At 65.1% G+C, this 55,728-nt stretch carries 56 protein-coding genes (2 of these 56 running past the window's edge); 25 read left to right on the top strand and 31 right to left on the bottom strand.

Annotation, left to right across the window (positions count from 1 at the left end; genetic code table 11):
- The 3 genes from AC1DKQ_RS09845 to AC1DKQ_RS09835 all read right to left on the bottom strand — a co-directional run.
- A protein-coding gene (locus AC1DKQ_RS09845) for a hypothetical protein (RefSeq protein WP_476883609.1) crosses the window boundary here: on the bottom strand, positions 1-106 show its start. Its footprint begins 899 nt before the window's first position; only the first 106 of its 1,005 coding nucleotides appear in the window; it begins with the start codon at positions 104-106; the stop codon falls past the left edge of the window.
- Between the two features lie 81 nt (positions 107-187).
- Entirely contained in the window at positions 188-640 is a 453-nt protein-coding gene (locus AC1DKQ_RS09840; protein WP_476883608.1) for a universal stress protein, read from the bottom strand.
- 225 nt (positions 641-865) lie between these two features.
- Positions 866-3,409: a helix-turn-helix transcriptional regulator gene (locus tag AC1DKQ_RS09835; RefSeq protein WP_476883607.1), complete on the bottom strand. Its 2,544-nt coding sequence runs from the start codon at positions 3,407-3,409 to the stop codon at positions 866-868.
- A gap of 248 nt (positions 3,410-3,657) precedes the next feature.
- On the opposite strand from AC1DKQ_RS09835, the gene AC1DKQ_RS09830 reads away from it, so the two are divergent.
- Together AC1DKQ_RS09830 and AC1DKQ_RS09825 are read left to right on the top strand one after the other, a co-directional pair.
- Positions 3,658-4,218, top strand: a complete 561-nt coding sequence (locus tag AC1DKQ_RS09830) for an ion channel (protein WP_476883606.1) — start codon at positions 3,658-3,660, stop codon at positions 4,216-4,218.
- A 303-nt stretch (positions 4,219-4,521) separates the two neighbouring features.
- Complete coding sequence (locus AC1DKQ_RS09825) at positions 4,522-6,078, top strand: hypothetical protein (RefSeq protein ID WP_476883605.1); 1,557 nt, start codon at positions 4,522-4,524, stop codon at positions 6,076-6,078.
- 130 nt (positions 6,079-6,208) lie between these two features.
- Here AC1DKQ_RS09825 and AC1DKQ_RS09820 read toward each other — a convergent pair whose 3' ends face one another.
- Positions 6,209-7,039, bottom strand: coding sequence for a class II glutamine amidotransferase (locus AC1DKQ_RS09820; protein ID WP_476883659.1), 831 nt, complete (start codon positions 7,037-7,039; stop codon positions 6,209-6,211).
- A gap of 233 nt (positions 7,040-7,272) precedes the next feature.
- Between AC1DKQ_RS09820 and AC1DKQ_RS09815 the strand changes: the two genes are divergently transcribed.
- From AC1DKQ_RS09815 to AC1DKQ_RS09800, 4 genes are all read left to right on the top strand, one after another.
- The gene (locus tag AC1DKQ_RS09815) at positions 7,273-7,716 is read left to right on the top strand and encodes a hypothetical protein (RefSeq protein ID WP_476883604.1); all 444 of its coding nucleotides are present in this window, start codon (positions 7,273-7,275) and stop codon (positions 7,714-7,716) included.
- A gap of 95 nt (positions 7,717-7,811) precedes the next feature.
- The gene (locus tag AC1DKQ_RS09810; RefSeq protein WP_476883603.1) at positions 7,812-8,198 is read left to right on the top strand and encodes a PLDc N-terminal domain-containing protein; all 387 of its coding nucleotides are present in this window, start codon (positions 7,812-7,814) and stop codon (positions 8,196-8,198) included.
- 110 nt (positions 8,199-8,308) lie between these two features.
- Entirely contained in the window at positions 8,309-9,463 is a 1,155-nt protein-coding gene (locus AC1DKQ_RS09805; protein WP_476883602.1) for an AI-2E family transporter, read from the top strand.
- A 39-nt stretch (positions 9,464-9,502) separates the two neighbouring features.
- Positions 9,503-10,171, top strand: coding sequence for a GAP family protein (locus tag AC1DKQ_RS09800; RefSeq protein ID WP_476883601.1), 669 nt, complete (start codon positions 9,503-9,505; stop codon positions 10,169-10,171).
- Positions 10,172-10,416: 245 nt separating this feature from the next.
- Here the strand turns inward: AC1DKQ_RS09800 and AC1DKQ_RS09795 are convergent, their stop codons facing one another.
- From AC1DKQ_RS09795 to AC1DKQ_RS09785, 3 genes are all read right to left on the bottom strand, one after another.
- Entirely contained in the window at positions 10,417-10,575 is a 159-nt protein-coding gene (locus AC1DKQ_RS09795; RefSeq protein WP_476883600.1) for a hypothetical protein, read from the bottom strand.
- Between the two features lies 1 nt (position 10,576).
- Positions 10,577-11,035: a DUF6325 family protein gene (locus AC1DKQ_RS09790; RefSeq protein ID WP_476883599.1), complete on the bottom strand. Its 459-nt coding sequence runs from the start codon at positions 11,033-11,035 to the stop codon at positions 10,577-10,579.
- A 275-nt stretch (positions 11,036-11,310) separates the two neighbouring features.
- Positions 11,311-12,906 (bottom strand): MFS transporter, encoded by a 1,596-nt coding sequence (locus AC1DKQ_RS09785; protein WP_476918884.1) that lies wholly within the window; start codon positions 12,904-12,906, stop codon positions 11,311-11,313.
- A 324-nt stretch (positions 12,907-13,230) separates the two neighbouring features.
- On the opposite strand from AC1DKQ_RS09785, the gene AC1DKQ_RS09780 reads away from it, so the two are divergent.
- The gene (locus AC1DKQ_RS09780) at positions 13,231-13,875 is read left to right on the top strand and encodes a LysE family translocator (protein WP_476883597.1); all 645 of its coding nucleotides are present in this window, start codon (positions 13,231-13,233) and stop codon (positions 13,873-13,875) included.
- Positions 13,876-14,024: 149 nt separating this feature from the next.
- A complete protein-coding gene (trxB, locus tag AC1DKQ_RS09775; RefSeq protein ID WP_476883596.1) occupies positions 14,025-15,038 on the top strand; it encodes a thioredoxin-disulfide reductase in 1,014 nt (337 codons plus the stop codon).
- Positions 15,039-15,099: 61 nt separating this feature from the next.
- Here trxB and AC1DKQ_RS09770 read toward each other — a convergent pair whose 3' ends face one another.
- The 4 genes from AC1DKQ_RS09770 to AC1DKQ_RS09755 all read right to left on the bottom strand — a co-directional run bounded on the left by AC1DKQ_RS09770 (position 15,100) and on the right by AC1DKQ_RS09755 (position 18,293).
- Positions 15,100-16,305, bottom strand: coding sequence for a DUF998 domain-containing protein (locus AC1DKQ_RS09770; protein WP_476883595.1), 1,206 nt, complete (start codon positions 16,303-16,305; stop codon positions 15,100-15,102).
- A gap of 199 nt (positions 16,306-16,504) precedes the next feature.
- The gene (locus AC1DKQ_RS09765; RefSeq protein WP_476883594.1) at positions 16,505-17,011 is read right to left on the bottom strand and encodes a universal stress protein; all 507 of its coding nucleotides are present in this window, start codon (positions 17,009-17,011) and stop codon (positions 16,505-16,507) included.
- A gap of 103 nt (positions 17,012-17,114) precedes the next feature.
- Positions 17,115-17,429 carry a hypothetical protein gene (locus AC1DKQ_RS09760; RefSeq protein ID WP_476918883.1) on the bottom strand — a complete coding sequence of 105 codons (315 nt, stop codon included), beginning with the start codon at positions 17,427-17,429 and terminating at the stop codon, positions 17,115-17,117.
- A gap of 66 nt (positions 17,430-17,495) precedes the next feature.
- The gene (locus AC1DKQ_RS09755; protein ID WP_476918882.1) at positions 17,496-18,293 is read right to left on the bottom strand and encodes a dioxygenase family protein; all 798 of its coding nucleotides are present in this window, start codon (positions 18,291-18,293) and stop codon (positions 17,496-17,498) included.
- A 140-nt stretch (positions 18,294-18,433) separates the two neighbouring features.
- Here AC1DKQ_RS09755 and AC1DKQ_RS09750 point away from each other — a divergent pair, with 140 nt between their 5' ends.
- Complete coding sequence (locus AC1DKQ_RS09750; RefSeq protein ID WP_476883591.1) at positions 18,434-18,772, top strand: YnfA family protein; 339 nt, start codon at positions 18,434-18,436, stop codon at positions 18,770-18,772.
- 8 nt (positions 18,773-18,780) lie between these two features.
- Entirely contained in the window at positions 18,781-19,185 is a 405-nt protein-coding gene (locus tag AC1DKQ_RS09745; RefSeq protein ID WP_476918881.1) for a type II toxin-antitoxin system VapC family toxin, read from the top strand.
- Between the two features lie 21 nt (positions 19,186-19,206).
- Here AC1DKQ_RS09745 and AC1DKQ_RS09740 read toward each other — a convergent pair whose 3' ends face one another.
- Positions 19,207-20,622: an aminotransferase-like domain-containing protein gene (locus AC1DKQ_RS09740; RefSeq protein WP_476918880.1), complete on the bottom strand. Its 1,416-nt coding sequence runs from the start codon at positions 20,620-20,622 to the stop codon at positions 19,207-19,209.
- On the opposite strand from AC1DKQ_RS09740, the gene AC1DKQ_RS09735 reads away from it, so the two are divergent.
- Together AC1DKQ_RS09735 and AC1DKQ_RS09730 are read left to right on the top strand one after the other, a co-directional pair.
- A complete protein-coding gene (locus AC1DKQ_RS09735) occupies positions 20,621-21,577 on the top strand; it encodes a DMT family transporter (RefSeq protein ID WP_476918879.1) in 957 nt (318 codons plus the stop codon). The two genes, AC1DKQ_RS09740 and AC1DKQ_RS09735, sit on opposite strands and share 2 nt — an antisense overlap.
- Before the next feature lie 124 nt (positions 21,578-21,701).
- Positions 21,702-22,376 (top strand): FMN-binding negative transcriptional regulator, encoded by a 675-nt coding sequence (locus tag AC1DKQ_RS09730; RefSeq protein WP_476918878.1) that lies wholly within the window; start codon positions 21,702-21,704, stop codon positions 22,374-22,376.
- Positions 22,377-22,514: 138 nt separating this feature from the next.
- On the opposite strand, the gene AC1DKQ_RS09725 is transcribed toward AC1DKQ_RS09730, so the two are convergent.
- The 6 genes from AC1DKQ_RS09725 to AC1DKQ_RS09700 form a co-directional block, all read right to left on the bottom strand.
- Complete coding sequence (locus AC1DKQ_RS09725) at positions 22,515-23,066, bottom strand: hypothetical protein (RefSeq protein ID WP_476918877.1); 552 nt, start codon at positions 23,064-23,066, stop codon at positions 22,515-22,517.
- Between the two features lie 40 nt (positions 23,067-23,106).
- Entirely contained in the window at positions 23,107-23,829 is a 723-nt protein-coding gene (locus AC1DKQ_RS09720; protein WP_476918876.1) for an SDR family NAD(P)-dependent oxidoreductase, read from the bottom strand.
- Between the two features lie 20 nt (positions 23,830-23,849).
- Positions 23,850-24,617 (bottom strand): SDR family NAD(P)-dependent oxidoreductase, encoded by a 768-nt coding sequence (locus AC1DKQ_RS09715; RefSeq protein WP_476918875.1) that lies wholly within the window; start codon positions 24,615-24,617, stop codon positions 23,850-23,852.
- Positions 24,607-25,995 carry an MFS transporter gene (locus AC1DKQ_RS09710; RefSeq protein ID WP_476918874.1) on the bottom strand — a complete coding sequence of 463 codons (1,389 nt, stop codon included), beginning with the start codon at positions 25,993-25,995 and terminating at the stop codon, positions 24,607-24,609. Before AC1DKQ_RS09710 ends, AC1DKQ_RS09715 begins: the two co-directional genes overlap by 11 nt.
- Complete coding sequence (locus tag AC1DKQ_RS09705; RefSeq protein WP_476918873.1) at positions 25,995-26,882, bottom strand: polysaccharide deacetylase family protein; 888 nt, start codon at positions 26,880-26,882, stop codon at positions 25,995-25,997. Before AC1DKQ_RS09705 ends, AC1DKQ_RS09710 begins: the two co-directional genes overlap by 1 nt.
- 89 nt (positions 26,883-26,971) lie before the next feature.
- Positions 26,972-27,991 carry an asparaginase gene (locus tag AC1DKQ_RS09700; RefSeq protein ID WP_476918872.1) on the bottom strand — a complete coding sequence of 340 codons (1,020 nt, stop codon included), beginning with the start codon at positions 27,989-27,991 and terminating at the stop codon, positions 26,972-26,974.
- A gap of 287 nt (positions 27,992-28,278) precedes the next feature.
- Between AC1DKQ_RS09700 and AC1DKQ_RS09695 the strand changes: the two genes are divergently transcribed.
- Complete coding sequence (locus tag AC1DKQ_RS09695; RefSeq protein ID WP_476918871.1) at positions 28,279-29,319, top strand: LacI family DNA-binding transcriptional regulator; 1,041 nt, start codon at positions 28,279-28,281, stop codon at positions 29,317-29,319.
- 187 nt (positions 29,320-29,506) lie between these two features.
- On the opposite strand, the gene AC1DKQ_RS09690 is transcribed toward AC1DKQ_RS09695, so the two are convergent.
- Positions 29,507-30,952 (bottom strand): PucR family transcriptional regulator, encoded by a 1,446-nt coding sequence (locus AC1DKQ_RS09690; RefSeq protein ID WP_476918870.1) that lies wholly within the window; start codon positions 30,950-30,952, stop codon positions 29,507-29,509.
- Positions 30,953-31,072: 120 nt separating this feature from the next.
- On the opposite strand from AC1DKQ_RS09690, the gene pxpA reads away from it, so the two are divergent.
- The 6 genes from pxpA (at position 31,073) to AC1DKQ_RS09660 (ending at position 35,848) form a co-directional block, all read left to right on the top strand.
- Positions 31,073-31,852 carry a 5-oxoprolinase subunit PxpA gene (gene pxpA, locus AC1DKQ_RS09685; RefSeq protein WP_476883579.1) on the top strand — a complete coding sequence of 260 codons (780 nt, stop codon included), beginning with the start codon at positions 31,073-31,075 and terminating at the stop codon, positions 31,850-31,852.
- Positions 31,853-31,888: 36 nt separating this feature from the next.
- On the top strand, positions 31,889-32,128 hold the full coding sequence (locus AC1DKQ_RS09680; protein ID WP_091561899.1) for an acetyl-CoA carboxylase: 240 nt from the start codon (positions 31,889-31,891) through the stop codon (positions 32,126-32,128).
- Between the two features lie 2 nt (positions 32,129-32,130).
- The gene (locus tag AC1DKQ_RS09675; RefSeq protein ID WP_476883578.1) at positions 32,131-33,483 is read left to right on the top strand and encodes an acetyl-CoA carboxylase biotin carboxylase subunit; all 1,353 of its coding nucleotides are present in this window, start codon (positions 32,131-32,133) and stop codon (positions 33,481-33,483) included.
- Positions 33,480-34,385 (top strand): 5-oxoprolinase subunit B family protein, encoded by a 906-nt coding sequence (locus tag AC1DKQ_RS09670; protein ID WP_476883577.1) that lies wholly within the window; start codon positions 33,480-33,482, stop codon positions 34,383-34,385. The genes AC1DKQ_RS09675 and AC1DKQ_RS09670 overlap by 4 nt, the downstream gene beginning before the upstream one ends.
- The gene (locus tag AC1DKQ_RS09665) at positions 34,375-35,361 is read left to right on the top strand and encodes a 5-oxoprolinase subunit C family protein (protein WP_476883576.1); all 987 of its coding nucleotides are present in this window, start codon (positions 34,375-34,377) and stop codon (positions 35,359-35,361) included. The genes AC1DKQ_RS09670 and AC1DKQ_RS09665 overlap by 11 nt, the downstream gene beginning before the upstream one ends.
- 202 nt (positions 35,362-35,563) lie before the next feature.
- On the top strand, positions 35,564-35,848 hold the full coding sequence (locus AC1DKQ_RS09660; protein ID WP_476883575.1) for a hypothetical protein: 285 nt from the start codon (positions 35,564-35,566) through the stop codon (positions 35,846-35,848).
- A gap of 43 nt (positions 35,849-35,891) precedes the next feature.
- Here AC1DKQ_RS09660 and AC1DKQ_RS09655 read toward each other — a convergent pair whose 3' ends face one another.
- Positions 35,892-37,103 carry an alanine racemase gene (locus AC1DKQ_RS09655; protein ID WP_476918869.1) on the bottom strand — a complete coding sequence of 404 codons (1,212 nt, stop codon included), beginning with the start codon at positions 37,101-37,103 and terminating at the stop codon, positions 35,892-35,894.
- Positions 37,104-37,222: 119 nt separating this feature from the next.
- On the opposite strand from AC1DKQ_RS09655, the gene AC1DKQ_RS09650 reads away from it, so the two are divergent.
- Positions 37,223-37,993: an alpha/beta fold hydrolase gene (locus tag AC1DKQ_RS09650; RefSeq protein ID WP_476918868.1), complete on the top strand. Its 771-nt coding sequence runs from the start codon at positions 37,223-37,225 to the stop codon at positions 37,991-37,993.
- A gap of 60 nt (positions 37,994-38,053) precedes the next feature.
- Here the strand turns inward: AC1DKQ_RS09650 and AC1DKQ_RS09645 are convergent, their stop codons facing one another.
- The 4 genes from AC1DKQ_RS09645 to AC1DKQ_RS09630 form a co-directional block, all read right to left on the bottom strand.
- A complete protein-coding gene (locus AC1DKQ_RS09645) occupies positions 38,054-39,955 on the bottom strand; it encodes a primary-amine oxidase (protein ID WP_476918867.1) in 1,902 nt (633 codons plus the stop codon).
- A gap of 67 nt (positions 39,956-40,022) precedes the next feature.
- Entirely contained in the window at positions 40,023-41,258 is a 1,236-nt protein-coding gene (locus tag AC1DKQ_RS09640; protein WP_476918866.1) for a saccharopine dehydrogenase family protein, read from the bottom strand.
- A gap of 56 nt (positions 41,259-41,314) precedes the next feature.
- Positions 41,315-42,871, bottom strand: coding sequence for an APC family permease (locus AC1DKQ_RS09635; protein WP_476918865.1), 1,557 nt, complete (start codon positions 42,869-42,871; stop codon positions 41,315-41,317).
- 149 nt (positions 42,872-43,020) lie between these two features.
- On the bottom strand, positions 43,021-43,872 hold the full coding sequence (locus AC1DKQ_RS09630) for an MIP/aquaporin family protein (RefSeq protein WP_476883569.1): 852 nt from the start codon (positions 43,870-43,872) through the stop codon (positions 43,021-43,023).
- A 217-nt stretch (positions 43,873-44,089) separates the two neighbouring features.
- On the opposite strand from AC1DKQ_RS09630, the gene AC1DKQ_RS09625 reads away from it, so the two are divergent.
- Positions 44,090-44,860: a potassium channel family protein gene (locus AC1DKQ_RS09625; protein ID WP_476883568.1), complete on the top strand. Its 771-nt coding sequence runs from the start codon at positions 44,090-44,092 to the stop codon at positions 44,858-44,860.
- A 101-nt stretch (positions 44,861-44,961) separates the two neighbouring features.
- Positions 44,962-46,656: an alkaline phosphatase D family protein gene (locus AC1DKQ_RS09620; protein WP_476918864.1), complete on the top strand. Its 1,695-nt coding sequence runs from the start codon at positions 44,962-44,964 to the stop codon at positions 46,654-46,656.
- A gap of 59 nt (positions 46,657-46,715) precedes the next feature.
- Here AC1DKQ_RS09620 and lepB read toward each other — a convergent pair whose 3' ends face one another.
- From lepB to AC1DKQ_RS09600, 4 genes are all read right to left on the bottom strand, one after another.
- On the bottom strand, positions 46,716-47,216 hold the full coding sequence (lepB, locus tag AC1DKQ_RS09615; protein WP_476918863.1) for a signal peptidase I: 501 nt from the start codon (positions 47,214-47,216) through the stop codon (positions 46,716-46,718).
- Positions 47,217-47,221: 5 nt separating this feature from the next.
- The gene (locus AC1DKQ_RS09610) at positions 47,222-48,832 is read right to left on the bottom strand and encodes a multicopper oxidase family protein (RefSeq protein ID WP_476918862.1); all 1,611 of its coding nucleotides are present in this window, start codon (positions 48,830-48,832) and stop codon (positions 47,222-47,224) included.
- A 107-nt stretch (positions 48,833-48,939) separates the two neighbouring features.
- A complete protein-coding gene (locus tag AC1DKQ_RS09605) occupies positions 48,940-50,292 on the bottom strand; it encodes a sensor histidine kinase (protein ID WP_476918861.1) in 1,353 nt (450 codons plus the stop codon).
- Positions 50,276-51,670 (bottom strand): response regulator, encoded by a 1,395-nt coding sequence (locus AC1DKQ_RS09600; protein WP_476918860.1) that lies wholly within the window; start codon positions 51,668-51,670, stop codon positions 50,276-50,278. Before AC1DKQ_RS09600 ends, AC1DKQ_RS09605 begins: the two co-directional genes overlap by 17 nt.
- A 36-nt stretch (positions 51,671-51,706) precedes the next feature.
- Between AC1DKQ_RS09600 and AC1DKQ_RS09595 the strand changes: the two genes are divergently transcribed.
- Positions 51,707-51,832 (top strand): hypothetical protein, encoded by a 126-nt coding sequence (locus AC1DKQ_RS09595; RefSeq protein WP_476883562.1) that lies wholly within the window; start codon positions 51,707-51,709, stop codon positions 51,830-51,832.
- A gap of 154 nt (positions 51,833-51,986) precedes the next feature.
- On the opposite strand, the gene AC1DKQ_RS09590 is transcribed toward AC1DKQ_RS09595, so the two are convergent.
- On the bottom strand, positions 51,987-52,499 hold the full coding sequence (locus tag AC1DKQ_RS09590) for a hypothetical protein (protein ID WP_476918859.1): 513 nt from the start codon (positions 52,497-52,499) through the stop codon (positions 51,987-51,989).
- 204 nt (positions 52,500-52,703) lie between these two features.
- On the opposite strand from AC1DKQ_RS09590, the gene AC1DKQ_RS09585 reads away from it, so the two are divergent.
- Both AC1DKQ_RS09585 and AC1DKQ_RS09580 read left to right on the top strand, forming a co-directional pair.
- Positions 52,704-54,845 carry a PKD domain-containing protein gene (locus AC1DKQ_RS09585; protein ID WP_476918858.1) on the top strand — a complete coding sequence of 714 codons (2,142 nt, stop codon included), beginning with the start codon at positions 52,704-52,706 and terminating at the stop codon, positions 54,843-54,845.
- Between the two features lie 91 nt (positions 54,846-54,936).
- On the top strand, positions 54,937-55,188 hold the full coding sequence (locus AC1DKQ_RS09580; RefSeq protein ID WP_476918857.1) for a hypothetical protein: 252 nt from the start codon (positions 54,937-54,939) through the stop codon (positions 55,186-55,188).
- A gap of 23 nt (positions 55,189-55,211) precedes the next feature.
- Here AC1DKQ_RS09580 and AC1DKQ_RS09575 read toward each other — a convergent pair whose 3' ends face one another.
- Together AC1DKQ_RS09575 and AC1DKQ_RS09570 are read right to left on the bottom strand one after the other, a co-directional pair.
- Entirely contained in the window at positions 55,212-55,529 is a 318-nt protein-coding gene (locus AC1DKQ_RS09575; RefSeq protein WP_476918856.1) for a hypothetical protein, read from the bottom strand.
- 97 nt (positions 55,530-55,626) lie between these two features.
- Positions 55,627-55,728: the 3' end of an MFS transporter gene (locus AC1DKQ_RS09570; RefSeq protein ID WP_476883658.1), read on the bottom strand. The gene runs 1,173 nt beyond the window's last position; the window shows 102 of its 1,275 coding nt (coding positions 1,174-1,275); its start codon lies off the right edge, out of view; it ends in the stop codon at positions 55,627-55,629.

The raw sequence follows: 55,728 nt of genomic DNA, 5'->3' as shown, positions 1-55,728 counted from the left end.
GTGCGCGCTCGGCGGCAACCGCCTCCGGCGGGGCGCCGGCTAGATCACGCAGCACCTGCCACCGCAGGGACGGATCCGAATTCAGCAGCCAGTCCAGGACAGTCATGGGCCGATGATAGCGCTCCCGGCCTGCGCTGGCATTTAGTGGTCACCGCTGCCGAAAGTCCGCAGGCTGACAGCCGGAGACTCAGGACAGTATCGGACGGACCACCAAGACCGGGCACGGCGAGTGGCCGGCCACCTGGGCAGAGACCGATCCGATGTGCAGGCCCGCGAAACCGCCGTGGCCTCGGGAGCCGACCACCACCAGATGGGCTTCCCGAGCGGCGTCCAGAATTGCCGATGCCGCTGAGTCGCTGTGGACGGTCCGCGTCACCACGTTCACGCCCTCCGCAACCTTCGCCGCTTCAGCGCAAAGGGCCTCCGCTTGCTGCTCCGGAGACGCTTCCGCCACGACTTCCCCTGCGGCGGTTTCCAGCAGCGCGGGGTACCACGCCATGGGCGCCTTGCTCCAAACAGTGACTATCCGCAGCTCGGCGTCGCGGTACCGGGCCTCGTCGACGGCCCAGTCGAGGGCGCCGCGCGACTGCTTGGAGCCGTCAAACCCGACCACAATCACAAAAGGATCCGAATTTGTCATGATTCCAGACTTTCACCACGGCCATGGGGTGCCTAGAGGCCTCCGGCCCTCAGCGGACTACCTTGCTCTTGATCTGTTCTCATCACTGGAGAATCTTTCCTAAGGGGACCGTCCGCCGGGAGCCGGAAATCACTGACGGCTACCACCAGTGTCGATCCCTGACCCACCCTTGGCCTCACCCGGTTCGGGTGAACTTCCTGGCCCCGGACGCGTCCGTCCGTGGGGTTAGACGATGCCGCGTTTGGCTGCCGTTTTGAGGGCATCGCGCCGGCTCCCGGCCCCGAGTTTCCGGTAGATGGACCGTTCGTGCGTCTTGACCGTGTTGACCGAAATGTACAGCGCCTCCGCGATTTCAGCCGCGGTCATGATGGAACGCATGTAGGCCAGGACTTCGCGTTCACGCTCCGTCAGGCTCCAGTAGGACTGTGTCCGAAGCCGCGCGTCGCCCTGGCTGTCACGTGCCATGAGGGCTGCGATGAAGGATTCGTGGGCGGTGCCCCAGACAGCGTGCTGCGCGAGTAATTCTGCGAGTTCCTCCCTCCGCTCCGCAAAGGGGCGCAGGACGGACCCTGGCTCGGCCCGGTGGACCGCATGTTCAATCCGTTCATGCGCCGCGGCGGTGTCTCCGGTTCCGTGCGCCACAAGCGCCTCAGTCAGGCTCGCGCAGGTGTCGACATACGGGTTGCCGCGACGATGAGCCAGTGACTCCGTGCAGCGTTGGGCAGCGGTGATCTCCCCTCCGCGACGCAGCAGCTCCGCCAGCAGCGTATCCACCAGTGCCCCGTGCCCGCCGGCGCCCAGGGGTTGCGCGACCGCCAACGCACCGTCCAAGTCGCCCTGGGCTTCAGCGACCTTCGCCACGGCAATCGTGTGCAAGGCATTCCATGACACGCTGTACAGCCCACGTGCGTGGAAGGACTCCAGCACCGAGCTGGATTCGGCAAGCCGCTCTGGATCGCCAGTGGCACAGTCAGTCAGAACCCGATAAATGACACTCAGCGGCCCGGACGGGAAGAGGTCACTGCCCAATTTCTGGGCCTTCGCCAGGTAGGTTTGCGCAGCTGCCAGGTTGTCATTCCAGTAGCACGCCATTCCGCGTGCCAGCCAGGCCGGAGCCATCCGCTCCTGCGAACTCCAGCCGAGCGTGTCTCCCCGTTCCACCGCCCGCGTGGCATGCTCTGAAGCGTGCACCAGATCACCGGCTCCGGCAAAAGCCAACGCCAGATCGGCCTGGGCGCAGATTTCAATCGATTCCAACTCCTCCGGGTCGCCGGTCCCGCCGGCCGCCTGGAGCAGGGCAGCGGCCAGTTCGCCGGTGCGGTGCAGCCGAAACTCCGCCTGGGCGAGTAAGAAGAGTCCTGACGAACTGGCGGCGGAGTGGCCGTCTGCCGAAACGTCCCTGCCCGGCCGGCCGGCCTCAGCCGGGGCGGGGTGGTGATCCGTCCGGCCGATGCCAGGCGTCCGTTCGAAGTGGGCCCGGCAACCCTCAAGCCTCCGGCGGCGAAGCGCGTCCAGGACAAAGGTCCGCGATAGCGCCCGATCGGTGAGCTCGGATGCCGCGGTGCCGTCGCCGGCAAGTTCACGGCAGACGGATCTGATCATCAATATCTCGGGGTCCTCATTCCACGGCGTGGGGAGGTCCCGGCACAGCCTTTCGAGACTCTGGGCGTCATTGCCGAGAACGAAGTCGAGCCAGTGCGCTCCCAGCGACATCACGGCCTGGCGTGGAGCGCGCCCTTGCAGCGCCTGGGTTGCGCACTCGACGACGTCGGCGTCCTGGTAGTACCGCGCCGCCACGCGGTGAAGGCGCTCGGCAAGGACGGGGTCGCGCCGCTCGAGGATTCGCCGGCACTGCGCCGCGAAGAGGGAATGCCAGCGGTACATCGATTCACCGCCGCGGTAATCGTGCTCCTCGATGAACAGGCCGTTGCGTAGGCATTCCTCAAGCAGCACGCCGCCGTGGGGCCGGCCGTAGAGTTCGACGGCGAGTCGGCGGCCAAGCCAGTCGCAGGTAGTGGCTCGCAAGATGAACTCCGCCAGCGACGGTTCGAGCTGGTCGAGGATCTCTTCCGCGACGTAGTCGGCCAGTGGTACGTGCTTAGCCGTGGCGCCCGGCGCCGTCGTGACCGGCGCGTTGCCGGACTGCGCCAGCGAGACGATGCTCGCGTGCACGGCGACCGGCCAGCCGGCAGTCATCGTCCAGAGGGATCCGGCGTCGAAGGCCGCGTCCTGTCCAAGTGACCAGGCAAACTGTGCGACTTCCTCCTGCGTGAAGGCAAGCTCGGGGGCCCGCAGTTCACCAAGGCCCTCGCCGTACCGGAACCGTTCCAGCTGGATGGACGTATGGCCCCGTCCTGAGAGGACCAGCCGCAATGATGGGGGTGCCGACGCGGCGAGCACCCCCACGATTCCGTTCGCCAGCCCCGGCCCGGCCAAATGGACGTCGTCAATTACCAGGACAATCGGCTCCGTTAACTCCTCGAGGGCCCGGAGCAAAAGGTCGTAGGAGGCGGCCCGGTCATGGGCAAGGCCCTGGTCAAGGGCCAGCAGTGCATCGCTGCCCGGCAGGGGCAACGTGCTGGCCGCACGCTGGATTGCCCCGACAACCCCGTGAAACAGCCGGGCCGGTTCGGTATCGAACCGATCGAGGGACAGCCAGGCGCACGGCAGATCGCAGTTGCGGACCCAGTCTCCTAAGAACGTGGACTTGCCGTAGCCAGCCGGCGCCGCGACGAGCGTCAGGCGGTGCGAATCGGCGGACGCGGACAAGGCGTGTTCCAGACGCGGACGCTCCAACGCTCCAAGGCCGCGCAAGGGTGGCCGGATCTTGAACTGAGGACCAGGCAGCCATCCGACATTTGGCATTTCTCCCACGTACCACATGCTAGGCCGACTCAAAAGGGCCCAAACAGGGCGCAAAGACCCCTTGTGCACCTCCGCGTGGTGCGGCCAAATGGCGGCCGGTACTCCCCATCTACGGCGCGGCGTGAATTGCGGGGCCGGGGGTATCATCAGGCATGGCGACGCAGCCCGGAAGCCAGCCGGACCCGATTTTCCTCCATGACCTCGACAAAGCCAGCCGGAGGCAGGTCCTTATTTGGGCGGGAATACGGCTGGCCGCATTTACGGTGCTAATCCTCAGCCTCTACTACGTTATTCCGGTAGGGGGATTCAACGAGGCCAATCCGGCCGCCGCATGGATCCGTCTGGCTGCTATCGTCTTAGTCTTTCTCGCCGCGCTGTCCCTGCAATTGCGGATGATTCTTGCAGCGCACATCCCCCAGCTCCGGGCGGCCGTGACCGTAGTCGAGGCCGTGCTCATGTTTCTGTGTCTTTTCTCGTTGCTTTACATGTCTCTGTCGTTGACAGACCCGGCGTCGTTTAGCCATCCGCTCACCAAAACAGACGCCCTTTACTTCACTACGTCCACCTTTGCCACCGTCGGGTTCGGCGACATTACACCGGTGAGTCAGCTGGCGCGGTCGGTCGTTTCGGTCCAAATGATTGCTGATTTGGGGGCCCTCCTATTAGTCGCCAAGGTGGCCTTTTTCGCGGCGGGCCGGCGTCTGGGCCTGTGAAGTTAGGCCGCCCTCGCTATCACCCGAAACGGATGATGCAGGCCCATTGGAAGCAGCTCGGCGGGAAATGAAGCGGCGGACAACCAGAACTCTAGGCCGGACGGCAATGCCGTGGGCCAGTCGACACTGCGGGTCTCGATCCGCAGCGCCGTCATAGGCGCTGCGGGCCCTTGTCCGCAGGGTTAGATCACCCGGTGTGGGTGGGGTTGCACGAACGACCCGCGTGGACAATGAAAATTGTCATGAGTGCCCAATCGCGGTACATCGGGCCGGGTCGACGAGTTGCTACCTAGGCGGTACCCCATGTCTCTCCAAGAACAGCCCCCGAGCTCCGGCAGCACCGAACAGGAAGAAATACTGCGGCTACGGGCAGAAGTTGCCCGGTTGCAGCGCGAGCGGGACGACGCAAGGCAGGCCACACAGGCCCCACCGAGGCCCTCCGGACCACGCCACCAGGGGCTGGCTCGCCGGATAGTGGCTATCGTGCTGGTGGTTCTGACGGCCGTGCTGGCCTTCGCCGCCGTGCCTGCCATGTATTTGCGCAGTGAAATCCTGGACACCGATCGATACGTGGCAATGGTGGCGCCCCTGGCGTCGGACCCCGCGATCCAGGCCGAGATCGCGGACAAGGTCACCCAACAGATCACCGACTCCGTGGACTTCGAGGCCGTCACCCGGGATGCGCTCAACGAAATCAGTAAGACGGCGCCGCGCGTGGCCGCGGTGATCACCGGGCTCGCACCAGTGATTGCGGAGCAGACCAAGAACCTCATCCATTCCACCGTGTCCAACTTCGTGACCACACCGCAGTTCCAGGATCTTTGGATCCAGGTCAACCGGGTGGCGCACCAAGGCATCGTGAATCTCGCGACCGGTAGCACGGGCGGCGCCGTCAGTATCGATCAAAGCGGTACGGTGACAATCTCAACCAAGGAAATCGTTGCCCGGGTCAAGACCGCCCTCGTCGCCCAGGGGGTCGGCATCGCCGCCAGGATCCCGGACATTGACAGGCAGATCACCCTGTTCCAGTCGCCCGAGCTGGTCCGGGCCACGAACGCCATCAGAACGCTGGATGCGACCGCCCCGATATTGGCGTGGCTGACGGTGATTACCGCCGTAGGCGCAATCGCTGTGGCTCCACGTGGCCGGAAACGGAGCACCACCAGCGGTGTCGGTTTGGCCGTGGCCATAGCCATGGCGTTACTGGCCCTGGCACTTGTCATCGGGCGCGCTGTCCTCCTCAACTCGATTCCGCCGGGTTCTGTCACCCCGGCGGCGGCTCAAAACCTCGTCGAGACATTCCTGGTGCCGCTGCGCACCAGTCTGCGCCTCGTCTTCGTGGTGGGACTCATCATCGCCCTGGCCGCGTTTTTGGGCGGGCACTCGCGTCCGGCGGAGTTTGTCCGGCACGGCCTGGCGAGTGCGGGAGACTACATCACCGGGAAGGTCGGAGCAGGCCAAGCCCAACCGTGGCAACTCTGGTTGGCCCGCTACCGGCGGATATTGGAAGCCGTAGTTGTCGGTATCGCCGTGCTGGTACTGATCTTCTGGCAGGATCCGACGGCGGCCGTCGCCATCTGGACGGCGGTCCTGGCCGTGCTGGCCATTCTCCTGATAGAACTGCTGTGCCGCCCCGCCGTTGCTTCAGGCCCAGGCGTCGAGCCAGCCGTCTCCGAACCCGTCACCGAACCTGTCGCCGTGCCCGCCATGGGGCCCGCCCCACGGCCCACGGCGGGGTCCGCAACAGGGACTCCCCAAGAGCCGGCCAGTGCGGCTGGTTCCCCGGAGGCCGCCCCAGCAAAGCCTGCCAGCGCGGGTGGCCCCCCGGACGAGCCGAATCCCACACTCCGTCTCCCTTGAGGGCACGCATTCCCCCTGAGGGCTCGCGCCTGCTGAGAGGCTGACGCCAGATCAGGAGCGCCCTGCGCTTTCACAGTGTCCTGTTTTTCGGCGGGCCGGCCGGGCAGGATGCGGCCGGCGGCATTACAGCTTAAGGAGCTGTCGGTGAGAACGGGAACAGTTCTTCCCCGCCTCCGTGCACCACGAGGCACGTCGATTCCGGTATTTCCCTCCACGCCCCCCGCAGGTCCCCCAGCGGCTCGGAGACCACCACGCGCGCGTCGGAGGAGAGCTCTTGGAGCATGGAGTTGTCCGGGTACTGGGCGCGAAGCGTGGAGATGTCGGCACTGTGGAACAGCGTCCGCGACATGCCTTCACTCGAGTAGCGGAATGCCCACGTGCTCTCGCCGTCCGTGGTTGCCACAGTCATCTGGATGGGGTATTGGATGCCGTGGCGCTTTCCGACGTCTTCAATCAGTCCAACCGCGGAGGCGACCGCAGCACGCGGGTCCTGCTCCAGGCCGAAGGTGAGCGCGACGTAGAAGAACAGTTCTGAGTCCGTCGCTCCCTCAATTAACGGAAACAGCGACGGCTCGACGGCGAAGGCCAAGTCGCGCTTGACCGTCGGGAAATCCGTGATGAGCCCGTTATGCATCCACAGCCAGCGGCCGTGCCGGAACGGATGGCAGTTTGTCTGTTGGATCGCCGATCCGGTCGTGGCGCGGATGTGTGCGAAAACGCGGCCGGCCGATGCCAGCGCGGATAATTCGCGGAGATTGCGGTCGTGCCAGGCCGGCTCGGTGCTGCGGAACACCCCGGGAGTCGGCTCCGATCCATACCAGCCAACACCGAAGCCATCGCCGTTGGTCGTCTCGACTCCCATACGGGCATGTTTGCTCTGCATGACGAGCGAGTGGACAGGTTTGTACAAAAGATCATCAAGTTTCACGGGCGAACCTGAATACGCGAGCCAACGGCACATGGCGTCCTCCTCCACTTTTGGATAGAAGTCCACCACGCGTTCCGTGCCCGCACATCATCACCCGGGGGTGATTCCGCCAGCTGTGGGAGGGTCCGGGCGCCGCCCGCAGGATCACCCGCGGCGGGTGACGCGCCTGCGTTGTCCGAAGCCAACACTGGTGGTACCTGCCAGTGATTGGGCCGCCAGGCGTCAGCCCATGAGGAGCGCAAGCCTACGGAGAGAGGGGCTTTGCAATGTCGAGACCACAACCAGTCCTGGCGCGGATGATGGCGCTGGGGGCAGCCATCGCGTTACTCGCCGGCTGCAGCACCACAAGCCCAAGCACCAGCCCCGCGACCAGCCAGACTAAGAGCGTCTCTCCGGTTTGCGCTGCCGCGGATGCGTTCTCCGCATCGCTGACGAATTTTAAGGACACGCTCAAGCCGGGTGTCACAGTGGAGCAGACTCAGTCGGCCCGGGATCAGGTCAGGAAAGCCTATGACGATCTCCTTAATGCCGCCGGTGACGCGGCCAAAAAGCGGGTGGATGCCGTCAAGTCTGCCCAACAGAAGTTTGCTGCCGCGGTCAGCGCCGTCCCCGACACCGCGACACTGAGCCAAGCAGTCAACTCCCTGCGGGACGAGGCCGCGAACGTGCAGGCCGCACTCAGCGACCTCTCGAATGACGTGGAGTGCTAGATCGGCCACCCGGAACCTGGACATGTGAACTAATCCCCCCGCGCAGAGCCCCGTCCACAAACAACGTTCGCCAAATGAAAGTAGGGAAGCCAAAAATGAATTTCTTCGAGAATTTTTGGGAAATTTTCTGGTGGCTGTTTATCTTCTATGCGTTCTTCGCCTTCCTTTGGGCGTTGTTCATGGTGATCGGAGACCTCTTTCGTGACCACGAGCTCAGCGGCTGGTGGAAGGTCGTCTGGATCATCTTCCTGGTCTTTGTACCCCTTCTGTCCGTGCTGGCGTACATGATTGCGCGCGGCAAGGGGATGGCGGAGCGGTCAATGGCCCAGGCCCGCAAGAGCCAGGCCGAAACCGATGCGTATATACGCCAAGTAGCCGCAGCGAGCCCGACTGAGGAGATCGCCAAGGCCAAAGTGCTCATGGACGCTGGAACCATCTCTCCGGAGGAGTTCGACCGGATCAAGAGCAAAGTAGTCGTCTGATTCAGATTGGGGAACCCTAATAATCGGGGAGCGTGCCGCAATGGACTCACTACTCAGCACGTCTCCTCGCCTCTAAAGCTCTGGAACCAGGTTGAACCAAGGAGGGCCCAATGGAGCCGGCATCATCGGAATCCGATCCACGTCCGGCCCTCCCCCGCAGCGTAACCATCCTGCTCGCCCTGGCCGGCGCGGCCGTAGTCGCTTTCGGCCTTGGTGCGATGCGAGGAATTGTCACACCGGTGTTCTTCGCGTTCGTGCTCACCTTGTGCGTTCATCCCGTGCGCCGCTGGATGCAAGGACGAGGGATATCCCGGGGCATAGCCACGGGGACCACCATCGCGGCCGTCTTCGGGTTGCTGACCGCCTTCGCCACGGTCCTCATTGCCTCACTGGCACAGTTCTCCGCGCTGCTACCGCAATATGCCCCCCAAGTGCAGCAGCTCGGCGCCACAATTGCCAGTGCGCTGGAGTCTGTGGGCTTTGGCCCTGAACAAGCCCAGGAAGTCCTGAATGGGTTTACTCCGAGCCGTATCATCGGGTTCCTCGGCGGCCTCCTGGGCAACCTTGCGAGCCTGGTGGCCAGCCTGGTGATCATTTTGACAATGCTCATCCTCATGGCACTGGATGGCTCGCGCGTACCGGTGATTCTGACTCATCTGAACTACCACCGACCGGCACTGGTCGCCGCGCTTGACGTCTTCGGAACCGGCGTGCGCCGCTATATGGTCGCCACTACGGTCCTCGGGCTCGCCCAAGGCGTGTTCAACTGGCTGGTCCTGGTCATCCTCCAAGTCCCCGGTGCCCTGCTGTGGGGGTTGCTCTCGTTCATCTGCAGCTTTATCCCCAACATCGGGTACTTCATCGCGATCGTCCCCCCGCTGTTCTTTGGATTCCTCACCGGTGGTTGGCCGACTGTAGTGGCCATCATCGTCATCTATGGCGGGATCAACGGCGTCATCCAGTCCATCATTCAACCGAAGTACGTGGGCAACGCTGTGTCGCTCAGCGAGACTCTGACCTTTGTCTCCGTCCTCTTCTGGGCCGTGGTCCTGGGCCCTGTTGGCGCCATCCTCGCAGTCCCACTGACACTCTTCGTTCGCGCCATCCTGCTCGATTCCGATCCTAGGATCGCGTGGTGGCGGCCATTGACAGGCGACCAGACGGATGTGGCAATGCTGCTCAAACAAGAGGACGAGGCGATCCGGGCCCGCCGCGGCAGACCGCGGCAGGGCCGCCCGGACACCGGCAGTGCGCCGAAGCCATGAAGCGCCGTCAGGGTGCTGCGCGGGGCCGGTGAGAGACGCATGCTGAGCACCATCACCAGCCTGGTGCTCTTCGGCCTCGCCGGTGCGATGAGCACCGTGCCTGTCAGTGTGACGATAGTGATTCTGCTCTCCCCAAATCCGCGCCGCGGCGCCCTGCCCTTCCTGATCGGCAGCTTGGCGGGTTCGATCATGGTGGTGGGCCTGTCGGCGGTCGGGCTGCAATTCCTTCCCGGCCGGCCGCCGCTTTTTCGCAAGGACGAACTGCTGGCCCAGATTGCCATTGTGATCGGAGCAATTCTGATTGCGTACTCCGTGTACCTCTTCGTGAGCAAGGGCCAGCGGGACAACGCCATGCTTGGCAAAATGACGTCGAGGTTCCGCTCCGCCCGGCCGTGGGAATTCGTCGCCCTGGGCCTGGGCTTGAACCTGCGTCCCAAGGCAATCCTGCTGGCCGTCACGGCAGGCGCCGTGATCAGCGTCCAGGAACCGCCGCCGCTGGAAGGGAGCCTGCTGGTCCTCGCCTACGCCGCCGTGGCCCAATCCGCCGTCGTCATTCCCGTCGCAGTGTGGCTACACTCACCGGAGCGCGCCCAAGCACCCTTGACTACTCTCTACAACTGGCTGCAGCGCCACGGGCGCAGGATAGCGGCGATCGTCACGCTGGCGATCGGGCTCTTCATCGTTGGCTACAGCCTCCTGCAACTCTGAGCGGGAATGCCGCGCAGATTGGAGATTAGGCCTAAGCCGGTGGCGCCGTGGATCGGGCGGCAGTTCGTTTGCTGGACTGCCGGGCCGGTAGAGGTGCGGATGTGCGCGAAGACGCGGCCGGCTTGCCTGGGCGGATAGCTCTCGGAGGGTGCGGTCGTGTGCCCGGCCGGCTCCGTACTGTGGTGTGCGCATGACCCCAGAAGGGTCATGCGCACACGTGGGTGCCGGGAGCCGGCTCTGTGGTGTCAGTCGCGGCGGTCGTCCCGCCGGTCGCCGCGGTCGTCCCGCCGGTCGTCACGGCGGTCGTCACGGCGGTCCCCGCGACGGTTTATCCCGTGGGCGACGACAACGGCCCCGCCGACGGCGGCGGCGGTCCTTCGCCTGCGTCGTGCTGCCAGTGGCATGTCAGGCTCCTTCCTTTGCTTCTTCGGCGTCGGCTTCGAAGGCGGCGATGACGGCCTGGGTCGGGATCCGGCCGCTGGCCACGAGCTGGCCGCCGGCCTTGCGGACGGCCGAGCCGAACGGAGCTGCCCACAGGTTTTCCCAGACGAGCACCGCAGCGGAGTGGCCTGGCTCGATCGTCTCGGCCAGGTCAATGACGTCCTGCTCAGAGAGCACCATGGCAAGGTCGGCCTCGGCCGTGCGCACCTCGCCGAGCTCGCTCGGGTCGAGGTCGGAGATTTCGGCCGTCTCGAGCGTGCCATCGTCGGTTTTCCTCAGGAACACCATGTCGAGCACCCTGATGAGATCACGCTTGACCAGGTCCTCCAGGAACGGGGCGATCTGGCCCTTGCCGAAGTCGGGCCCGGGGAACTCTACGACGAGCCAGTCCACCGGCCCTAGTTCATCCAGTGTCTCAGCCATACTGATGACCTCCGTTTCTCAGTGGGTACAAGGCAATCCGACGGACCGCCGAAGTTCCATCCTGTGCCTCCGGTGAGCCGCAGCGCCTCACCCGCCCCGGGTGACCTTACCGACCACATGAGAGTGGTGTACCCATTCTGGCTGCAGCGCCACGGACGCAGGATAGCGGCAACGCTCGCCCAAGCGATCGGGCCCTTCTTCGTCGGCTACAGCCTCCTGCAACCTTGAGCGGAAATGCTGCGCAGATCGGGTCTGGGCCGCCGTCGGCACAAGGCTCAGCCCAGGATGCTCCCCTCGCCGGTGCCGGCCGGCTTGGGGTCAGGGATCCGCATCATGCGGAAGGAGGTGCCGAGCCCGGCGAGGCCGGCAAGGATCGGGACGAACAGTGCGATCTGAAGGGCCAGGGGCCGTGCCTCCGTGTTGATGCGGATGATTTCGTTCTGGATGTCCTCCGGCTGGCCGGCGATCTGTTCCTGGAGTTGCGCGTCGCTCATCACCTGGGCGTCGTCTTCCAGTACCGTCGCGACCTGCTGCTTATCGTCGGGCGGGAGGACCGTGCTGGCATTCGACAAGCCGATGAAGATGGTCGACAACGATGCCAGCATGATGCCGCCGGCGAACGCGAGCCCGAACGATAACCCGAACGATCCCGCGGCCGAGTTCACGCTGGCGGCCTCACTGACCCGATCGTCCGAAATCGGGGACAAGGTGTAGTTGTTGAGCTGGGATACCAGCAGCCCCAGGCCAGATCCTGCGATGATCAGCGGGATCAGGAGCCACCAGCCGGAGTCCGCGCGCGGGACGATCGGGACCAGCACCACCAAACCCACAATCAGGAACAGGAACCCAAACCGTATGAGGCCGGCCGGGCGCCGCCTCCCGGACCTCTTCCCGGCGAGCATCGCGACCGCGAACATGGTCAGCGAGAGCGGGGCGATCGACAGCCCTGACTGCATCGCGTTGTATCCGAGCACCATCTGAAGGTAGATGGGCAGCACGATCATGGTGCCGCCCAGAGCGATCTGCTGGAGCATTTGTCCCGTTGCACCAAAGCGGAACGTTTTGGTTTGGAATAGGTCTGGGTCCAGCAGTGTCGGCTTGTCCCGGCGTTTGCGCTGAACGAGCCAGTAGACCAGGCCGCCCAGCCCGACGGCACCAACGGCCAGGAGTGCGCCCACAGCCTCGCCGCCTTCCTGCCAGACCAAGATGCCGAGCACGACGCCGCCCATGCCCACAATGGACAGGAATGATCCGAAGAGATCCAGCTCCCGGGGCCCGGTGTAGGGCACGTCCTTGACGAGCCTGATGCCGGATAGGACGACCGCGATGATGAGGGCCTCAAGCAGGAAGGCGACGCGCCAAGACAAGAAAGTGGTGAGGAAGCCGCCGAGCAGAGGCCCGACGGCGGCAGCGATCGCGGCCGAGGCGCCGACCAGGGCGTAGACCCGGTGCTGGGCATCTCCCTCGAAATTTCCGTGGATAAGGGACTGCATGGCGGGAAGGAGCAGCGAGGCGCCAAGGCCGCCGATCAGGGCCCAGCAGATGATGATCGGGAGCAGACTCTGGGCCAGGGTCATCGCCACGGCGCCGACGGCGTAGCAACAAAGCCCGATGACGTAGGCGCGCTTGCGCCCGATCAGGTCGCCGATCTTGCCGCCGATCAGGATGAAGGCGGCGGAGACCAGCGCCTCAAGGGCGATTGTCGACTGGAGTCCGCTGACGGTCGCGCCGATGTCGTTCACCACGGCGGAGATCGAGACGTTCATGATTGACGTATCCACGACGAGGACGAACATCGCCATCGCCAGCAGCAGAGCGAGTCTTTGGTTGAACGGCACCGTCTGCGCGTCGCCGTCGTTGGGAGAGTTCATGGTTGGCCGTCCCCGCGGCGAGCCGCGTCCCTGGTCGTTTCACAGCCGGACATGCCGCCTCCTCTGGGCAGGCGCACGCAGGAGCACGGCGCTGCTGGAACATATCTCGCCATTGCTCACCGTAATGCGATGTTGTTGCCACGCTAGCGGCCACTTACCAAGTCCGAATCATTCCCGGCGGGTGAGGTTTCAGCCCCCATGATTCCGAAGCCCAGGGAACGCTGGCCACACCTGGGATGGCCTAACCTAGAAGACTGCCCTGGCTCAAATCCAAGGCAGTTTTTCACGTCCCACCAAGAGCCCGATCCCCGGAGGTAAACCAAGATGGTCGAACAGCTAACGGCCTTTGTGCTGACCTGCCTCGTCGTGGTCCTGGTACCCGGCCCGGACTTTGCGCTCGTCCTCAGGAATGCGGCCCGCGGCCCTCGGGCCGCAGCAACGGCCGTCGCCGGAATCATGGTGGGCAACACTATTCTTGCCGCGCTGGCCGTGCTCGGTGTCACGGCGCTGCTGGGGACATCGGAGGTTGTTGGGACCATAATCCGGATCGCCGGGGCCGCGTATCTGCTCTACCTTGGTGCCCGGGCGCTCGCAGAGGCGTTCGCCAGAGATCCCATAAAAGACAGCCTGCCCGCGGCACCCGGCTCTGGACGCCAACCCGGCGGGAGTTCGCCTTTCGTGCAGGGAGTAGTGAGCAACCTGCTCAACCCGAAAGTCGCCGTCTTCTACTTGTCTCTGTTCCCGCAATTCACTGTTGCCCCGTTGCCGCCCCTCGCCCAGCACTCCTTGATGGCAGGCATTTTTCTACTGATCGCGTTGGCCTGGTACGTTCTGGTGCTCAGCGCTCTCAAAAAGGTGACAGGTTTTCTCGCCAAGCCCCGAACCAGCCGGATCGTCGTCGGGAGTTCTGGCGCGGTCCTGGTCGGGGTCGGCGGCACGATTCTGACGCAGACGCTGGTCTCCGCATAGCCGCTCCCCCTAGCCGCTCCCTTCACCGCACCGCGCCGCCGCGCCACCTCGCGAAGGCCTGCGGGTCACCCGAAACGGGTGATGGACGGCACTGGGACCGTGTGCAAGTATGAACGCCACATGCTCTCCCGGAGGGATGGCGTAATCCAATGCCCCACAACCCAGTCGAGCCAGCCATCGAAGCCGCTGGCACCCAACAGCTCATCATCATCGGATCCGGCCCTGCCGGCTACACCGCGGCAATCTACGCCGCCCGCGCCGGCCTCGAGCCGCTGGTCATCGCCGGGGCCGTCACCGCCGGCGGCGCCCTCATGAACACCACCGAGGTGGAGAACTTCCCCGGCTTCCCGGGCGGCATTCAGGGCCCGGAATTGATGGACGGACTCCAGCAACAGGCCGAGAAGTTCGGTGCCCAGGTGGTGTTCGACGACGTCACCGAAGTACGCCTCGCCGGCCATCTCAAGCGCGTGGTCACCGGAGCCGGCGAGGCGCATGTGGCGCCCGCCGTCATCCTCGCCACGGGTTCCGCCTACAAGGAACTCGGCCTGCCGGAGGAGAAGAAGTTTAGCGGCCACGGACTGTCCTGGTGCGCCACCTGCGACGGCTTTTTCTTCCGGGACCAGGACATCATCGTGGTAGGCGGCGGCGACTCGGCCATGGAGGAAGCCACCTTCCTGACGCGCTTTGGGAAGACCGTCACGGTGGTGGTCCGCAAGGGCGAGCTCCGCGCCTCCCGCATCATGGCCCAGCGCGCCAAGGACAACCCCAAGATCAGCTTCGCGTGGCACTCCGCAGTCACCGCCATCCACGGCGACTCCAAGGTCACCGGTGTCACCCTGACCGACACCCGAACCGGTGAAACCCGTCACCACGGCGCCACCGGCATCTTCGTCGCGATCGGCCATCTACCTCGGACCGAACTGCTCGGCGGCCAGGTGGACCTCGACGCCGACGGCTACATCAAAGTGGACTCCCCCACAACGGTCACAAACCTTTCCGGCGTCTTCGCCTGCGGGGACGCCGTGGACCACCGCTACCGGCAGGCCATCACTGCCGCCGGCACCGGCTGCGCCGCGGCCCTCGACGCCGAACGCTACCTTGCCGCGCTTGACGATGCCGACAGCATCGCCACCGCCCTGGTCGAGGAACCCACCCACTCGTAGAGCGCAGCGCCGGGCACGGGCAGCTTCACGCCTGCCCGCTGCAATTGCGGGGACAGAACACTCACGGTTCGGCCGGGGTTCCGTCTGTTGCGCTTGGGGCAGGCCGGGCTGCCGGACCGGCGCGCTGTGACAGCGGGCGCGCTTGAAGGGTTTCGTCGAGCTGGTCGGCGTCGACGGCAGCGAGGTTGCGGATCAGGACGATGAGCCACGCGAAGACCAGCGAGGCGGCGATGAGCTCGACGGCGGTGAGGTTGTAGTAGCCGACAGGGAACCACATCACGGCAGCGACGACGATGACTGCCAGGAAGACCCATCCGAGCGCAGCGAAGGTCGCCGAGATAGAGGGTACCAGGGCCCGGATGCGGACGATCAGGGACGCGAACACCACTACCATGCCGGAAGCGAACAGGGTGTGGATCCCGAAGCGCTCATCGACGGGGAAGAGTCCCACGCCGGCGAGGAAGACGCCGATGAGTACGATGCCGCCTTCGAGCACCCCGACCCGATGCCGTGCCGCGGAGGTGGTCGCGGTCGCCGCGAGTGTCGTCGTCGCATAGCCCGCCAGGGTGGTGACCACGACGCCGGCGACGATCAGGGTGAAGTTGAACGCCACCCCGGAAACGTCGGAGCTCATGCCGAGGGCGCTGAGGTTCTCCTGCCACCATTGCGGGTTCTCAGCGGTGAGCATGCTCGTGAGTATTCCAATGACCAGGAATCCGGCGAGGAGTGCGGAGAGACGGTAGGCGGTCATGCTGAGCGCGGAGAGGTAAGCGGTGTAGGCGCTGATGGCGCCCGTGGTCCCGACGAGGATGGCCGCCGCCACCGGATAGAGGACGGCCCCGACGAACGCCTGCTGGAAGATCGCGAAAAGCGCCAGCCAGCCGAGCAAGAAGATGCACGCGTGGGCCAGTGCGAGGCCGGTGATGTCGATGAAACTGCGAATCCGGCTGCCCCGTGTTGATGATGACGGGGTTGATGATGACAGTGCTGATGATGACGGGGTTGATGATGCCAGGGCTGATGATGACGGGGCTGGCAGTGACCAGGGCTGCCCGCGTTGCACGCAACCGGCCACCACTGCCCCGGCCCCCAGAACCGCGGTGCCAAGGGCCGCCATGTCACCGGCCGATCCTCGTCCGGACAACGGGACAGGTTCCCGCCCGACCAGAAGGAACGCGACGACGCCGAGGGCCAGGAAGCTGGCGCTGCCGATGACGAGGGCCCGCGACTCGGCCGTGACGGCTGCGCGGTGGGTTGGATCCGACATCACTCACTTCGATTCGCTGGCGTGGCAACCGGTGCAGTTCCGCCGGCGGGGCCAGCCTGGGCGGCCTCCGCCGACGATAGCCCAACGATAGGACCGCGTGGGCTTGGTGCCCTCACCCAGAGCGGATGAATCCCCCGGTGCTGGGCGGGAGGGCGTGAGCGCCGTACCTATTCCCGCGGGCGGCATGGCCGGCCGCGGGTTAAGGCCCCAGGTGCGGAATGATCAGCACGGGCCTGGCCTGCAGACGTGTCAGGGACACGCTGACCGAGCCCTCCAGCAGCCGGCTCATCCGGGCAATCCGCCCGGGCCGCTGGCCGCCGACTATCAGCGCGGCTGCATCCGTGCTTTCCGCCAGCCGGCCCAGCGCCTGCGCGACTTCCCCGTTCAGCACCCTGAAGGACCATGCCCCTCCCGGCGGCCCGAGAATGCCCTCGAGGCCGCCGAGCAGCTGAGAGGCGGGGAATTCGGCTTCCACGTTGCGGGCGGGATCCAAGGAACTGCTGTCCACGACACCGGCCGGCTCCCACTCCGTGAGATAGCTTGCCGGGTCCACGAATGCGCAGATCAAATGCGTCCCCATGATCGCGGCCAGCCCTGCGGCAGCCCTGACCAACCGCTCTTCGAATGCCCATGGCACGCCGAGAACCAGCGGGCCGTCCGTCCACGCCCCGTCACCGGCCTGCCCGAAATCAGCTGGCGGTTCCACGGAACCCATCAGGTGAGGCCTGCACCCGCTGGCCGCCTATGCCCGGGGCGTGCAGAGAATCCACGCCTTCATTATGCCCATTGCTGGCCCTTCGGCGAAGGCATTAGCTCGCGGCGACGGCCTCCAGAGCTTGCAGCAGCGGCGTCGTCGGCCTTCCGATCAGCCCGGACAGCTCGCCCGTAACGGTAGCCAGCAGACCGGCTTCGGTGTCCACGTCCAGGGCGGCGAGGAATCCTGCGGTGCCTTCGTCCAGCCCGGCAGTGGTCAGCACTTTAACCAGCTCGGGTGCCGAAACCGGACCGTAGACCACTTCCCTGCCCGCGATCTTGGCGACCGCCGACGCCAGTTCCTTGAAGTCCCAGGCGTAGTCGCCGGAGAGCTCGTACGTGCGGCCATCGTGCCCGGCGGAGCTGAGCACGGCCGCTGCGGCGGCCGCGTAGTCTGCCCGCGTGGCGCTACGTCGTGCGACACATGTGCCCAGTGTTTACGTCAGGGTCCACGAGCGTTTGGACAGCCCGAACCAGAACCCGTCGATCGCCGTCTTGGCCTGGATGTCTCCCGAAGCGTAGGCGGCCCCGAGGGCAACATAGAGCGGAGCCCAGTGCTCACTGCGGGGGTGCGCTTCGCGGGCGGCCGGCGCCTTGTTCAGGAAGTCGAGGATGGAGTCGACGTCGCCGCGGGTCATGGCTTCCTCGGCCCAGTGGTCAAATTCGCTCGAGGCAGCGGGCGGAGCGCTGTCCGGTCCGCCGGCGGGATTGAACCAGCGCAGGTTGTGCGTAGTGAAGCCTGATCCGACGATCAGGGTGCCCCGCTCCCGCAGGGGCCCCAGCGAGACCCCGAGGTCGAACAGTCCTTGCGGATTTAGGGTCGGCATGGACATCTGCACCACCGGCACGTCCGCTGCCGGGTACATCTCTTTCAGCGGAACGTAGGCTCCGTGGTCCAGGCCGCGGCTTTCATCGCGCTCCACATGGTGGCCGTGGGCGGCCACGAGCTTTTCCACTTCGGAAGCGAGCTCAGGCGCCTGCGGGGCGTCAAAGGCCACCTCGTAGTACTTCTGGGCGAAGCCTCCGAAGTCATACACCAGCCCCGGATCGCGCCCGGTGGCGCTGAGCGTCACCGGGGCATTTTCCCAGTGGGCGGAGACCATGAGGATGTCCTTGGGTTTGCCGAACGTGCCGGACCAGTCATTGAGTTCACGGGTCCACGTGGCGTCGTCGGCCAGCGGCGGCGCTCCATGGCTAAGGAAGAGGACCGGAGGCCGGTCGGCAGTCTGAGTCATGAAAATATCGTACCTCGATTTTATTGAAGCTTCAAGTTTCTCGAAGGCTGGCCGCGGTCACCACCCGGGCGCGGCCCAAACGAGGAGACTGTGCCAGCATCGCGACACTGTCGTCAGCAAGGCAGTGCCATCATGAACAAGTGACTATCGCGAAAACGATCATGCTCTTCATCCTGGCGGCGGCCGCTGAAATTGGCGGGGCCTGGCTCATCTGGCAGTCCGTCCGCGAGGGCCGGGACTGGTGGTGGGCGGGGCTGGGGGTCGCGGCGCTGGGGATCTACGGCTTTGCCGCGACGCTCCAGCCGGACGCCCATTTCGGACGGATTCTCGCCGCCTACGGCGGCGTGTTCGTGGCCGGCTCCCTGGCCTGGGGCATGATCTTCGACGGCTTTAGGCCCGACCGGTGGGACGTCCTGGGAACAGTGATCTGCCTGTTCGGCGTCGCCGTCATCATGTTCGTTCCCCGCGACGCAGGCTGAAGGCGACAATGACCCGCTTTGTGATTGGCCCGGATGTGGCCCTCCATCTCGCCCGCGCCGGGGCGGCGATCGCCGACGAACACCACCTGGTGGCGCCGACGCTCCTTCGCTCGCAGGTGCTCTCGCTCCTGTACCAGTCGGTCCGGCGCGGCGAGGTGACGCAGGCCGACGCCGACCGTCAGCTCGACTACCTCCGCGGCCTTCGGATCCGGCTCCTCGGCGACCGCGTCCTGCAGCGCACCGCGTGGAGGCTCGCCGAGCATCTCGGATGGGAAGACACCTTCGCCGCAGAATACGTGGCCCTGACCCAGCTTCAGGCAGACGCATTTGTGACTCTCGATGCCGGGCTGGCCATGGCAGTTCAGGGACTGGTGATCATCGCGGAACCCCAGGCTCTGCTCGCCCTTGACTAACGTGGACCCTCCGGACCAGCCCTACCGGGCGGCAGTACGGTCGAGCACCTGGCCAAGGATCCGGGCGCCCTCCCGGAAAGCACCCGGGTTGGGTCCAGCGAAGTTGAGCCGGATGTACGGTCCCGCCGGCTCGGCCGGGAACCACTCGGTGCCCGCGGCGATAATGACCCCGGCGTGCTCGCAGTCACGGACAACCTGGTCGACGTCGGTCCCGTCGGGCAGGCGTGCCCAGAGGTTCAGCCCGCCCGTGGGCACGTGTTCCACATGGGCCTGGGGGGCATACTCCCGCAGGCTGCTGACCAGCAGGTCCCGGCGGACCAGGAGCTGGTGCCGTAGCCCGCGCAGGTGCGTCTGCCACGCCGGCTGCGTGACCACGTCGAGCGCGGCCGCCTGGAGAACGCCGCTGACATACATCGATTCGGCCCCGCGCTCCGCCAGGATGCGGTCGCGTGCCGGGCCGCGCGCAATTACCGCAGCAACGCGGATGCCCGGGGACACGCTCTTGGTCAGCGAGCGGAGGTAGACCACATGGCCGGAATCGTCACGGGCGGCAACGGGCGCCGCAACGGTGGTGATGCCGAAATCGTGCGCCCAGTCGTCCTCAACCAGGAACGCCCCGTAGGACCGCACCACCTCCAGCACCTGCTCCCCCACCCGGGCCGGCCACTGCGCACCGGTGGGATTGGCGTAGTTAGGCTGCGCATAGAACACCCGCGCGCCGGTCTCCTCAAAGGCGCGGGCCAGCTCCTGCGGGTCCGGGCCCTCGGGGCCGCTCGGCACCGGAACAACCCGGACACCGGCCTGCGCCGCAGCCAGAATAGCCCCCCAGTAGGTCGGCGATTCCACGAGCAGGGGCTGCCCGCTGCCAACCAGTGCCCGGAATACGGAACTGAGCCCGCTCTGGCTGCCGGGGAGCACGACCACGTCGCTCGGGGTTGGCGGCGTGACGCCGGCCGGCGTAGCGGTGCGGAGTTCATGCGCGAACCACGACTGCAGTTCGGGCAGGCCAGCGGCGGGGGGACGCGACAGGGCCGCCTCGCCCCGGGCTGCGCGCGTCAAGGCCGCCCGCACCAGGCGCTCGGGCAGGAGTTCCCGCTCCGGATAGCCGGAGTGGAAGGCGATGACATCGTTCGGGGCGCTGCGCATGGCGGTGGAAACGGGCCGCAACGGCGCCCGCGGCGAGCCCAGCGCGGATGTTTGCCAACCGTAGTCCGCAGGCCGGGCTGTCCGGACGGCCCGCACGAAGGTTCCGACGCCGGGGCGGCTCTCGATCAGGCCCTGCGCGTCGAGCATGCGGAGCACCTTCTGCACGGTCACCGGGCTGGCCTGGTATTCGGCAACCAGGGACCGCGTCGAGGGCAACCGGGCGCCGGGCGCGGCATCGGCAATCCATTCCCGGAGCTGTGCCGCAATTCGCGAGGTGCTATCGTTGTACATGAGAGACAACAGTAGCGCTACTATCGTTATTGACCAACCGCTATCCACCCGGCCGGCAACCGGACTGTGGTGGGGACTGCTCGGCGTCGCGGCCTTCTCCTTCACGGTTCCGTTCACCCGGGTGGCGGTTGCCGGGCTGTCGCCGCTGTTCATCGGATCGGGACGGGCCGTTGTCGCCGCCGTCCTTGCCGCATGCGCCCTCGCCCTGACCCGGCAGCGCCCGCCCCGCCGCGCCCAGTGGGCCCGCGTCGCCGTGGTCGCCGGCGGAGTGGTGGTCGGTTTCCCGCTGCTGACTTCCTTCGCCCTCGTCTCCGTTCCCGCCAGCCACGGCGCTGTCGTCATCGCGCTGCTCCCGGCCGCGACGGCGACGATGGCAGTCCTTCGCGGCCACGAACGCCCGTCCATCACTTTTTGGGCCCTCACCGGCGTCGGCGCGGCGGCGGCCATCGGCTTCGCGTCTGTGCAGTCCGGCGGAATCGGACAACTGCAACTGGCGGACCTGCTGCTCTTCGGCGCCGTCGTGTCAGCGGCCATCGGCTACGCCGAAGGTGGCAAGCTGGCCCGCGAACTCGGCGCGTGGCAGACCGTTTCCTGGGCACTTGTTCTCGCATCTCCCCTGATGGTTGGCATGGCCGCCTTCTCCATGGCCGGTCAGCCGCCGTCCGCCACTCCTGTGCAGTGGGCGGCTTTCGCGTACCTTGGGGTCGTGAGCATGTTTTTCGGCTTCTTCGCCTGGTACCGCGGCCTGGCCATCGGCCCCATGGCGCAGATCAGCCAGATCCAGCTCGTCCAGCCGGTGCTGAGCATCTGCTGGGCCGGACTCATCCTGGCCGAGGACCTGACCTGGACCACCATCATCGGCGGCGCCGCGGTGGTCTTCTGTGCAGGCCTGGCCGTCCGCTCGCGCTCCGGTCCGCCCAAAGCCAAGGAGATGGCGGAGGTGAGGGCCCAATAGTCCCCCTGACCGCGCCCCGGTCCGGCCACGCCCTTGCCGGCACCCGCACCCCTGCCCCATCCAACGCCCCACACTCCGCAACCCGTATCCCATCCGCCATCCGCCATCCGAATGGAAGATTCCCGTGTACATCCCCGCACATTTCGCTGCCGGCCCCGATTCAGTCCAACAGCTGCTAAGCCGCCCGGCCGCCGCCAACCTGATCACCGCAACGGCGAACGGCATCCTCGCCACGCTCATGCCCTTTGTCTTCGACCCGACGGCCGGTGAACACGGAGCCTTGCACGGGCACCTCGCCCGCAACAATCCCCAGTGGTCCGAGCCTGCCGCCGGCGAATCGCTCGCCATCATCCAAGGTGCGGACGCCTATATTTCGCCGTCGTGGTACGCCTCCAAGGCAGAGCACGGACGGGTCGTTCCAACCTGGAACTATTCCACCGTCCACGTGTACGGCAACCTCGTCATCCACGACGATCCCGCCTGGCTGGCCAGCCATGTGCGGCGGCTGAGTGATCACAATGAAGCCGGCTCCGAGCGGCCGTGGACTGTTGACGACGCCCCCGAGCGCTACATTGCCGGCCAGCTGCGCGCGATCGTCGGCGTCGAACTCCTCATCACCCGGATCGAGGCGAAGCACAAGCTGAGCCAGAACCGGCCCGACGCCGACGTTGACGGTGTGGTGGCCGGGCTGCGGGCCCGCGGGCAGATGCAAAGCGCCGCCGACGTCGAGCACGCGCGTGAAGCCCGCGAGCAGATTCGCTGCCCACACTCCGACGCCCCGGCCGGGCCTGCTTCCTGATGGCTGATGGCTGGCCCGGCTCCTGAGCCTGGCACCGGCCGCGCCGCTAGCCCGGCCGTTTTCGCTGCGATTTCGCAGCAGCGACGCGCAGAAGGTCCTTCGCTACGGGTATACCCGTAGCGAAGGACCTTTTGCGCGTCACGCGCCCGTTTCTATAGCGGAATCCTGTGCCATCTCGTGGCCAAGGCTCAGCACCCGGAGCGCCAGGTCTGCCGTGCCCAGCTCCCCCGCTTCCAGGTCTGCCGTGCCCAGGTCCGGAGCTTCCCGGTCTTCCGTGCCCAGGTCCCCCGTTTCCAGGTCCGGAGCTTCCCGGTCTTCCGTGCCCAGGTCCGGAGCTTCCCGGTCTTCCGTGCCCAGGTCCGGAGCTTCCCGGTCTTCCGTGCCCAGGTCCCCCGTTTCCAGGTCCGGAGCTTCCCGGTCTTCCGTGCCCAGGTCCCCCGTTTCCAGGTCCGCGGCGGCACTCAAGTCCCGCCACGTCACCCCCGGCCTGCGCCGCAGGACAGTGGTCCACAGCGCTTCGACAGTCGACACGGCTTCGGTGGCTCCCGTCGGTCCCGAGACCAGCCAGCCTCCGCTGGTCGCGGCCACTTTCGGGGCTCCCGGCCAGGATTGGCAGGCCGCGTTGATCGTTTGGGCGACGATCAGGTGCTGCCGCAGCGTCCTGGTAGTCCCCAGGACGGGATCGCTCACCTCACTTCGTCCGCAGGCACCGCACATGTGAGAGACCCTCCTAGGGCATGACATCGCCGGAATTGGGCCCGAGTGTCTGCCCGACGTACAGATTGCCGCCCGGATCGCTGGCGAGAAGCAGCGCAGTCGGGGCCACCTCGGCCGCCAGCCCGAAGCGCAGCAGCGGCAGCCCGGCACGCTTCGCCGCCTTCCACTCCTCGGAGATGCCATCAACCAGGGGCGTTTCGATGGGGCCCGGGGCGATGCTGTTGACCAGCACGTTGTCTGCGGCAGTTTCAAGGGCCAGGGCCTTGGTCAGCCCCACGACTCCGGCTTTCGCGGCGCTGTAGTGGCTGAGCCCGGTTCCGCCCTTGATGGCCAGCTGGGAGGCGATGTTGATGATGCGGCCCCACTTCTGCTGCCGCATCTCCCCCACCACCTCCCGGCAGCAGAGGAAGACACCCGTCAGATCCACCGCAATCGTCTCGTTCCACATGGCCAGCGTCATGTCCTCCAGCGGCGATTCCGTCAGCAGGCCGGCGCTGTTCACGAGAATGTCGATGGTGCCGAGCTGGGAGCGTGCGGCGGCAAAGGCCGCCTTCACGCTCGCTTCATCTGAGACGTCGACGGCGATGCTTCCCGCCGCGCCCGAGCGGTCCAAGACAGCGACTCTGTCGCCATTGGCGGAGAAGGCTTCGGCGATGGCCTTGCCGATGCCGCTGGCTCCGCCCGTGACCACAACGGCGCGGCCCTCGGTGTTGCGGGAGGCCTCAGGGTTGTTCATGCTTGTCCTTCCGGGGATTTTTAGGCACGCATCTTGATGGTGAGGCCGCCGTCGACGATCAGGGACTGGCCCGTGACGTAGACAGCGTCATCGGAGGTCAGGAAGCCGATCACGCTGGCCACCTCTTCGGGCCGTCCCACGCGGCCCCAGGGGATTTCCAGACCGGCGCGCTGCAGGCCCTCGGGCCCTAGGGAGTTCACCGGATCCAGCGACTGCGGAGTTTCGATCAGGCCGGGGATTACGGCGTTGGCGCGGATGCCGCGCCGCCCCAACTCGGCGGCCACACTTCGGATCAGCCCGAGGACGCCGGCTTTGGCGGCTGCGTAGTGGGCATGTTCCTCCCACCCGTAGACGCCGCCGGCAATGGAAGACACTGCAACCATCGCTCCGCCGTCGGACATCCTCACGGACCCGGCGCGCAGGGTCCGCATCACGCCCGTGAGGTCGACGTCGAGCATGTCGTGCCAGCGCTGATCGGTCATCTCCTCCAGCGGTGAGTTGCGCAGGATTCCGGCGTTGGCCACCGCGTAGTCCAGCCGGCCGTACTCCTGGACGGCGCGTTCGGCAAAGGCGTCGACGGAGGGGGTACTGCGGACGTCCACTTCGTGGATGACCCCCTGGCCGCCGGCGGTTTTCACCAGGCGAAGGGTTTCCTCCGGGTCGTGCGGGTCGCCCGGAAAGGTGCCGATCACCGAATGCACGCCGCGGTGGGCGTAGTGGACCGCGAGGGCCCGTCCAATGCCGCTGGCCGCTCCCGTGATGACGGCCACCCTGTTCTCAGGCGTCATGGGGGTGATCCTCGAGCAGGGCCTCGGCCGGCGGCTTCGCGGCGATCATCAGAAGGCCGGAGAACAGCGTTCCGGCCGCGCCGACCCACAGGGCTGCAGCGCCGGTCCCCATGCTCGCGGCCGCCAGCGTGAACAGGAACCCGCCGAGAATGGTGCCGGGCTGGCTCATGGCGCCGATGAAGGCGGTGCCGGTGGCACGGCAGCTGACCGGGTAGCACTCGGCCATGAAGTACTGGATCGCGGCGTACGGCCCGACCAGGAAGAACAGTCCAGCACCGTAGGTCACGATGATCATGAAGGGGTCCGTGGCGATGGGGCTGAGCATGATGGTGAACGAAATGCCGGAGAGAATCCAGCCGCCGATGATGGTCCGCTTCCGGCCGATCTTGTCACCGAGCCACCCGTGGAAGACGTAGCCAAAGTACGCCAGCCCGTTGATGACGATCAGCATCCAGAAGGCATCGGAAAGTTCCACACCCTTGGCGTTCTTCAGGACGGAGCTGCCGAGAATGCTGAAGATCAGGATGCCGAAGAAGTTGAAGATCCAGGCCAAGGAGAAGACGATCGTGTTCCGGCGCAGGTGCGGCTCCCAGATGCGCTTGAGGGGGGCCGCGGAGGAGTGCTCGACGCCGAATGCATGGGCCAGGGAGTGGGCTTCCTCGGTCTTGCCGCTCTTCTCAAGTTGGGTCAGCTTGTGGTGCAGTTCGAACTGCGGCGTCTCCTTCAGTTTCTTGGCAATGAGCCACACTATGACTGCTGCCGGAACGCACGCCATCAGGTAAAGGGCCCGCCAGCCAAGGGACGGCAGGAAGACGAGGGCGAGGGCGCTGGCGAGCAGGAAGCCCAGCGGCCAGCCGCCTTGGATGAAGGAGTAGTGGAAACCGGGACGCTTGCGCTTGTCGGCGACTTCGGTGACCTGGTAGACCTCGTTCATGTAGGTCGCGTTGACGGCCTGCTCCGAGAATCCGAGCCCGCCGAAGGAACGGATCAGCACCAGCAAGCCATTGCTGAGGAACGGGATTCCGGTGGGGATCAGGGCCGTCAGGCCGGAGACAATGGCGGTCCCGCCGATAGTGGTCATCATGCCCTTGCGGCGGCCGAGCCGGTCAATGACGGGGCCGATTCCGAAGCAGACGATCGCGGTGCCGACGGCGATCCAGGTGTTGATTGCGTAGGCTTCGGTCGCGGTCCAGCCGAATTCCTGCTGCATGGCCGGCAGGAGGGTGCCGAAAAGTCCGAAGTCGAACACGGCGACGGTCCAGGCACACAGCGCCAGCACGGTGGCGGTGGTTGTGTGGTGCTTGGAGAATACCGGGAAGCGGCGTTTTTCGTCCGGTGCGGGTTGCGTTAGATCGACGGCAGGCTGCTGGATGGTCATTACTGGTTTTCCTTTCGGGGGCTGCGGGCGAGGAAGGAGTCCGCGATCTGGTCGAACGTCAGCCAGCTGACGCCTTCGTGGGAGTTGATGTGTTCGATGAGGCGCTCAAGCATTAGCAGGACCTGGGGGCGGCCCGAGACGTCCGGGTGGATGGTCATGGTGAACGCGGCCTGATCCATTTCCCGGTACACCCAGTCGAACTGGTCGCGCCACATTTGTTCGATGTCCCGGGGGCTGACGAATCCGTGGGAGTTCGGGGCCGCCTTGATGAACATCATGGGAGGGAGATCGTCCAGGTACCAGTTGGCGGGGATCTCGACGAGGTCGGTTTCCGTGCCCCTGACCAGCGGCTCCATCCAGGTCTCGGCAGCCTTGGTGTAGTCGATCTTCTTCCAGCTGTCGCCGACCCGGACGTAGTAGGGCTCGAAATCCTTGTGCATCAGGGAGTGGTCGTATTTGATCCCGCGTTCGAGCAGGATCTCGTTGGTGACCGGCGAAAATTCCCACCAGGGAGCGACATAGCCGGTGGGCCGTCGGCCGGAGACCTTTTCGATGAGTTCGATCGAGCGGTCCAGGATGGCGGTCTCCTGCTCGCGGGTCATGGCGATGGGGTTTTCATGCGAGTACCCGTGCACGCCGATTTCGTGCCCGGCGTCGACGATCATCCGCGTCAGGTCCGGGAAGGTCTCGATCGAGTGGCCGGGCACGAACCAGGTGGCGGGCAGGCTGTACTTCTCGAAGAGCCGGATGATCCGCGGGCCGCCGACCTCGCCGCTGAACAAGCCGCGGGAGATATCGCAGGGCGAGTCTTCACCCCCGTAGGAGCCGAGCATTCCGGCAACTGCGTCCACGTCGACGCCGAACGCGACTTGGATGTCCTTAGTCATGAGATCAACCTTTCACTGCGCTTTTTGTTGAGGCTTGGCTTTTTGTTGAGGTTTGGACGAGGCCCTTGGTGAAGACTTGGGCGGGAAAACTAGTCAGGGAGCGTGCCGCGCCGGACGAACGTCTCGGCAATCCGGGCGGCGGGCATGCCGAGCCTGAGCAGGAGGCTTAGCAAGACCAGCGATTGGGATGGCCTGAGCAGCCCGGAGGCGATGGCACCGGCAGCGCGCAGATCCTCGCCGCCGCCGTCGCCGTACAGGGGTACTACGGCACCGGCTTCCACGCGAGTGCTCGTCACCACGACGACGCCGGCCGCCGTGGCCTCGGCGACAACCTGGCACAGCACACGGTTGGCGTTGCCCGTTCCCGTCCCCTGGAGCACGATCCCGGCCGCGCCGGCCCGGAGAGCGGCCCGCAGGAGGGTGGAGTCTGCTCCGGGGTAGGCAGCAACAAGGTCAACGCGCGGAGAACCGGTGTCCACGCCCGGCAACGGCAAAGGGGAACGGCCGCGCCGCGCCGCCTGGATCTCGACCTCGCCGGAGTCGGACACCGATCCGACGGTTCCGAAGTCCGGGTTGGCGAACGCATCGAGGCGAGTCGTGTGGTTCTTCCGGACGCCGGCCGCGGGAAAGATGGTCCCGGCAAACGCCAGCAGCACCCCGCTTCCCCGTGCCTGCGGAGAACCGGCGACTGCGATGGCGCGGGACAGATTGCCGGGACCGTCCGGTGAGTCGGCGTCGGCCGCCTGCTGGGCTCCGGTGAACACGACCGGGCGTGGATCGTCGTGGGTGAGGTCAACGAGGTAGGCCGTTTCCTCCATCGTGTCCGTACCGTGGGTGACCACAACGCCCAGAACCTGCGGATCCGCCAGGGCTTGCCGGATCCTGGCGCAGATGGCGATCATGTCGTCGACTGTCAGCAGGTACGAACCCTTCCGGAAGACATCGACGACGCGGACCGGATGTGCCGCTGGCACCCCCAGGCTGGCGAACACCTGCTCCCCCGTGTCGGACGCCACGGCGGCTCCCCCGGCCTCGGACGCACGGGAGGAAATGGTTCCTCCCGTGGCCAGCAGCACCACGTGGGGACCAACCAAATCTGTGACTGTCATGTCCACTCCGTTTGTTTTGCATCCGTTTCCGGATGCTTACCCAATCGATTGGGTTGTTGACTAAGAGTTGTCCCTGCCATGTTTCCTGCAGATGCTCCCGGAAGTTTCAAGGGGGTAGAGACTTCGCCGCCGGCTCCCGGGATTCCTTCTACCCAATCGATTGGGTATGCCGTTTGATTGACTATAGAATGTGAGGTGCGACACGTCAAGGGTGCCTGGACCGGAGATCCGCGCAGCATGAGGCACTCTTGGGGATGACGACCGTTTGGGCTGAGGCAGGGGAATGTATGGAAGAGAGCACGGCACGCGGCCGCACGGTGACGCTGAAGGATCTCGCGAGCGAGCTCGGCATTCACCCCTCGACTGTGTCCAGGATCCTGCATTCGGGCTCCGACGTGGCACGAGGGGCCGCTTCCGTGGCGACGGCGGAGCGGGTGCGGGAGCTGGCGCGGAAGCGCGGCTACTCCCCCGATCCGCAGGCGGCCGGGCTGCGGACGCGGCGCACCCACCTCATGGGCGTGATCGTTCCCCGGCTTTCGGACCTCGTTCTGGCGATCATGTACGAGGGCATTGACGAGGCAGCGGCGGAACTCGGCTACTCCACCTTTGTCATGAATTCCCGCGACGACCCGGAGGAGCAGCGCCGCAAGACCGACTCCATGCTGGCCCGACGCGTGGACGGGCTGATCATCGGCGACGCGCACCTGGACAGCGGCCTGTTGCGGGAGCTGGCCGCCCGGAAGGTGCCGTTTGTGCTCATGAACCGCCGCGTCCATGGCTTCCCGTCGGCCACATGTGACGACGTCCTTGGCGGCGAGTTGGTGGCCGACCACTTGTGGAGCCGGGGGCATCGGAACGTCGCCGTGATCGCCGGCGAGCCCTATGCCAGCACGGCTGTCGACCGGACGGCCGGTTTTGTGGACCGCTGGCGTGAGCTGGGCGGGAAGATTCCCCGGAGCGCCGTGGTGTGGTCCCGTTTTGATACCGCCGGCGGACGGGAAGCGGCCGAGACCATCCTGGCTCACTGCAACCCCCGTCCGACTGCGCTGTTTGCCGTCAATGACTTCGCGGCCATTGGCGCCATGGGAGCCTTGCGTTCCCATGGACTCGGCGTCGGCCGCGACGTAGCGGTGGTTGGGTTCAATGACACCTCGCTGGCCGCGGAACTTCCCATCCCGCTCTCTTCGGTCCGCTCGCCCATGCTTGATATCGGGCGCACTGCGGTGCAGCTCCTTAAGGGCGTCCTGGACGGCCGGAAGGTCGAATCCGTCAGGCTGAAGCCGGTCCTGTGCGTACGGGAAAGCAGCGCCTTCGGCAACGCGTGGTGACACGGCAAGGGGATCCTCTCAGTCGAATGAGTCGAATCTGAAGGCCATTCGGGCCCGCCTCGTCCGTCAATCAATGACCCGACACGGCAGGCTCCAAGCCCATGAGTTGAGATTAGTGATCCGCCTCACAGCGTCATATCGGAAGTTCGCCCAAGGTTGAGGCTACTTTTCGTGCAAGCTGCACATGCTACTGGGCGGCCGCAACGATGCCGAGGGCGAGCATGCACGTGGCGCGGACTTCGCCGTCCGACAGGTCGAGTTTCAGCAGCTCTTCGATTTTCCGCAGCCGGTAGCTCAGCGTATTCCGGTGGATGAAGAGCTCATCGCAGACCTTCACGGAGTTCCCGCTGTGGCGCAGGTACGCGTCGAAGGTCTCCCGCAGCGAGCTGCCGCCGTCGGAGGCCAAGGGAGCCAGCAGCCGCTGGCACATTGCCACCAGACCTGGGCTGGGCAGTCCCTGCACAATGCCGGCGAGATCGGCCAGCGGCGCCTGGTGCACCCCGGGCTGTCCCAGGTGGCGGCGGGCAAGCTGAAGCGCCAGCGGCAGTTCACTGAGACCCGCGGATTCCGAGACGATGATGGAGAGCTCCGGGGCGTCCGTGAAGAATACCCGTGCGGCATCAAGCAAGTCGGCCGCCGCGTGCCGGTGCTGCAGCAAAAGAGTCGTAAGCCCGGCTTCCTCCATGAACCGCACCGTGCCGAACCCGGCCTGCAGCCCCACCCGGGCGCGCCATGCGATGGCGCGCAGTTTGGCGGGGGCCACCGCTGCTGAGCTGCCGATGAGCACTGCACCCCAGTCGCCGTCAGGATCGAACCCTGATTCGAGGGCGTAGCGGCGCAAGGGCGCGGACGGCTCGCCGCGGTCCTCATAGAGGGCCTCCATGAAGCGTGCGGCTTCGCGGGAGTGAAGGGGCGAATGGGACCCGAGGGTATAGCTCAGCTGCATGGCGATGACGGCAGCCACAGGGCCCAGAATGGGCTGCAGCACAATGTTGCTCCTGATCCCCGTGATGGCGAGCCTGAATTGCTCGGATTCGCCGCTGGGCAGGCGCAGCGCGGTCCGCGCGGTCCCGCCGTGGGCGGCACCGGCGGAAACGAGCTCGAAGGCGTTCTGGTCGATCACGGCCACCCTCGCATCGATGGCATCCGCCACCCTCTCCAGCACCTCCGCTAGGGAATGCCCGTCGGCCGCCAACCGGGTGCATTGGTCCGCCAGTTCCCACCCCTTCCGCAACTCCTCATAACGCTCGGCGGCGATGACCCGCTCCACGTGCCGCATGACCAGCAAAAAGGGGACCTGCGGCGCGAGCTCCAACAGCGGCAGGCCGTGCGCCTCGCAGGCCCGGAGCAGGCCGGCCGGCAGCTCGCTGTGGGCCGCGCCCAGGCCAAATGCCAGCCCAGAGACGGGGACGGAAACCAGCCGTTCCACGTACGCGTCCCAGGTCCTGAAGTCCTTGACGTTCAGGCCCATGCCGTTGGTCAGAACCAGGGCGTTCACGCTGAGGAAGGGCGTGGGGTCCATGTGTTCCGTGGGGGCGCACCACGTGATGGGCCGGGCCAGTCGGCCCTCGCCGCCCGCAACCCGGAGTCGGATGTTGAGATCGGCGTCGTCTGCTAAATCTGAAATTCGCACGGGACCCTCCCACTACGGCGGGGCTCCCCCGCCGGACAGTGCAATAACCATAATTGATGCCCGCAGATTCAGCGACCTGCACAATATCGGGCGTGTGAATTGCTGAGTAGCGTTGCACCCATGCAAACCAATGTGACCCCCGACACCTCTGCTGACACCTCTTCCTCCACCGCTCCCCCCGCACAACGCAGAGTACTGTTGAACTCCGATATGGGCGAAGGCCTGGGCCTCCACGAGTTCGGCAACGACGAAGAACTCATGCGCATCATCGACGTCGCCAACGTCGCCTGCGGATATCACGCCGGCGATCCTGACGTCATGGAACGGACCGTCGCGTTGGCTGCAGAGCACGGCGTGGCGGTCGGAGCGCATCCCGGCCTGCCCGACATTGTGGGGTTCGGACGCCGCCGAATGGTGCTCACCCCGGCGGAGGTCGAATCGATCATCCTCTATCAGACCGGAGCCCTGACGGCGTTCCTCGCCAAGCACGGGCTGGAACTGAACCACATCAAGCCCCATGGTTCCCTCTATGGGATGCTGGCCGGCGACGAGGACCTGATGCAGGCCGCCGCCGGTGCCGCCTTGCAGTTCGGCGTTCCGTTTTTCGGGCTCGCGGGGACCGCCCACGAAAGCGTGTGCCGGGCCATGGGGGTGGAATTCGTGCCCGAACTTTACGTCGACCTCAACTACGGTCCGGCCGGTGAGCTGCTGATCCAGCGCCGCCCGGCACCCACCGATCCCGAGGCCGCCGCCGAGCGAGTCAGCAGGGCGCTGGCCGGCAAGCCCGTCCTCGCTGTTGACGGCACCGAACTGGACATCCAGTTCCAAAGCATCTGCGTCCACTCCGACGCACCCAATTCTGTTGCAGTGGCCACCGCAGTGCGTGCGGTCCTGGGCTGAACCGATCTATCCAAACCATCTGAAAGCGAGCATCCCGTGGCAACCATCGTTTCCCCGCTCCCCGGCGTCTTCTACCGCAAGCCCGGGCCTGGCAAGCCGCCTTTCGCCAACGAAGGCGACGCCATCGAGGTCGGCCAGACCCTCGGCATTATCGAAATCATGAAGCAGTTCACCGAAATCCAGTCCGATGTGGCCGGCACCCTGGAGTCGTTTGAGGTCAACGAGGGCGACATGGTCAACCCTGGCGACGCAATCGTCATCGTCCGGGAAGGATAGCCATGAAGAAACTGCTCATCGCCAACCGCGGCGAGATTGCCGTTCGCATCGCCAGGACCGCCCGCGAAATGGGCGTCGAGACTTTCGTGGTGGCCAGCGAAGCCGACGTCGAATCCTTGGCCGCCCGGTCCGCTGACCACGTCGTCGTGGTGGGTCCGGCGCCTGCCACCGCCAGCTACCTGAACCAGGACGCCATCGTCGCCGCGGCCGTGGACAACGGCTGCGATGCCGTCCATCCGGGCTACGGGTTCCTCTCCGAGAATGCGGACTTCGCCCGGAAGGTCGCTGATGCGGGCCTGATTTGGGTGGGGCCGCGTGCGGACGCCATCGCGATGATGGGCAACAAGTCCTTGGCGAGGGAATCGGCCCGGAAGGCTGGTGTCCCCGTGCTCCGCGGCTCGGACGGGCCCCTCGATCCGGCCGCCGACGCCGTAGAAATCGCCCGTGGCATCGGCTACCCCCTCGTGATCAAAGCCTCCGCCGGCGGCGGCGGCCGGGGCATCCGCTTTGTTCACAGCGAAGGGGAGCTTCTTGGATCCATTGAGCAGACCCGCGGCGAAGCGGGGGCCGTCTTCGGCGATCCCACCGTTTACCTGGAACGCTTTGTGCAGCATGCCCGTCACGTGGAGGTACAGGTCCTCGGCGACGGCACAAACTTCATCCATCTCGGCGACCGCGACTGCTCCATGCAGCGGCGCTCCCAGAAGGTCATCGAAGAGGCGCCGGCGCCGGACCTCCCGGACCACGTCCGCCAGAGGATCCGGGAATCCTCCGTGGAACTGGCCCGCGAGTGCGGCTACAGCGGCGCCGGAACGGTCGAATTCCTCTACGACCCGGTCAACCATGAGGCCGCGTTCATCGAAATGAACACCCGTATCCAGGTTGAGCACCCGATCACCGAGCAAATCACGGGCGTCGATCTGATCCGCGAACAGCTGCAGATCGCGTTCACCGGGGCGATGTCCCTCAGCCAGGACGACATCACATTCAACGGCCACTCTATCGAATGCCGTATCAACGCCGAGGACCCCGACCACCACTTCTTCCCCAGCCCGGGCATCATCACGGCCATGGACTGGCCCGCGGGCGCAGGCATCAGGGTGGACACCGGGGTGGAGACCGGTTCCACGGTCACTCCGTACTACGACTCCCTGATGGCCAAGCTGATTGTGCATGCAGACACCCGCGCATTGGCCATTGGGGCGATGCTGACGGCCCTGGATGAGACCCGCATCGAGGGGGTCAAGACCACTATCCCGGTGCATAAGAAGCTGCTGAGCCGGCCCGAATTTGCGGCCGTCACCCACCATTCGAAATTCCTTGAAACCGTCCCCGATCTGATGGAGGCACAATGAGCAGCCCGGAACCCGCCGTGTTGGAGGCCCGCTACACCTGGGGCGGAGACGAATTCCTGTTCGTTGAGGTCTCGGAGTCCATGGGCCTGGCAGCGAACTTCAGGGTGATGTCCATCGCCGCGAAGCTCTCGGCCATGCAGCTGCCCGGCATCGTGGACGTCTGTCCCGCCAACGCGTCGCTGCTGGTGAGGTTCGATCCCGACGTCCTGCCGCCGTCGACCCTTGAAGAGACCGTCCGGACCATTGAAGGGGACCTAACGCACCATCACGACCATTCGCTGGAAACCCGGATCATCGAGGTTCCGGTCTGGTACGAGGACCCGTTCACGGCGGAAGTGGCCGAACGTTTCCGCGAAGGTTTCCATCAGGAGCCCGGCGGCACCGACATTGACTACGCAGCCAAGGTCAACAACCTCAAGGATGCCGCCGAATTCATCCAGCGCCACCATGAGCAACCGTGGCTTGTCTCCATGGTCGGCTTCGTCGCCGGCCTGCCGTTCCTCTTCCAGCTGGTGGAGCGGGAAAAACAACTCGAAGTCCCCAAGTACCTGAGTCCCCGCACCGATACCCCCAAACTCACCGTGGGCCACGGCGGCTGCTTCGGCTGCATCTACTCCGTGCGGGGTGCCGGCGGCTACCAGATGTTCGGGGTGGCTGCCGCGCCCATCTTCGATCCTGCCCAGTCCCTGGCCGATTTCAAGGACTTCATGGTGTTCTTCAGGCCGGGCGACATCGTGAAGTTCAAGCCGGTCACCGAGGCTGAATATAACAACATCCAGACCGAGATCTCCGCCGGGACGTTCCGCTACCGGCAAGTGCCCGTGACATTTGATCTGTCCAAGGCGCTGGCGGATCCCGAAGGCTACAACCAGGAACTCATGGAGGCCCTCAATGGCGTTTGACATCAAGAACCCCGGACTGGCCACCACGGTCCAGGACCAGGGACGCACCGGCCACTACAACGTGGGCATCCCGCAGAGCGGTTCCATGGACCAATACTCGGCGGAACTAGGCAATGCCCTGGTGGGCAACACCGCCAAGGAAGCCGTCCTCGAATGCACGTACTTGGGCCCGGTGCTGACCACCGACCAGGATGCCGTCGTCGCCGTCACCGGGGCACCGGTGGACGTCAAGGTCAACGGCGAAACCCGGCCCCAGTGGACCCGGCTGCAGCTGAAGGCCGGCGATGAACTCAGTTTCGGGGTCATCCGGGGCGGCACGCGCTACTACATCGCGGTCCAGGGCGGCATCGATGTCCCCAAGGTGCTCGGCAGCCGGTCCACCTACAGCCTGGGCGCGATCGGCGGGTTCCAAGGCCGCAAGCTGGAGACCGGTGACCAGGTTCCGGTGGGTGCCCCGCTCAACGGCGGAGCCCTGCCCGACGCCGATACAGTTCCGGAGGAATTCCGTCCCGTCTTCGCCAAGGAACAGGCCGTCCGGATTGTCCTTGGCCTGTACGACCACCGTCTCACCGACGAGGGGCTGGACAGTCTTCTCCACAGCGAGTGGAAAGTGACCCCCGTGGCTGACCGGATGGGGTTGAGGTACTCAGGTCCCGGAGTGCAGTGGAAGGAGCGGGAGCAGCCATTCGGCGCCGGCTCCGATCCGTCCAACATTGTGGATGCCGGCTATGCCGTCGGGTCCATCCAGATTCCGGGCGGCACCCAGCCGATCATCCTGCACCGTGATGCCGTCTCCGGCGGGGGTTACGCCATGGTGGGCACGGTCATCAGCGCCGATATGGATCTGGTGGCCCGCGCCGCCCCCGGCACGTCCACCAGGTTCGTGGCCATCAGCCTGGACGAGGCCCTGGTGGCCCGCAAGGAACTCGCCGAGCTCAAGAGGAACGCCCGGGCGGCCATCGGCGCGGGCAGCTGAGCTACGGGACGGCGGACTGTGGCGGACTGTGGCGGATGGCCCCGAAACGGGAGCCTTGTGCTTCTGCGCCGGCGGGTCCTTACTGGTGGGAGGAGACCAGTCTGTCCGCCACCAGGACGGGATATCCCAAGGATCCAGCTCCCGGTTCAACGGCCTGGGCGGCAGGTGCTCCGACGTCGGACCTGGATCTAGGAGGACAGTCATGTTCGCTCGCGTCAGCACCTACCAGCCCGGCCCGGGCAGCTCCGGGGCACCCTCAGATGAGACCGTCAACCGGGTGCTCGAGCTGCCGGGATGCCTGGGCATCTATTACTTGCTTGGGAAGGACAACAAGTCACTGTCCATCACGCTGTGGGAGGACGCGGCCGCCCTTGCCGGCAGCGGGCAGGCTGCCGGCAAGATCCGCTCCGAGACCAGCGCGGAACAGCACATGCAGATCCTGGGCGTCGAGGAATTCGAAGTGCTGACCCGGCACCTCAAGGAGTAAGTCCCAGAAGGAGCGCGGGCCAAGAATCCAGGACGGCCGAGAATCAGTCGCCGCCGGGGGTGGCCCCCAGGGAGGATCGGCGGAAGTCGGTGTGCCACACGTCTTTGTCGCGCCCGTCCCGGTCGGTGAGCACGTATTCTGGCCAGCGGTCGAACGCGGAGCAGGGATGGGACAGCCCGAAATCCACGGTATCGGTGACATTCAGTCCGGTGACGCCGGTAAGGACTGCGTGATGGTCGAAGAGATTCCGCACCTCTGCGGCGGCGCCCTTCTTTTCGGCACCGTCCGTCTTCCGGGCCGACAGGAAGATTGGCAGTCCGGCGTCGTAGGGAAGATCCCGTTTGCCTGCCCCGACGACGGCCATCCCCGCTTCCGGGGTAGACAGGACGACGGCGCGAACGGATATCGCTGGAATGAGTCCCGGAACGGGGCTGACGGCGGCATACGTGCCGTGATCGTGGGTGACGTAGCAACCTGATCTGAGAATGATCCGGGTTCCAGGCACCTGGCCGCCGTCGGGAAGGAACTCGACCACGCGGTCCGGGAACGCGGACCCACCCATTGAATAAATGGGGGCAGCCGTCTCAAAAAACTTCGCCGCCTCCAGATACACGTCCCGCACCAGCCGGCAGTGTCGGTCGACCGCGGTGACCGTATCCTCCGCCCTGCTGTTGGGCACGACGCCTTCGTACCCGGCAACCCCCACCAGCCTCAGTCCCGGCGTGGCCCGGACCAGCTCAGCCAGCAGCAGACCCTCATCCAGGCTGCGTACTCCTGTGCGGCCGCCGGGTGTGCCGACGTCGATCAGCACCTCAAGGTCGATCGCCCCGCCGTCGAAGATTTCCCCTGCCGTCCTGACCCCAGCCGCAGAATCAACGAAGCAACGGATCTCCCGTCCGGGATCTTCCTCCAGCCACGTGCGGACACGCGTTAGTCCGAGCCTGTCGACGATTTCATTGGCCACGAGAACGCGGTCATGTCCCCAAGCCAATGCCGAGGCGACCTGATCCACGGTGGCGACGGTGACACCGACGGCGCCAGCAGCCAGCTGCCGCTTGATGATCGGCGCCGACATCGTCGTCTTGACGTGCGGGGCGAGTTCCACGCCCCGCTCCCGGCACCACGCCGCCATGACCTGGATATTGTTGTCAAGGGCATCGCCGTCGAGCCGCAGCTGCGGATACCCGGGTCCCTTTACGATCTTTGGCGCGAAGTCTCCATCGGCCCCACCCTGGCTCTCGATCAGCTGGCTCACACTTCTCCCGATTCTTAGGTCCCAAAAGCTGCTTCGACACTAGCTGCTTTGACACTCCGATAATCTACTTGACCGCCAGGGGTCTGGCGGAATGGGCCAGTTGACACTGCACTAGTGACATGAGCTCCACACCTTCAGACCTCATCCACTTCACCGAACGCGGATCGGGTAAGCCCCTGCTGCTGGTGCACGGGCTGATGGTCACCGGCCAGATGTTCGACCCAGTGCTCGAGCGTCTCGCCGCCCGGCATCGCCTGATCATTCCGGATTTGCGCGGCCACGGGCAAAGCCGGGGACTTCCGCCGCCTTACACGGCCACGCTGCTGGCAGCGGACCTGGCACGTTTGCTCGACTATCTCGCCATCGAGGCTACGGCCGTGCTTGGCTACTCGCATGGCGGCGCGGTCGCCCAGCAACTGGCCCTGGACTATCCCGGGCGATGCGACCGCCTCGTACTCGTTTGCGCCTATGCCTTCAACATGGCGACGTGGCGCGAGTGGGTTGAAGGCCACGCCCTGCCGCCTGCGCTCCGGGTCCTCGGGATGCGGCGGCTGTCGAAGCTGGTAGTCGCACCGTCCGCTCCGCAGCTGGGCAGGGAACGTACCGACTGGCTCACCGGGCTCATGGCGGGCCAGGATGCCAGGGTGATGGCGTCCGCCTGGCGGGGTGCGATGGCGTTCGACAGCAGGGGCCGGCTGGCCGAGATCGCCTGTCCGACGCTCGTCGTCGCCGCTGCGAACGATCAGGCGGTACCGATCCAGCACGCGAATATGCTCCACAACGGAATTCCCGGATCGCGCCTCGTCTTGATCGACCCGGCTGACCACGCGCTCATCTGGACGCATCCGGACGAGGTTGCGCGGGTGACCGAGGAATTCCTGGGCGACTGAGAGGGACGGATTCCGGGTTAGGTCACCGGGAATTGACACGCCTAGGCGTGCCCGCACCGCCTAAACATCCAGCGCCGGATTCCGGTCGAAGAAGCCCACCGGCTTGAGCCAGAACGCAACAGTGTCCGCCGGCATTACCGGCCATTCCTCCGGCCGCGGGATGTGGTGTATGCCGAAAACGTACCAAAGGACGACGTCGGTGTTTTCCACGGACCGGCCCTGCTGCACCCATTCGGGCATTCCCAGTCCGCCTGCTCCCTGGTTCACAAATTCGCCGGCCGGCCAACGTTCCTTGGCATCGTTCGGCGTCACCCACACTGTGTGCCCAATGACCTCCGAGCGCTGAAAAACCGGGGATGCCGGATCAAAGAACGCGGGGAACCCTGCGCCGGGCACCAGTTTGTAGGACACCGGGGTTCCGAGCCCGTTGACCGAATTATCGTTTGTCACCGTCCAGGCCCGCTGGGTTTCCCAGGAATAGTCGTCGTGTCCCTCGGTCGTGATGGGGCTCTTTTTCTGAAGCAGGGCGAGCCCGTACGGATTCTCCGGCCCCATCGGGACCATCTCAGTTTCCGAGCGGTAAACTGTGTTGGCCGTTCCGTCGATGTCGAGGTCGAGCCGGGCCACCAGGAAGTGCTGATGGAAGGGCGCGTAGGTCCGGTGGTCCACAAGGGTCCCGCTCGGATGCTCTTGGCCCTCGCCGAAATGGGTGACCACCATGATTCCAGTGGCTCTTACCTCGCACTCGATGTTCCCGTCTTGGTAGAAGCGCCAGTAGACCAGGTATTCGTAGTTGGCCACGGTGACATGGAACGAAATCACCAGTCGACGCATGCGACGCACTTCCATGCCGCCGTCGTGATCGATGTGCTTCCACAACACCCCTGCGTCCTCTTCGTGGAAGCAGATCGCGTTCTTGATAGTGAACGGCTCCCCCGCCGAATTGTGCATGACCGCATCGAAGTACCGGACTTCGCCAAGACAGTCGCAGCCCAGTTCAAGCGACGTCGTCATGAATCCCAGACCCCATTCACCGACATCGAACGCGGTGCGGTGGTAGTGGTCGTCACTCGGGTCCCGGTAGGGAACAGCCATTTCGGCGAAGGACAGGCGGTTCGCAATCGGCCGCTCGCGCCCTCCGTCGCGATAGCTGACCCGGTGAATGGTCAGGCCTTCGCGGTAGTTGAACCCGATTCGCATGGACCAGTTCTGCCAGCTGACCCTGTTGCCATCAAAACGGAAGGAAACGCCCTCGGGCTGAAGAATCTCCAGCGGCTTCAGCGGTTCCCGGGTGCTTGCATTGCGGAGCCGCTCCGGGATCAGCGCCGGGACATATCCCCCCATGATCTCGGGAGTGTCGACCGCAAAGGTGTCCTCGATGTCCAGCAGCTCCATGGAGGCCAGGTCAATGACGCAGTGGAAGCCGTTGACCGGCCCTGCGTAGGGGTTTGCGCCCGGCCGGGCACGGACCCAGGTATCGGACCAGCCGATCCGGCGCCCCTGGTACTTTTCCGGGATCAGTGTCAGGCCGTAAGTCCAAACGTCCATGAACACCAGGGACAGGTCCGTGATGCCGCGCTTGGCAAGCGCAGCGATCACCCTCGGGTCACTGCGCAGCGCTGCGTCAGCTTCTTCCCACTCGTCCACGGTCATGTTCGCCTGCACGCCCGGGACATGGGTGAAAGAGACAACGTCCCCGCGAGCCAGGGACAGCCGCGCCTGGTAGGTCTTGTTTGAGGAACGTTCGAAGCAGTTCACACCGACGATCCGCTCCGGAGCCGGCGCGTCGGCGTCGGACTCGAAGGCGTCGACGGAGGCCTTGTCGGGTTCGATCAGCTCAATGGCTGCCAGTCGCCATGCAGGAAATGAGACGCCCTGTGCGCTGGCGAGCAAGGCAGCCGCTGCCAGGAACTCTTCCGCGCTAAGTGGATCCAGTGGATGAAACTGGGACGAAATTTTCACGGCACTCTCCTTCTCCGAGATCGCGTTCACGGCCCCGACGGCGAAACCCGGAGCCGCCGGAGGGTCCTCACAGCGTTTCCTCTCTGATGTGCCAGGGAGAGCCATAACCTTCCGGCTCGGGGGCGGCCATCAAGTCCAGGAATGGTTTGGCGGGGAAAGCCTCCGGCCCCAGGACGCCTGCCCCTGTCCATGTCCCGCTGGCAAGCAGCTCGAGAGCAATGATCGGGTTAATGGCTGTTTGCCACACGACGCATTGACTGGCGTAGTTTTCCATCGTCCACGCATTGTCGGCCACATGGTAAAGGTACGTACTTCGCGGGTTGCCTTCCCTGTCTTTGCCCCGGACCAAGACCCCGGCGCACGTTTTGCCCGTGATCTTGGGGCCGAGCGTGGCAGGGTCCGGCAGACACGCTGCGACCACGTCACGGGGACTGACCAACGTTCCTTTGACGTTCACCGGTTCGGTGGAGTCGAGTCCGAGCTTGTGAAGGACGCGGAGCACATCGATAAATTCATTTCCAAGGCCGTATTTGAAGTTCACGGTTTTTGCATCGATCCATCGCGGCATGAGCAGCACTTCTTCGTGCTCCACATTGACGCATTCGACCGGCCCAATGCCCTCGGGGAAGTCAAACACTTCGGGTTCGCTAAATGGCTCCGTAGTCCTCCAGCCGTGCTCGGACGAGTAGACGACCGGCGGATTAAGGCACTCCTCGATGGTGGTCCAAATCGAGAATGACGGGGCAAAGTCATAGCCTTCAACCACCAGGTTGGCCCCGTCCCGGACGCCCAGTTCGTCGATCTGGGAGAACAGGAATTCCCGGGCGTAGGCGGCAAATACATCCGACAGGCCGGGCTCGACGCCCATTCCGACCAAGGCGAGGCGGCCGGCGGATTCCCATTCGCCGGACCGTTCAAATTGCAGATCACCCAGTTTCACGCCGGGGAGCTGATAGGGCTCCTCAGGATGCGGCGTCGACAGCGACATGGCCATGTCGAGGTAGGTGGCGCCGGCCTCCGCCGCGCCTTCAAAAATCGGCATCACAAAGCGCGGATCAACGGCGTTGAGGACGTGCGTGATGCGCTGCCGACGTATGGCATCCGCCACGGCCGCCTGGCTCGACGCGTCAAGGGACACTGCCTGAAAGCGTTGCCTGAGTTCGGGGGGAACGGATTGGACTACAGATTCCGCACGCGCCAAGTCGTAGTCTGCGACAACGAATGCTTCGAAAAAGCTCCGTCGCGCCGCAATGCCGGCCGCTGCCCCGCCGACGCCGCCGGCGCCTATGCATAGGATCCTCATTGGTGTCCTTCAGGTGGGAGCCACAGCACCGGCCGTGACTTCAATGGCGGCGCCCCTCATGCGTCCGAAGTCCGGGCCAGTGTCCGCCCGCGGAAGAAGTCCGGCTTCCGGATCCACCAGACCCCCATCAGCACGGCCCCGATCAGCAGGCCGCCGACGCCCACGACTGCCTCGGCCCCGATGCCGAAGATCGTCACGTTGTTACCATCTGCGTCTTGGAGCCAATCAGGTTGGGCGAAGTTCGACAGACCGTAGATGAACACGGCCGCCAGCATGAGGCTGCCGGCCAACGGGAACAGTCCGCGCATGATGAAGTTCCGGAACGAGGACGTGAGTGTCTTGCGATAGAACCATACGCAGGCGAGGCCGGTCAGTCCGTAGTAGAACGCGATCATCAGCCCGATCGAGCCGATCAGGGCCAGAAGGAGTGCCGGGCTGATGAGCGTGAAGACGAGGTAGAAGAACGCGGAGGCGAGGCCCATGCCGATAGTTGACCAGGTGGGAGTGAGGTATTTCGCGTGGATTCGGGCGAACTTTTCCGGGATCGCCTTGTAGACCGCCATCGAAAGCGTGGTGCGTGCTGTCGGAAGGATGGTCGTTTGCGTCGAGGCTGACGCCGACGTCAGGATGGAGAATCCGAGAAGTGTCATGAGGATCGCTCCAACCGGGCCCTCGCCGAACAGTGTAGGTCCGATGGCCGAAAATACGTCGGCAGAGTTTTCCGGGTTCGCCAGTCCAATTCCCGAGTCGCCGACACCGGCAAAGGCCACGGCGGCGACGGTCACGATCGCATAGGTGGCCAGCAGGAGAATCGTGCTGATGATGGCCGCGCGCCCTGGCGTCTTGTCAGGGTTCTTCGTCTCCTCATTCACCGAGACGGCAGTGTCCCAGCCCCAGTAAATGAAGATCGCAGTGAGCATTGCCGGGGCAATAGTCTCGCCAAAGTCGAGTGTGAACGGATTGAACCAGTCCAACTGCGGGACGAGGGAGTACGGCTCTGCGGTTCCCGAATACACTCTGACCAGTGCGAAGCCGGCGAAGAAAATAAGGATCGCGATTTCAAACGAGAGCAGCACGTACTGCACGTGAGCCGTGAGCTCGATGCCCCGATAGCAGATCCAGGTCATCACGGCAATCCATGCCAGACCTGCAATCGTTGTCGCAACGACGTTGCTCGCCAGCTGCGCGACATCCGGCAGCCCGAATCCTCCGACAAAAATGAATGAATACGCGCCAGCGATCTGAGCCAGATTGGCCATGACGACTATGTCGGCGATAATTATCCCCCAGCCGCCCATCCACCCGGTGACCGGACCAAACGCTCGGGACGCCCACGTAAAAGTTGTTCCGCAGTCAGGATCGGCCTTATTCAGCTCCTGGTAAGCGACCGCGATGAGGTACATCGGGATGAACGCGAGAAGGACGATTCCGGGCGCCTTGACCCCTGCGAAGATGGTGCCACCGACGACGATGAATCCCAGGCTGGCCGCGAGGCTATAGGCCGGGGCCGTCGATGCGACACCCACAACGACGCTCGATACGAGACCGAGCGCGCCGCTTTTCAGCCCCTTGCTGCCAGCCTCTTTAGTTGTTGAAGGAACGGTGCTTGCCATCTTCTCTCCCAACCGAGGAACCGGCAGCGCCGGTTCGAGCCGGAGTCCAACCTTTACCCAGCGAAGAGCGGGACACGTCTGTGCGTAATAGTGCAAATAATCCAGCTTCTAGAGATATCCCGCAAGGGGTGGCTTGAGCTGCAAGGCCGCTAGGGCTTCTTGTCCTTCGCGGCCTCGGTGAAGAGGGCACCCTGCGCAGCACCGGAACCGGACTTGCCACCGCCCGGGCCGCGCAAGACGAAGGCAATACCGACGGCGACCACTGCGCCGGTGATTGGCCCGGCGACATACACCCAGTAGTCGCTGAAGTTTAGGCTGGCGAGATCAGGCCCGAACGTCCGGGCCGGGTTCATCGACGTGCCGGAGATGGGGCTGCCCCACAAGCCCGCCAAGGCGATGTAGGCGCCTACGCCAAATGCCCCCAGCAGCCCGACGTTCTGGGCCCCGGAAGCGGTTCCCAGGATGACGCTGACCAGCACCAGCGTCAGCAGTGCCTCCATCCAGAACGCGGCGACGGCCGAATAATTCGCCGCCGGATAGTTTGAACCATAGCTGGCGGAGACACCGATCACGCCTTGCAGCAGGAGACAAGCAAGCGTCGCTCCGATGAGCTGGACAACGATGTAGCCCGGCACCCGGCGCCACGGGAAGTCACCGCGGAGTGCGAACGCGATGCTGACCGCGGGGTTCAGATGCGCTCCTGAGATCTTGCCCATGAAGAGGATGATCCCCATCACCATGAGGCCGGGGGCCACCACGGCCGCCGTGCGGCTGATGACACCGGGGAAGGCCTGGCTCATCATGCCACCCCCGGCCGCAACAATGACCAGCAAGAATGTGCCATACAACTCCGAGAACAAACGCCGCCATTCCTGCCGGGGATCATCAAAATCCTGGACTCGCAAAAGGATGTTCTGCTCGACAACTCCCAATTCGCTAGCAAGATTGTGATTGTGCGCCCGACTCTCACGCGCGCCGTCTTTGCCCTGGTCATCCGCCATGGCGTGTCGCCTCCGCCGGTTCTTGACTCGTGCCTTGCCGATCTGTTTGCCCGGAGCGGTCCGGCACCTGAGACCCTCAATGTACCGCTGCCGGGAGTGGTTGTCAGCGCTGCGCCGTTGGCTCGTTGCTAGTTGGTGGCTGGCCCTTCGAGGATCCGGGAGGCCCGGCCTGCGAATTCGTGCGGACATCCGCTGTGCAAAGTCCTAGCATTCAGCCATGAGGCAAGAAACGTGGCAAAAGTATTCCGAGTGGCCCCTTGTCGGTGCGGCTTTTATCTTTTTGGCGGCCTACTCCGTCCTGGTCATTGTCGATCCGCCGGATCCCTACGCCGCCGCTCTGTTATTCGTCGTGGGGGCAACGTGGCTGGCTTTCGGCGTCGACTACATCGTGAAGTTGCTCCTAGCCCCCCGGCCGGGCCGTTGGTTCGTCCGCCATCCCCTGGACCTGCTCATGGTGGTGCTCCCGGTAGCGCGCCCATTGCGGCTCTTGCGTCCCTTCACTTTGCGTCGAGTCATGGAACGGGCCCCGGGCACTGCCATCCGGACCCGCCTCATGGCCTACGTCATTTTCTCCGCCATCCTGCTGGTCTACACAGTTGCCCTGAGCGTCCTCCATTTCGAAAGGGGCGCTCCCAACGCGAACATCACCACCATGGGCGACTCTTTGTGGTGGGCGGTGGTCACCATCACAACCATCGGTTACGGCGACTACTACCCCGTTACAACTCCCGGCCGGTGGGCTGCGGCCGCGCTGATGGTCGGCGGGTTTGCGGTCCTGAGCATGGTCACGGCGGCGGTGTCCTCGTGGCTCGTTGAAAGTGTGACGGCCGCAACCCAACTCGGGAAGAACGCGGACATCCCCATCGGCAGCGAGGAGCTGGCCGGCCTCACGGCCCAGATCAACAGGCTCCAAGAGCAGCTGGCACGGACCCCGGGCGAATCGGAGAGCGACCCTGCCGAGGGAGAGGGCCGTAAGGAACCGCGCTAGTGGCATCAACGCTGCCTGTTTCGGTGACGCTGTCTATTCCATGCCACTGTCTGTTCCGTGACGCCATGGCCGCATCCGGCCGGAGCGGGTACAACTGATTCATGACCACCTCCCCGTTGGTTCTCGGCCCCATGGTGCGGTACGTGGATGAGACCTCGGCGAGTGTGTGGGTGGAGACCCCATCCGCTGCCCGGGTTTCCATCCGTGCCGGCGGCAGGGACTGGTCCGCCCGAACGTTCGCAGTTCACGGTCACCACTACGCCCTGGTGGAATTGGGCGGGCTGGAGCCCGGCACGGTCACGCCCTACGCCCTGGATATCAACGGAACGCAGGTCTGGCCCGATTCCTCGACCAGCTTCCCTCCGTCCATGATCGCCACCCTGGCGACCGGTAAGCCGCTGCGGATGGCCTATGGCTCCTGCAGGACCAGCGTCCCGCACGATGCTTCCGGCAACCGGACCCACGGCGTCGACGCGCTGCGCGCCTATGCACTAAGGATGGCCTCCGGGGGTGAGGTGTCGTGGCCGGATCTGGTGGTCTTCGTCGGAGACCAGGTGTACGCAGATTTGACCAGCGAGCAGATGCAGGAGTTCATCCGCGCCCGACGCGACATCGAGGCACCCCCCGGCGAAGAGCTCAAAGACTACGAGGAATACGCCCACCTTTACTATCTGGCCTGGTCAGACCCCGCGAACAGGTGGCTGCTGTCCACCCTGCCCAGCGCCATGATCTTCGATGACCACGACATCCGCGACGACTGGAATACCTCACTGAGCTGGAAGAAGAAAATGGAAGCCACCTCATGGTGGCATGATCGGATTGTCGCGGGGCTGGCCTCCTACTGGGTCTACCAGCATCTGGGGAACCTGTCACCGCAAGAACGGGCCGAGGACTCGGTTTGGCAGCGGATCGTACGGCACTCGGGCCAGGACGAGATCGACGTCGGCGCGGAGCTGGACGGCTTCGCGGAACGGGCTGACCGGGACCCGAAATCCTACCGGTGGAGCTTCTGCCGCGATTTCGGCGACACCCGGCTGATCGTGGTTGACTCCCGCGCAGCCCGGGACCTGACTCCGGACGACCGGGCATTGGTTGACACACCGGAAATGGCCTGGGTCGATAGCCGGATGCGTGGCGGCTTCCGCCACCTGCTCATGGCGACGTCGCTGCCTTTTCTGCTGCCGATGGGCCTGCACTACGTCGAGTCGTGGAATGAGGCCGTCTCGGAAGGTGCGTGGGGAGAACATGCCGCCCGGGCCGGGGAGAAGGTGCGCCAGGCATTGGACCTTGAACACTGGGGCGCATTCCAAAACAGCTTCCGGGAGATGGCGGCCCTGGCGAGCGAGGTCGCCGATGGCAAACGCGGGCCGGCACCGGAAACTATCACCTTCCTCTCCGGAGACGTCCACTACTCGTACGTTGCGGAGGTCGACCGTGACTCGGGCAGCCGGATCGTGCAGGCGGTCTGCTCGCCCATCCGCAACCCGTTGCCCCGGGTGATGAGGTCCTTCGCAGCCGTCATGTCCTACGGCCTGGCCACGCCGGTAGGCGCCTTGGTTGCACGCTCCGCAAAGGTCCCGGACCCGCCGTTCCACTGGTCCGGGGTCAAGGGGCCGTGGTTCCAAAACAACCTGGCCCATCTGGAGGTGGTGCCGGAAGGGCTGAAACTATGGTGGGAGACCGGCGTGGTGGCCGGCGGCGACCATCAGCATCCCGAGCTGGAATGTGTCGCCTCCCTCACGTTGGCCCCGTTCAAGGCCCGGAACCCCTCCCACAAGCAGCAGGGAACCGCATGACGGCAGCGGACGTGAATCACGGGCCGCAGCGGACGTCTCCGGCGGGGTCCGGTACGCGTCTACTTTTGGCCGGTCAGCAAGGTACCTTGGATCGCTGTCAACGGCACCGCTCCGAAGTCCCTGGAATCAATTGACACGCCGCGGTTGTCCCCTAGAAGGAAGACACTGCCGGCAGGCACCGTCTCGGGCCCAAAGTAGGTGCCGTCGATCCGGCTGTGATCGATGAATGGCTCTTTGACGGCAACATCATCGACGAATAGTTCCGAATCCCGGATGGCTACCCTTTGCCCCGCTCCCGCAATCACGCGCTTGATCGCCGTCCGGCCATCGACCGGGCTGGCAAAGGCAACAACGACGCCATTGCGGATCCAGCCCGCGGCCGCGGCCGGCTTGTACAGGAACACGACGGCGCCCGAGGGGATCGTGGGGGCCATGCTGTCCGAGGAGACTGTCACAGGCTCCACGAGCCACGTGCGAATGGCAAGCACAGCCAGGACCGGGATCAATGCCGCTATGAGGGGCCTGCGCCGCGAGCGGCTGCCACGGCCGGCCTGTCCCACGGCTATCAATCCCGATCATCGTCCCAGGCCGCCTTGGCCGCCGTCATGGGGTCGTCCGAATCCCAGTCGCTTTCCTTCAGTCCCACCCGGAACTGGGCCATCATGTCGTGGTCCTCGTGGGGCAGGTTGTGGCAGTGCATCATGTAGAGGCCCCGGTTCGGGGTGAACTTCATGAGCAGCCGGACAGTTTCGTCCTCGCCGACGTACACAACGTCCTTGGGGCCGCGCTCGTGGGCCATAGGGGGCGCCCCGTTGCGGCTGAGGATCTGGAAGTCCACGAGGTGAATGTGGAGGGGATGGAACCAGCCGCCGGACCTATTCTCGATTTCCCAGATTTCCACGGAGTTGAGGTCGGGATCGGCGATGACTTTCTTGTAGCCGCTGGCGATGACGTCCTGCCAGCTGTCGTCATTAATGGTCCACATGTTCGTAGAGTCATTCCGTTTGACCCGGAATTTGCGCGTCTTCACGGATTGCCCTGGCTGTAGCGACATGGCCTCGCTGTTGGCGAGCTTGGTCGGGATCCGGTTCCAGGTGGGGTCCGAGGTATCCACCGGCTCGTCCGTGACGTCGAAAGCCATGATCTTGTTGGTGAAGTCGTAGTCCACGTTGTTCTTGTTGGACAGATTGCGGAGTTCAATCCGCTGCCCCGTCTTGTAGTTCCGAAAGTCGATGAGGATTTCGTACCGCTCTGCTCCGCCGTGGCGCCAGCTTCCCACGGACTGCGCCACGGGGATCAAGCCGCCGTCGGTACCCACCACCACCACCGGATCACCGGTGCTGAGCGTGGGCCGCAATGACCGGGAGATGGAGCCGTTCAGGATGCGGAACCGGTAGACCCGTTTCTGCACCTTCATGACCGGCCAGGGCCTGCCGTTGACCAGGATCACGTCCCCCCACAGTCCAGAGTGGCTGTTGTCGTCATAGCCCAGGGAACCGTCCGCGGCAAACATTGCATCGGTGACCGTCAGCGCGACGTCGAAGTTGCCCTGCGGGAGGAGCTGCCGTTCCACAGGATCGTGCAAGTGGTACTGCGCGGCGAGCCCTGAATAGGCGTTCAGGGCCGTGAAGTGGACTCCGTGGTCGTGGTACCACAACGTGCGCGCCGGCTGGAAGTTGGGGTAGTGGTAGTCCTTGTAAAAACCCGGAAGGGTGATGTCGCTGGCGTAGCCGTCGAATTGCGGCTTCGAAGCAGAACCGTGCAGATGGGTTGACGTGGACAGGGCGTGCCCATCGAGCGCGTGCTCGGCCGGCAGCTGGTTCCGAATCCTCAGTACGGCTTTGGTGCCTTGGTCGAGGCTGATCGTCGGCCCAGGGAACGTGCCGTTATAACCCAGGATGGGAGTGCTAAGCCGGGGCAAAATGTTGGCCATGGCGGCCTTCTCGGTCAGCCGGTAGTAGTTGACGGGCAGGCCGTCCGCGGGATCGGTGCCTGTGGCGTAGGGCTGCAGAACCGGCGCCTGGACAAAAGCCGCCTGGAATGGTTTGGGCATCTCGCTGGAACTTATGCGGCTGGCCGATTTGGCTTCGACCGAGCCGGTCGGCAGCATGGCGCCACCGGCTCCGAGAATACCCAGGCCCCCGATCAACAGAACCTGACGACGTGAAATGGACATAGCCGGTCTCCTTTGCGTTCAGGTATCAGACTTTGCAGGACCCTGCTTGGAGATAACCTGCGACCTTTTTCCCGACCTTGGAAGAAGCCTGAGGAGGCGCGTGCGGGTCAGCGGGCCGGGGCAAGACGCGATTGCAGCCGCGCTGTCACGGTGGTGCCTGTGCCGGGGACGCTGAGAATCTGCAATGCTCCACCCGCTTCCCGGATGGTGTCCTTGAGTATCCGCAGGCCAAGGTGGCCCTCGGCGGCGCCATGTGAGGTGTCGAAGCCCTTGCCGTTGTCCGCAATGCTGATTTCGGCGCCGTGCTGGTCTGTCCGCAGCGAGAGGACCACAGTGGTTGCACCGGAGTGCTTTGCGCTGTTTGAGAGTGCTTCCCGGGCCACGCGGTACAACAGCGCGGACGAACCACGGCCAAGCGCGACATCGTCCGGGATCAGCAGATGCACCGCGAGGCCGCGTTCCTGGTGCGGTTCGACGAGCCGTTCCAGAGACGTCCTGAGCCCCAGCTGTTCAAGGTCGGGCGGATACAGCTCCTGCGTCATGGTCCGCAGGGCGCGGACGCTCTGTTGCAGAATTGTTCTGGCCCCGCCCAGCACCGGCCGCTGCTCCGGTGGGCCGTGGAGCTCTTCTGATTCGAGGGCATAGCCCAGCCCGGAGAGGTCCTGGATTACTTCATCGTGCAGGTCCCGGGCAATCCTGCGGCGTTCCAGGTCGGAGGCCTCAACAGCGCGCTTAAGCAAGCGGTTCCGGGTCGCCTGATGGGCCTGGATCCCACGGGCCAGCCGGACGGCGGGGGGAAGCTGGGCCAGCTGAAGTGCCGCCAGGGCGAGAAGAAGAGGCGGGACCATGCTGTACAGGACTGCCTGCTGCTCGTCACGCACTGGGTCGTCGTCGTAGTAGGCCTCAAAGATCAGCGGCGTACCGTCGGTGGCCGAGGAGCTGACGTAGACTTCCACGAGTTCTCCCGACGCCAGCTCGTACTCATTCTCAAGTTCGTGCTGGCTTTCCAGCGACGCCGTCCCCGGCCCTCCGGCCAGGAGGGCCTTGCCCCAGTCGGGCAAATCGAAGCGTTGCCCCACGAGCGAGCGAATGTCCGAATACACAACCCGGCCACTGCTGTCCCATACCTTGATCCTCAGTACCGAGGCGTTGTTGCGCCATGGCTCCAATTCCTTGTCCAGGGCGTCCAGCGCCGTTGTGTCGCCGGCGAGCAGCGCCTCGTTCACATGAGGTTTGATAGCAAAGTCCGCCACGCGTTGGGTGAAGAGGAGGGCGTTGTCCAGAGCGTGCCGCTCCGCCTCGGCACGGATCCAAAACGCGACGGGAGTCGCGACAATCAGCAGCGCAAGAAATCCCATCACCAGGAATTTCGCCACGGCGGCCCGGACGGCGAAGCGTTCAGCCGTGCCCGGAAAGTCCTCCGGCTTCGTGCCATCCTCAGCTTCAGAAGGCCTGGACATCGGACTTCACGAGCAGGATTCCCCGGACTTCAGCCTCCGCCATGGCTTCACTCTGGGAGTGCGAACCCAGTTTGGAAAAAATGGTTTTGACGTAGCCGCGGCAGGTGTGGATCGAGATGCCCAGGCTGTTGGCGATCACCCGCACCTCGTGCCCCTCCGACATCAAGCGCAGAACGTCCAGCTCGCGGGGGCTTAGGGGTGGCCCAGGGGGGCACACGGCGGCAGCGGAGCGCGGGGCTCCGATCTGCGCCACCAAGGAGGGGTGCACCACCATGTTTCCCGCCCGGGCGTGCCGAAGAGTGTCAAGCATCGTGGCCAGCGAGCCATCCTTGGGGAGGAACCCGCATATCCCTATCGCCGCTGCCTGCCTCAGGACATCCTGGGACGGATCGCCTGTCAGCATGATGATCCGGGTATCCGGGTTCTGTTCCAAGATGCGGGTCGCCGCCGACAGCCCGTCACCATCAGGCAAGTGATAATCCATGACAACAACGTCGGGTTCCAGTTCGCGGCACAACTGCACGCCGCTCTCAACGGACGCCGCCGAGCCAACGCTGCGAAGGTCCGGTTCCCGGTCCAGCGCACCCGTCAGCAGCTCCGCAAAAGTCCTGTGGTCATCGACGGTCAGTATCCGCAGGATAGCGGCGCCAGCTCCTGCTTCGCTGGTGGGGAGGCTGGTGGGGATCCGGTTCGGCATGCTGTTCGGGATGCCGACGGCGGGTGACGGGTCCGCCGAAACGGCGGCTACCGGTCTTGCGTCGCCGCCCGTCAGCCGCAGGAGGCGGGCGTGGGCGCCGCGCAGGGCCTCGCCCGGGGTGCATCCCATTTCCCGGTGCAGCGTGCGCCGGCATTGCTCGAATGCCTTCAGTGCTTCGAGCGGCTGACCGGAGTCCTCCAGCCCCAGGACGAGGGAGGACCAGGCACTCTCGTTAAGGAGATCGCCGGCCAGGGCTTCCCTCGCCCAGTGGACCGCGCGCTCGGGCTGATGCAGGGACAGCGCCAGTCCGGCGGCCTGCGCCCGGGCCCTGCAGACCCGGTGCTCATGATTGCCCCGTGCTTCCTCGGCCCAGGGCGCCGTCAGCTCATCCCCGAGCAGGGGCGCGGATGCCAGGCCCAGAGCTTCCTGCAGGAGCTCTAGGGCCTCGACGGGCTCGCGCGTCGAGGCCCGGCGCAGCAACTCACTGAAGCGGCTCACATCCAGGTCTACGAGGGCAGGATCCATGACATAGCCGCCGGTGACGGTCCGCAGCGGTCCGGATTTGCCTTGGCCTGGCTGCAAATGGCGCCGAAGGACACTGACGTAGCTTTCCAGCGTCGGCAAAGCCTCTGCCGGTGGCTGCCCGGCCCACAGCACGTCGCTGAGGCGGTCCTTTGACATGGGCGTGCCGAGATTGAGCAAGAGGATTTCGAGGACTTGCCGGGGTTTGGGACCGCCAAGCTCACCCGCTTCGAGGACTTCGCCGCCTCGCCGAATTCGCAGTGGGCCGAGAATTCGGACCTCGAGGACGCACTGTGGCAACACGTCCCCCTCCGCGGTTGATGGACCGTCAATCTCATGGGTGGGGCTGGGAAGCATGGCAGACCTGCAATTCGGACGGAATTAATGCTCCCTAAGTTTTTTCCATCGAGCCACCCTCGACACGAGTACCCGATACTCGTTTTCCCGGGCGGCACTGCCGATCTGCGCCGGGTAGTCAGCCCCGTCTCCGGTGGTGTGCCGCCCCCAAAGACAGCCCCGGCCCGCCCGGGAGCTCCAGTGCCAGATCGATGGCCCGGTCAGGAAGATCGAACACGAGCGTGGCGTTGAGGCTTTGACCTTGGGGGACGTCGGCGGGGGCGGGAGAAGACCAGAGCGCTTTCCACGTCCCGGTTCCGAGACCTGACACGAAGTAGTCAGAGGGATCATACGCGAGGCCGCCCTTTTCCAGCGCCGTCAGCTCCACCAGCACGCGCACTCGGTGGAGCCCCTCCGCTGGCGGATCGGCGAGCGCGGCAGCGGCGGCCGTGGGGATCCCGCCGTCGGTCTCCTCCGGCACCACTCCGTTAATGCGTGCCAGTCCCCCGGTGACGCCGGCCGAAGCACCCAACAGGGCAGGAGGTTTTCGCGGTGCAGCCGTAACGACGCTGGCGACCAGGGCCCCTACAAGGACGAGCAGGATGACCGGAACGAGGATTTTCGCGCGCTGAAGCGTGGCTGACCTTGACATGCAGGCCAGCATCCCCGGAGCGCCCTAGGAAAACCCTTGGAACGCCCTGCGTGCGGGCAGCGGCCCGCGGCCACAAGTTCTCCTGATCACAGGCTAGTTACAAGTTGCCGTCCATACCGTGACGATCACAAGTGCGCCGGCCCGGCGCACCCTGTTCCTCCCGCCAGGGTGGAGGGGCGAGAAAAGCACAGGATGGATGTCGTCATGAAACGAATACTTGCGTTCCTTATGGCAAATGTCGCGGTCGTCTCGTTGGCTGGCCTAGCCTCGGCCGCCGTCGGCCCTCCGGGCGTCAACGGGCCCGGGCTCGCGGAAGTCGGCCCGGTCGACGCGACGGACGGCTACCCGGTCTGGTACCGGGACCGTACCGGGCTCAGGCTGGAGAAGTGCATAGCGCAGGCCGATCCGATGTGCCCGGCCCGCGGGCCGCTGCCCGATGAAGCCGCGGCGGTTTCCTTCCCCGATAACTACCCGGATGAGGGCTTCTACTCCCTTACCTCCGGCACCATGGACACAGCGGGGGGTGGAAAAGCGCTCGCGGCGATTGCCCTGGAACAGGCATTCGGCAGCGGGCCGGTGGCCGCCGGCGACCAGGTCACCTTTGCCCGGCTACGGCTGAAAATCACGAATGTCAGGGATGGCGTGGACTACAAGTTCACCACGCCGGCGGGCACCAAAACCGTCAGGACATCGAAACCGGGCATCGTCTTCGATACCGAGGACATCGGCATCGGCGGAAAGGGAGACTTCTCGGGCGCCTTGGGTGGAAGGATCGGCCCGTTCCTGACCTGGGACACCTACCCCACCGATCCCGCCCTCAAGCCCGACGCCAACGGCAAGAACACGTACGTCGGCGATGGCACCACCCCCCACAAAATCACCGGCAGCCCCTACGGGACCAATATCTTCCGGATCGAGGGTCCGGGCATCAATCCGAGCGCCACGGATGCCTGCCCTTCCGTTCCAGGGCCGGTGACCGACTGTGTAGAAACAGACCTCTTCACGGTGCAGGGAAAGCTTGCGACCAACAGCGGTGTGGCCGCAGAGCGCGCGACGTATTCCAGATCATCGCTTAACTCAGGGACGGTGGACGTCTTCGCATCGAGCGAATCCGGACCGCAAGCAATCCAGCTCTCTGACTCGTCCGCCGGCAGCGCGGTCTTCAGCCCGACGGCGCTGGAAGGATCCGGCGGCAAGTATTTCGCCAGGATCGCTTTTGACGGACCCCAGCCGCCGTCCACGGTCACTGTCACGAACTCGAGCGATGTTCCGGCATCGGCGAAGAAGATCGCCGTCGTCGACCGGGTCAGCGGCAAGGCAACCTTCAACACCGACAGCGGTGTCCTATCGATCGAAGCGGTGTCCAGCGATACGGCGGGCCCGCGGACCCTGACCGCCCTCGGCTTCGGGGAGCTGGCATCGGGCTCCCTGGCATGGGGTCCCCTCGCGGCTCCCCCAGTTTCTGTCACCGTTCGATCCGACGCCAAGGGCGAAGTTGTGTTGCCTGTCGAGGTGACGGGCAACGCCCGCGCCCCGATTCCAGTAACCGCCCAAGCCGGAGCCGATCAAACGGTCCAGGAAGGTCAAAAAGTAGACCTTGACGGGTCCGCCTCCAGCGGTCCGGTCTCCACCTACTCATGGAACGGCCCTTCCGGAGTGGTACTGAGCGATCCCAACGCGGCCCGGCCCAGCTTCACCGCCCCCGCACCGGGAGACTATGTCTTTTCCCTCACGGTCAACGGCCCCGGCGGCCCGAGCACGGCAACTGTCACCGTGACAGTAACAGCCACCGTGGCGGCGGCGGCAAACGCCGGACCAAACCAGCAAGGCGCGCAACGCGGAGCCAAGGTCACCTTGGATGGCAGCGGTTCCACCGGCGCCGCCACCTATTCGTGGACGCAGATTCTGGGCCCAGGCGATCCTAAAGTCACCCTGACCGGCGCCAATTCCGCCCGTCCCTCGTTTACCTTCCCGCTCTACAAGTACCCTGCGAGTTCGGGCGCGCTGACCTTCAAGCTGACGGTAGGAAGCTCTGACGGGTCCTCAAGCAATGCCCAGGTGACGGTCACCCCGCGGGCCGACACGGTGGCGGTTACCTCCGCCCGCTACACGGCCAGCAAGCGCGAATGGCGGGTGGACGGCACCAGCTCCATCCTGTCCGGTCAGGCGGTAACGGTACACCTCGGCGGCTTGGACGGAACCGTCCTTGGTACGGCCGTGGTGGACGCCACGGGATCGTTTGCCATACGAGTTACATCGGCTGTTGTCGGCCGGGCCGGCCAGAGCGTAAGCGTTGAGTCTCCCCTCGGCGGCACCGCAACCGGCTTTGCAGTCCGTGTCCAGTAATCATCCTGCCGCCGGAGCCCGGGGGGCGGCCGTCAGGCCGGCCGTCCCCCGGGACCGTGGTGCCAGGCTTACTGCCTCCGACGGACAGGGTGTGGCGCCGCAGGTACGGTCCTCAAAAACCCCGTCCGATGCTGCCGCAGGCACCACCCTGCGGCTGCAGGTACTCGAAATCATCGACAGCCTCCTCAACAGCGCCGGCCCGGAACTGGAGGAGCATCGGACCCGTCTGCGGGTTCATCTCAGCGAGAATCCCTGGGACCCGGAAACCGCCCTGTTGCGATACCTTTGGGACCGCGAACAGCAGGGTGTCACTCCACAGGCACTGCCCGGTGCCGGCCCGTGATGGCCTCCCCGGTGCGGTCCTTGTTAGCGAGGGCCGCCCTCGGGGGCGGCTACGTTCTCTATGGCCACGGTTTCGATGATTCTGGTCGATGGCTCACCGACCAGCGCCGGCGCCGTCACGCCAGTTTTCCACGTATCGTTCTGCAGCCGGCCCAGGAAGTCCACTGCAGCCTCCTGCGTATCGAAATCCATCTCGAGCATCACATAGTCTTGCTGGTCAATCGGGCGCGAGATGCGGTATGACCGCACGCCCGACTTGGCGCGGTCCAGCGGATCACTGTCAAAAGCCGTCCGCCACATGGCAAAATCCCGGACCTGGTGTTCGATCTGCAGGGTAATCACTGAGGCGCTCCTGTCGACGGTTCTACACGCCCAACTGTAGGCCCGGAAGGCCCCGCCAAGTAAGGCGCCCAGCCGAAGTGTTATACCGGGTGGCGTCCTACGCCGGCGCGGATCCGGTGTTCGTCGTGCTGGTCGGGGCGTTGGCCTGATCAGCATGGTGGCGTTGGCGGCGGCTCGCCAGCAGGAACGGCACCGCGAC

Source organism: Arthrobacter sp. 05L421, from assembly GCF_056397785.1.
Note: the sequence above shows the minus strand (reverse complement) of the source record. Positions and strands in the feature narration are given on the sequence as shown.

Coding starts and splice junctions, on each gene's coding strand:
- AC1DKQ_RS09840 (WP_476883608.1), bottom strand. CDS start 640: ATGACAAATTCGGATCCTTTTGTGATTGTGGTCGGGTTTGACGGCTCC.
- AC1DKQ_RS09695 (WP_476918871.1), top strand. CDS start 28,279: ATGGAAGAGAGCACGGCACGCGGCCGCACGGTGACGCTGAAGGATCTC.
- AC1DKQ_RS09605 (WP_476918861.1), bottom strand. CDS start 50,292: ATGTCCAGGCCTTCTGAAGCTGAGGATGGCACGAAGCCGGAGGACTTT.
- AC1DKQ_RS09625 (WP_476883568.1), top strand. CDS start 44,090: ATGAGGCAAGAAACGTGGCAAAAGTATTCCGAGTGGCCCCTTGTCGGT.
- AC1DKQ_RS09720 (WP_476918876.1), bottom strand. CDS start 23,829: ATGAACAACCCTGAGGCCTCCCGCAACACCGAGGGCCGCGCCGTTGTG.
- AC1DKQ_RS09785 (WP_476918884.1), bottom strand. CDS start 12,906: ATGAACTCTCCCAACGACGGCGACGCGCAGACGGTGCCGTTCAACCAA.
- trxB (WP_476883596.1), top strand. CDS start 14,025: ATGCCCCACAACCCAGTCGAGCCAGCCATCGAAGCCGCTGGCACCCAA.
- AC1DKQ_RS09795 (WP_476883600.1), bottom strand. CDS start 10,575: ATGCCACTGGCAGCACGACGCAGGCGAAGGACCGCCGCCGCCGTCGGC.
- AC1DKQ_RS09600 (WP_476918860.1), bottom strand. CDS start 51,670: ATGTCAAAGGACCGCCTCAGCGACGTGCTGTGGGCCGGGCAGCCACCG.
- AC1DKQ_RS09770 (WP_476883595.1), bottom strand. CDS start 16,305: ATGTCGGATCCAACCCACCGCGCAGCCGTCACGGCCGAGTCGCGGGCC.
- AC1DKQ_RS09800 (WP_476883601.1), top strand. CDS start 9,503: ATGCTGAGCACCATCACCAGCCTGGTGCTCTTCGGCCTCGCCGGTGCG.
- AC1DKQ_RS09755 (WP_476918882.1), bottom strand. CDS start 18,293: ATGACTCAGACTGCCGACCGGCCTCCGGTCCTCTTCCTTAGCCATGGA.
- AC1DKQ_RS09715 (WP_476918875.1), bottom strand. CDS start 24,617: ATGACGCCTGAGAACAGGGTGGCCGTCATCACGGGAGCGGCCAGCGGC.
- AC1DKQ_RS09790 (WP_476883599.1), bottom strand. CDS start 11,035: ATGGCTGAGACACTGGATGAACTAGGGCCGGTGGACTGGCTCGTCGTA.
- AC1DKQ_RS09740 (WP_476918880.1), bottom strand. CDS start 20,622: ATGTACAACGATAGCACCTCGCGAATTGCGGCACAGCTCCGGGAATGG.
- AC1DKQ_RS09710 (WP_476918874.1), bottom strand. CDS start 25,995: ATGACCATCCAGCAGCCTGCCGTCGATCTAACGCAACCCGCACCGGAC.
- AC1DKQ_RS09810 (WP_476883603.1), top strand. CDS start 7,812: ATGAATTTCTTCGAGAATTTTTGGGAAATTTTCTGGTGGCTGTTTATC.
- AC1DKQ_RS09590 (WP_476918859.1), bottom strand. CDS start 52,499: ATGTCAAGGTCAGCCACGCTTCAGCGCGCGAAAATCCTCGTTCCGGTC.
- AC1DKQ_RS09805 (WP_476883602.1), top strand. CDS start 8,309: ATGGAGCCGGCATCATCGGAATCCGATCCACGTCCGGCCCTCCCCCGC.
- AC1DKQ_RS09745 (WP_476918881.1), top strand. CDS start 18,781: ATGACCCGCTTTGTGATTGGCCCGGATGTGGCCCTCCATCTCGCCCGC.
- AC1DKQ_RS09705 (WP_476918873.1), bottom strand. CDS start 26,882: ATGACTAAGGACATCCAAGTCGCGTTCGGCGTCGACGTGGACGCAGTT.
- pxpA (WP_476883579.1), top strand. CDS start 31,073: ATGCAAACCAATGTGACCCCCGACACCTCTGCTGACACCTCTTCCTCC.
- AC1DKQ_RS09585 (WP_476918858.1), top strand. CDS start 52,704: ATGAAACGAATACTTGCGTTCCTTATGGCAAATGTCGCGGTCGTCTCG.
- AC1DKQ_RS09610 (WP_476918862.1), bottom strand. CDS start 48,832: ATGTCCATTTCACGTCGTCAGGTTCTGTTGATCGGGGGCCTGGGTATT.
- AC1DKQ_RS09630 (WP_476883569.1), bottom strand. CDS start 43,872: ATGGCGGATGACCAGGGCAAAGACGGCGCGCGTGAGAGTCGGGCGCAC.
- AC1DKQ_RS09735 (WP_476918879.1), top strand. CDS start 20,621: ATGAGAGACAACAGTAGCGCTACTATCGTTATTGACCAACCGCTATCC.
- AC1DKQ_RS09670 (WP_476883577.1), top strand. CDS start 33,480: ATGAGCAGCCCGGAACCCGCCGTGTTGGAGGCCCGCTACACCTGGGGC.
- AC1DKQ_RS09665 (WP_476883576.1), top strand. CDS start 34,375: ATGGCGTTTGACATCAAGAACCCCGGACTGGCCACCACGGTCCAGGAC.
- AC1DKQ_RS09675 (WP_476883578.1), top strand. CDS start 32,131: ATGAAGAAACTGCTCATCGCCAACCGCGGCGAGATTGCCGTTCGCATC.
- AC1DKQ_RS09815 (WP_476883604.1), top strand. CDS start 7,273: ATGTCGAGACCACAACCAGTCCTGGCGCGGATGATGGCGCTGGGGGCA.
- AC1DKQ_RS09780 (WP_476883597.1), top strand. CDS start 13,231: ATGGTCGAACAGCTAACGGCCTTTGTGCTGACCTGCCTCGTCGTGGTC.
- AC1DKQ_RS09830 (WP_476883606.1), top strand. CDS start 3,658: ATGGCGACGCAGCCCGGAAGCCAGCCGGACCCGATTTTCCTCCATGAC.
- AC1DKQ_RS09640 (WP_476918866.1), bottom strand. CDS start 41,258: ATGAGGATCCTATGCATAGGCGCCGGCGGCGTCGGCGGGGCAGCGGCC.
- AC1DKQ_RS09825 (WP_476883605.1), top strand. CDS start 4,522: ATGTCTCTCCAAGAACAGCCCCCGAGCTCCGGCAGCACCGAACAGGAA.
- AC1DKQ_RS09650 (WP_476918868.1), top strand. CDS start 37,223: ATGAGCTCCACACCTTCAGACCTCATCCACTTCACCGAACGCGGATCG.
- AC1DKQ_RS09635 (WP_476918865.1), bottom strand. CDS start 42,871: ATGGCAAGCACCGTTCCTTCAACAACTAAAGAGGCTGGCAGCAAGGGG.
- AC1DKQ_RS09660 (WP_476883575.1), top strand. CDS start 35,564: ATGTTCGCTCGCGTCAGCACCTACCAGCCCGGCCCGGGCAGCTCCGGG.
- AC1DKQ_RS09700 (WP_476918872.1), bottom strand. CDS start 27,991: ATGACAGTCACAGATTTGGTTGGTCCCCACGTGGTGCTGCTGGCCACG.
- AC1DKQ_RS09620 (WP_476918864.1), top strand. CDS start 44,962: ATGACCACCTCCCCGTTGGTTCTCGGCCCCATGGTGCGGTACGTGGAT.
- AC1DKQ_RS09820 (WP_476883659.1), bottom strand. CDS start 7,039: ATGTGCCGTTGGCTCGCGTATTCAGGTTCGCCCGTGAAACTTGATGAT.